Source organism: Marinobacter santoriniensis NKSG1 (genome assembly GCF_000347775.1).
GTDB lineage: Bacteria > Pseudomonadota > Gammaproteobacteria > Pseudomonadales > Oleiphilaceae > Marinobacter > Marinobacter santoriniensis.
This window is the reverse complement of sequence record NZ_APAT01000015.1, coordinates 111,136-168,806: the sequence shown is the minus strand read 5'-3', so window position 1 is coordinate 168,806 and position 57,671 is coordinate 111,136. Positions and strand designations below refer to the sequence as shown.

General features: G+C 58.8%; 50 protein-coding genes and 1 pseudogene (2 of these 51 only partly in view). 38 read left to right on the top strand and 13 right to left on the bottom strand.

Annotated features, from left to right (window positions below):
- The 9 genes from MSNKSG1_RS06560 to MSNKSG1_RS06520 all read left to right on the top strand — a co-directional run.
- On the top strand, nucleotides 1-1,033 hold the 3' portion of the coding sequence (locus tag MSNKSG1_RS06560) for a transglutaminase family protein (protein ID WP_008938466.1). The gene continues 1,025 nt to the left of window position 1, outside the view; the window shows 1,033 of its 2,058 coding nt (coding positions 1,026-2,058); its start codon lies off the left edge, out of view; its stop codon occupies nucleotides 1,031-1,033.
- The gene (gene holB, locus MSNKSG1_RS06555; protein ID WP_008938465.1) at nucleotides 1,030-2,058 is read left to right on the top strand and encodes a DNA polymerase III subunit delta'; all 1,029 of its coding nucleotides are present in this window, start codon (nucleotides 1,030-1,032) and stop codon (nucleotides 2,056-2,058) included. Before MSNKSG1_RS06560 ends, holB begins: the two co-directional genes overlap by 4 nt.
- 120 nt (nucleotides 2,059-2,178) lie before the next feature.
- A complete protein-coding gene (locus tag MSNKSG1_RS06550; RefSeq protein WP_008171779.1) occupies nucleotides 2,179-2,529 on the top strand; it encodes a PilZ domain-containing protein in 351 nt (116 codons plus the stop codon).
- 13 nt (nucleotides 2,530-2,542) lie between these two features.
- A complete protein-coding gene (locus MSNKSG1_RS06545) occupies nucleotides 2,543-3,463 on the top strand; it encodes an alpha/beta fold hydrolase (RefSeq protein ID WP_008938464.1) in 921 nt (306 codons plus the stop codon).
- On the top strand, nucleotides 3,456-4,367 hold the full coding sequence (locus tag MSNKSG1_RS06540) for a DUF4892 domain-containing protein (protein ID WP_040886700.1): 912 nt from the start codon (nucleotides 3,456-3,458) through the stop codon (nucleotides 4,365-4,367). The genes MSNKSG1_RS06545 and MSNKSG1_RS06540 overlap by 8 nt, the downstream gene beginning before the upstream one ends.
- Nucleotides 4,368-4,370: 3 nt before the next feature.
- Nucleotides 4,371-5,573 carry a patatin-like phospholipase family protein gene (locus tag MSNKSG1_RS06535; RefSeq protein WP_008938462.1) on the top strand — a complete coding sequence of 401 codons (1,203 nt, stop codon included), beginning with the start codon at nucleotides 4,371-4,373 and terminating at the stop codon, nucleotides 5,571-5,573.
- A gap of 86 nt (nucleotides 5,574-5,659) precedes the next feature.
- Nucleotides 5,660-6,562, top strand: a complete 903-nt coding sequence (prmB, locus tag MSNKSG1_RS06530) for a 50S ribosomal protein L3 N(5)-glutamine methyltransferase (protein WP_008938461.1) — start codon at nucleotides 5,660-5,662, stop codon at nucleotides 6,560-6,562.
- A gap of 37 nt (nucleotides 6,563-6,599) precedes the next feature.
- The gene (aroC, locus tag MSNKSG1_RS06525) at nucleotides 6,600-7,694 is read left to right on the top strand and encodes a chorismate synthase (RefSeq protein WP_008938460.1); all 1,095 of its coding nucleotides are present in this window, start codon (nucleotides 6,600-6,602) and stop codon (nucleotides 7,692-7,694) included.
- 176 nt (nucleotides 7,695-7,870) lie between these two features.
- Entirely contained in the window at nucleotides 7,871-9,061 is a 1,191-nt protein-coding gene (locus tag MSNKSG1_RS06520) for an MFS transporter (RefSeq protein ID WP_051067767.1), read from the top strand.
- Here the strand turns inward: MSNKSG1_RS06520 and MSNKSG1_RS06515 are convergent.
- Both MSNKSG1_RS06515 and MSNKSG1_RS06510 read right to left on the bottom strand, forming a co-directional pair.
- Entirely contained in the window at nucleotides 9,025-10,182 is a 1,158-nt protein-coding gene (locus MSNKSG1_RS06515; RefSeq protein WP_008938458.1) for a PilT/PilU family type 4a pilus ATPase, read from the bottom strand. The genes MSNKSG1_RS06520 and MSNKSG1_RS06515 overlap by 37 nt on opposite strands.
- A 41-nt stretch (nucleotides 10,183-10,223) precedes the next feature.
- On the bottom strand, nucleotides 10,224-11,126 hold the full coding sequence (locus MSNKSG1_RS06510) for a LysR family transcriptional regulator (RefSeq protein WP_008938457.1): 903 nt from the start codon (nucleotides 11,124-11,126) through the stop codon (nucleotides 10,224-10,226).
- Between the two features lie 284 nt (nucleotides 11,127-11,410).
- On the opposite strand from MSNKSG1_RS06510, the gene leuC reads away from it, so the two are divergent.
- The 20 genes and pseudogenes from leuC to cobA form a co-directional block, all read left to right on the top strand.
- Nucleotides 11,411-12,829, top strand: coding sequence for a 3-isopropylmalate dehydratase large subunit (leuC, locus tag MSNKSG1_RS06505; protein WP_008938456.1), 1,419 nt, complete (start codon nucleotides 11,411-11,413; stop codon nucleotides 12,827-12,829).
- Between the two features lie 17 nt (nucleotides 12,830-12,846).
- A complete protein-coding gene (gene leuD / locus MSNKSG1_RS06500; protein WP_008938455.1) occupies nucleotides 12,847-13,494 on the top strand; it encodes a 3-isopropylmalate dehydratase small subunit in 648 nt (215 codons plus the stop codon).
- Nucleotides 13,495-13,524: 30 nt separating this feature from the next.
- Nucleotides 13,525-14,598, top strand: coding sequence for a 3-isopropylmalate dehydrogenase (gene leuB, locus MSNKSG1_RS06495; protein WP_008938454.1), 1,074 nt, complete (start codon nucleotides 13,525-13,527; stop codon nucleotides 14,596-14,598).
- Between the two features lie 132 nt (nucleotides 14,599-14,730).
- Nucleotides 14,731-15,846 carry an aspartate-semialdehyde dehydrogenase gene (gene asd / locus MSNKSG1_RS06490; RefSeq protein ID WP_008938453.1) on the top strand — a complete coding sequence of 372 codons (1,116 nt, stop codon included), beginning with the start codon at nucleotides 14,731-14,733 and terminating at the stop codon, nucleotides 15,844-15,846.
- Between the two features lie 314 nt (nucleotides 15,847-16,160).
- Nucleotides 16,161-19,421, top strand: a complete 3,261-nt coding sequence (locus MSNKSG1_RS06485) for a FimV/HubP family polar landmark protein (protein ID WP_008938452.1) — start codon at nucleotides 16,161-16,163, stop codon at nucleotides 19,419-19,421.
- 100 nt (nucleotides 19,422-19,521) lie between these two features.
- On the top strand, nucleotides 19,522-20,430 hold the full coding sequence (truA, locus tag MSNKSG1_RS06480; protein ID WP_008938451.1) for a tRNA pseudouridine(38-40) synthase TruA: 909 nt from the start codon (nucleotides 19,522-19,524) through the stop codon (nucleotides 20,428-20,430).
- A complete protein-coding gene (locus MSNKSG1_RS06475; protein ID WP_008938450.1) occupies nucleotides 20,427-21,056 on the top strand; it encodes a phosphoribosylanthranilate isomerase in 630 nt (209 codons plus the stop codon). Before truA ends, MSNKSG1_RS06475 begins: the two co-directional genes overlap by 4 nt.
- Nucleotides 21,049-22,257 (top strand): tryptophan synthase subunit beta, encoded by a 1,209-nt coding sequence (trpB, locus tag MSNKSG1_RS06470; protein ID WP_406564594.1) that lies wholly within the window; start codon nucleotides 21,049-21,051, stop codon nucleotides 22,255-22,257. The genes MSNKSG1_RS06475 and trpB overlap by 8 nt, the downstream gene beginning before the upstream one ends.
- 13 nt (nucleotides 22,258-22,270) lie before the next feature.
- A complete protein-coding gene (trpA, locus tag MSNKSG1_RS06465; RefSeq protein WP_008938448.1) occupies nucleotides 22,271-23,083 on the top strand; it encodes a tryptophan synthase subunit alpha in 813 nt (270 codons plus the stop codon).
- Nucleotides 23,084-23,128: 45 nt separating this feature from the next.
- Entirely contained in the window at nucleotides 23,129-24,055 is a 927-nt protein-coding gene (gene accD, locus MSNKSG1_RS06460; RefSeq protein ID WP_008938447.1) for an acetyl-CoA carboxylase, carboxyltransferase subunit beta, read from the top strand.
- Nucleotides 24,039-25,349 (top strand): bifunctional tetrahydrofolate synthase/dihydrofolate synthase, encoded by a 1,311-nt coding sequence (gene folC, locus MSNKSG1_RS06455; protein ID WP_008938446.1) that lies wholly within the window; start codon nucleotides 24,039-24,041, stop codon nucleotides 25,347-25,349. The genes accD and folC overlap by 17 nt, the downstream gene beginning before the upstream one ends.
- 103 nt (nucleotides 25,350-25,452) lie before the next feature.
- Complete coding sequence (locus MSNKSG1_RS06450; RefSeq protein WP_008938445.1) at nucleotides 25,453-26,121, top strand: SPOR domain-containing protein; 669 nt, start codon at nucleotides 25,453-25,455, stop codon at nucleotides 26,119-26,121.
- 90 nt (nucleotides 26,122-26,211) lie between these two features.
- Nucleotides 26,212-26,790, top strand: coding sequence for a CvpA family protein (locus MSNKSG1_RS06445; RefSeq protein ID WP_008938444.1), 579 nt, complete (start codon nucleotides 26,212-26,214; stop codon nucleotides 26,788-26,790).
- 36 nt (nucleotides 26,791-26,826) lie between these two features.
- A complete protein-coding gene (purF, locus tag MSNKSG1_RS06440) occupies nucleotides 26,827-28,350 on the top strand; it encodes an amidophosphoribosyltransferase (RefSeq protein ID WP_008938443.1) in 1,524 nt (507 codons plus the stop codon).
- Nucleotides 28,351-28,383: 33 nt separating this feature from the next.
- Nucleotides 28,384-29,607 (top strand): O-succinylhomoserine sulfhydrylase, encoded by a 1,224-nt coding sequence (locus tag MSNKSG1_RS06435; protein ID WP_008938442.1) that lies wholly within the window; start codon nucleotides 28,384-28,386, stop codon nucleotides 29,605-29,607.
- A 24-nt stretch (nucleotides 29,608-29,631) separates the two neighbouring features.
- Nucleotides 29,632-32,244, top strand: coding sequence for a DNA translocase FtsK (locus tag MSNKSG1_RS19600; protein WP_008938441.1), 2,613 nt, complete (start codon nucleotides 29,632-29,634; stop codon nucleotides 32,242-32,244).
- 12 nt (nucleotides 32,245-32,256) lie between these two features.
- The gene (lolA, locus tag MSNKSG1_RS06425) at nucleotides 32,257-32,928 is read left to right on the top strand and encodes an outer membrane lipoprotein chaperone LolA (protein ID WP_227497971.1); all 672 of its coding nucleotides are present in this window, start codon (nucleotides 32,257-32,259) and stop codon (nucleotides 32,926-32,928) included.
- Nucleotides 32,928-34,265, top strand: a complete 1,338-nt coding sequence (locus MSNKSG1_RS06420) for a replication-associated recombination protein A (protein WP_008938439.1) — start codon at nucleotides 32,928-32,930, stop codon at nucleotides 34,263-34,265. The genes lolA and MSNKSG1_RS06420 overlap by 1 nt, the downstream gene beginning before the upstream one ends.
- 85 nt (nucleotides 34,266-34,350) lie before the next feature.
- A complete protein-coding gene (gene serS / locus MSNKSG1_RS06415; RefSeq protein WP_008938438.1) occupies nucleotides 34,351-35,625 on the top strand; it encodes a serine--tRNA ligase in 1,275 nt (424 codons plus the stop codon).
- Nucleotides 35,626-35,726: 101 nt separating this feature from the next.
- A pseudogene (gene cobA, locus MSNKSG1_RS06410) lies at nucleotides 35,727-36,491 on the top strand (uroporphyrinogen-III C-methyltransferase); the annotation flags it as partial.
- A 56-nt stretch (nucleotides 36,492-36,547) separates the two neighbouring features.
- Here the strand turns inward: cobA and MSNKSG1_RS06405 are convergent.
- Complete coding sequence (locus MSNKSG1_RS06405; RefSeq protein WP_008938436.1) at nucleotides 36,548-37,621, bottom strand: 3-deoxy-7-phosphoheptulonate synthase; 1,074 nt, start codon at nucleotides 37,619-37,621, stop codon at nucleotides 36,548-36,550.
- Nucleotides 37,622-37,805: 184 nt separating this feature from the next.
- Between MSNKSG1_RS06405 and MSNKSG1_RS06400 the strand changes: the two genes are divergently transcribed.
- Together MSNKSG1_RS06400 and MSNKSG1_RS06395 are read left to right on the top strand one after the other, a co-directional pair.
- Nucleotides 37,806-39,626 (top strand): DUF1631 family protein, encoded by a 1,821-nt coding sequence (locus tag MSNKSG1_RS06400; RefSeq protein WP_008938435.1) that lies wholly within the window; start codon nucleotides 37,806-37,808, stop codon nucleotides 39,624-39,626.
- 13 nt (nucleotides 39,627-39,639) lie between these two features.
- Nucleotides 39,640-40,050 carry a PilZ domain-containing protein gene (locus tag MSNKSG1_RS06395; RefSeq protein WP_008938434.1) on the top strand — a complete coding sequence of 137 codons (411 nt, stop codon included), beginning with the start codon at nucleotides 39,640-39,642 and terminating at the stop codon, nucleotides 40,048-40,050.
- A gap of 45 nt (nucleotides 40,051-40,095) precedes the next feature.
- On the opposite strand, the gene MSNKSG1_RS06390 is transcribed toward MSNKSG1_RS06395, so the two are convergent.
- The 7 genes from MSNKSG1_RS06390 to gloB form a co-directional block, all read right to left on the bottom strand.
- Entirely contained in the window at nucleotides 40,096-40,881 is a 786-nt protein-coding gene (locus MSNKSG1_RS06390) for an enoyl-ACP reductase FabI (RefSeq protein ID WP_008938433.1), read from the bottom strand.
- Between the two features lie 65 nt (nucleotides 40,882-40,946).
- Nucleotides 40,947-42,560, bottom strand: coding sequence for an ABC transporter ATP-binding protein (locus MSNKSG1_RS06385; protein WP_008938432.1), 1,614 nt, complete (start codon nucleotides 42,558-42,560; stop codon nucleotides 40,947-40,949).
- 1 nt (nucleotide 42,561) lies between these two features.
- Nucleotides 42,562-43,584 (bottom strand): ABC transporter permease, encoded by a 1,023-nt coding sequence (locus MSNKSG1_RS06380; RefSeq protein ID WP_008938431.1) that lies wholly within the window; start codon nucleotides 43,582-43,584, stop codon nucleotides 42,562-42,564.
- Nucleotides 43,585-43,586: 2 nt separating this feature from the next.
- Nucleotides 43,587-44,672 carry a microcin C ABC transporter permease YejB gene (locus tag MSNKSG1_RS06375; RefSeq protein WP_008938430.1) on the bottom strand — a complete coding sequence of 362 codons (1,086 nt, stop codon included), beginning with the start codon at nucleotides 44,670-44,672 and terminating at the stop codon, nucleotides 43,587-43,589.
- Nucleotides 44,673-44,721: 49 nt separating this feature from the next.
- Nucleotides 44,722-46,542 (bottom strand): extracellular solute-binding protein, encoded by a 1,821-nt coding sequence (locus MSNKSG1_RS06370; RefSeq protein ID WP_008938429.1) that lies wholly within the window; start codon nucleotides 46,540-46,542, stop codon nucleotides 44,722-44,724.
- Nucleotides 46,543-46,549: 7 nt separating this feature from the next.
- Nucleotides 46,550-48,250, bottom strand: a complete 1,701-nt coding sequence (locus MSNKSG1_RS06365) for a lytic transglycosylase (RefSeq protein ID WP_008938428.1) — start codon at nucleotides 48,248-48,250, stop codon at nucleotides 46,550-46,552.
- Nucleotides 48,251-48,400: 150 nt separating this feature from the next.
- A complete protein-coding gene (gene gloB, locus MSNKSG1_RS06360) occupies nucleotides 48,401-49,195 on the bottom strand; it encodes a hydroxyacylglutathione hydrolase (protein WP_040886774.1) in 795 nt (264 codons plus the stop codon).
- Nucleotides 49,196-49,304: 109 nt separating this feature from the next.
- On the opposite strand from gloB, the gene MSNKSG1_RS06355 reads away from it, so the two are divergent.
- From MSNKSG1_RS06355 to MSNKSG1_RS06335, 5 genes are all read left to right on the top strand, one after another.
- Nucleotides 49,305-50,108, top strand: a complete 804-nt coding sequence (locus MSNKSG1_RS06355; protein WP_008938426.1) for a class I SAM-dependent methyltransferase — start codon at nucleotides 49,305-49,307, stop codon at nucleotides 50,106-50,108.
- Between the two features lie 2 nt (nucleotides 50,109-50,110).
- On the top strand, nucleotides 50,111-50,554 hold the full coding sequence (gene rnhA / locus MSNKSG1_RS06350; protein ID WP_008938425.1) for a ribonuclease HI: 444 nt from the start codon (nucleotides 50,111-50,113) through the stop codon (nucleotides 50,552-50,554).
- A gap of 25 nt (nucleotides 50,555-50,579) precedes the next feature.
- Nucleotides 50,580-51,290 (top strand): DNA polymerase III subunit epsilon, encoded by a 711-nt coding sequence (gene dnaQ / locus MSNKSG1_RS06345; protein ID WP_008938424.1) that lies wholly within the window; start codon nucleotides 50,580-50,582, stop codon nucleotides 51,288-51,290.
- Between the two features lie 213 nt (nucleotides 51,291-51,503).
- On the top strand, nucleotides 51,504-53,210 hold the full coding sequence (locus MSNKSG1_RS06340) for a hypothetical protein (RefSeq protein ID WP_008938423.1): 1,707 nt from the start codon (nucleotides 51,504-51,506) through the stop codon (nucleotides 53,208-53,210).
- A gap of 4 nt (nucleotides 53,211-53,214) precedes the next feature.
- Nucleotides 53,215-53,865, top strand: coding sequence for a hypothetical protein (locus MSNKSG1_RS06335; protein WP_008938422.1), 651 nt, complete (start codon nucleotides 53,215-53,217; stop codon nucleotides 53,863-53,865).
- 65 nt (nucleotides 53,866-53,930) lie between these two features.
- Here MSNKSG1_RS06335 and MSNKSG1_RS06330 read toward each other — a convergent pair whose 3' ends face one another.
- Complete coding sequence (locus tag MSNKSG1_RS06330; protein ID WP_008938421.1) at nucleotides 53,931-54,245, bottom strand: SCP2 sterol-binding domain-containing protein; 315 nt, start codon at nucleotides 54,243-54,245, stop codon at nucleotides 53,931-53,933.
- A gap of 233 nt (nucleotides 54,246-54,478) precedes the next feature.
- Here MSNKSG1_RS06330 and sohB point away from each other — a divergent pair, with 233 nt between their 5' ends.
- A complete protein-coding gene (gene sohB / locus MSNKSG1_RS06325) occupies nucleotides 54,479-55,543 on the top strand; it encodes a protease SohB (protein WP_008938420.1) in 1,065 nt (354 codons plus the stop codon).
- Nucleotides 55,544-55,565: 22 nt separating this feature from the next.
- Nucleotides 55,566-56,564: a YhdH/YhfP family quinone oxidoreductase gene (locus MSNKSG1_RS06320; protein ID WP_008938419.1), complete on the top strand. Its 999-nt coding sequence runs from the start codon at nucleotides 55,566-55,568 to the stop codon at nucleotides 56,562-56,564.
- 81 nt (nucleotides 56,565-56,645) lie between these two features.
- On the opposite strand, the gene MSNKSG1_RS06315 is transcribed toward MSNKSG1_RS06320, so the two are convergent.
- Both MSNKSG1_RS06315 and MSNKSG1_RS06310 read right to left on the bottom strand, forming a co-directional pair.
- Entirely contained in the window at nucleotides 56,646-57,149 is a 504-nt protein-coding gene (locus MSNKSG1_RS06315; protein ID WP_008938418.1) for a DUF934 domain-containing protein, read from the bottom strand.
- Nucleotides 57,142-57,671 carry the final stretch of a nitrite/sulfite reductase gene (locus MSNKSG1_RS06310; protein WP_008938417.1) on the bottom strand. The gene runs 1,123 nt beyond the window's last position, so the window shows 530 of its 1,653 coding nt (coding positions 1,124-1,653); the start codon falls outside the window, past its right edge; it ends in the stop codon at nucleotides 57,142-57,144. Before MSNKSG1_RS06310 ends, MSNKSG1_RS06315 begins: the two co-directional genes overlap by 8 nt.

Here is a 57,671-nt window from a genome sequence, read left to right as displayed (position 1 = left end):
CGGGCCCGTATTGAGCAGGGAGCAGCGCCGTCGATATCTGCAGCTTCCCGACGGGGGGAATCCGAGGGCCCGTGAGCTGGGTCGTAAACTCGCGCGGGACTATTCGGACACTCAGGTTATTGGCCATTTACTGCAGCGCTTCCGAACCCAGCCGTATTTCTATACGTTGCGACCGCCAAAAATGCCGGACAATGGCATTGATGCGCTTCTGTTCGAGGAAAAGCGCGGCTTTTGCGCCCATTACGCCGGTGCGACGACCTTTGTGCTCCGGGCTGCGGGCATTCCGTCAAGAATCGTGGTGGGCTACCAGGGCGGGGAGCCGGGGGCCGGTGGCGATTACCTGATCGTGAGACAATACGATGCCCACGCCTGGGTTGAAGCATGGCTGCCACAGCGCGGCTGGATACGGGTTGACCCTACAGCGGCCATTTCGCCCGCCCGGGTCGAGTCCGGTCTCCGCGATGCCGTTGCCGATGAGGGCTCGTTCCTTGAGGGTGAAGTTCTGTCCGCCCAGAAATACCGGGATCTGGCCGTTGTGCAATGGGCGACATTACAGCTCGATCGCATTAACTACGAGTGGCAACGTTGGGTCGTCGGGTATCAGGGACAGAGCCAGATGGATCTCATGTCGCGCCTCTCCGGCGGGCTGGGCCTGCGGCAACTGGGTTACCTGACGGCCGGCATCGTCGGTGGGGCACTGCTTGTAGCCGGGCTGTTTTCTGCCCTGCAGCTGAGGCGTGGTGAGCGGCGTGATGCCTACCAGAGAGTCATCCGTGCGTGGCACCAGACCTGCGAGCGGGCGGGGGTGCCGGTGCGCCAGGGTGAAACTCCGGATACCCTGGCTGAGCGGCTGGCCAGAGTACAGCCATCGATTGCCGGCACCGCCAGACATTTTGCCCGCATGGTGAACAACCATTACTATAACCCGGCGTCCGATGAGGACCTTCACGAACTGCGGCGGTTGCGCCGTTTAAACGCGGTAATGAAACGGCAGCTACGCCGGCCGGAACAAGGAAGCCAACGTACATCGTGACTGATATTTCCAGAGACATGCCCTGGCTTCAGCAGGCCTGGGACCGGGTTCAGGCCCGCTTCGCGGAGAACCGGCTGCCACACGCGCTGATCGTCAACGGAGAGCGTGGCGTCGGGAAACGCGCATGGGCGGAGGCGGTGGCGGAGTTGCTTCTCTGTGATTCGCCAACCGGAGGCGATGCCGGTCGGCCGATGGCCTGTGGGCGCTGCAAGCAGTGTGAACTGTTGGCGGCCGACAGCCACCCGGATGTCCGGGTCTATGCACCGGAAAAATCCCGGATGGTCAAGGTGGACCAGGTTCGCGCACTGTCCGCGTTTGCCGTTGCCTCGCCTCAGGTTGCGCATCATAAGGTGGCGATTATTGATCGGGCTGACCAGCTCAATATCAATGCCGCCAACGCGTTGTTGAAAACGCTGGAGGAGCCCCTTCCGGACGTTACGCTTCTGCTTCTGCAAGAAAGTGGGCGGCCTCTGTTGCCGACCATCCGCTCCCGGTGCCAGACGCTAAATATTCCCGTGCCGCCTAAGGCGCAGGCCGAGGACTGGCTGGCCCGCACGCTGGCCCAGAAGGACCCGGACCAGGCGTATTCCCGGGACGTCCTTTCCAAGGCATTGATGCTGGCGGGTAATGCACCAAGGCTGGCGGTCGAGTATGTCTCCGGAGATTTTCTGGATCTGCGGGATGCCGCGTTCGAGGCCTTTCGACAGTATATGAAAGGGCGCGGGACAGTTTCCGAGGCCGCCAAAGCCTTCAAGGCGCTGGGTCTGGATGACGCCTTGTTCCTCCTCGAGGGATGGGCGGCGGACCTGGCCCGGGTCGCGGCGGGCGGACAGCCCTCCGACTCAGAAGCTGCGGATATGCTGTCATTCCTGGCCCGACATAACCCGGCCTGGAGGGCCCACGACCTTCTGGACAAGATTCGCGAAAGTCGTGCAGCCGGGGTCTACAACGCCAATCCGGAGCTGGAGGCGACCAGAATCCTGTTGGCCTGGCGCTCCATGATGCCCGGAAAACGCGCAGGTTAGGCGTCCGGCCCCGGAAGGCTACGCGTTCCGGCGCGTTAACTGCTATGATTCCGGAATGTCAGGGATTTTTTTACTCCCTTTTTGACAAGTGATCTGATAACACGGTGAAAGGTGTCAGTTATGGGCCCAGGATTTGGCGCGCGCAGTGGTATTCTTACCCTGACGATCAAAGACAAGGCGGTTCTCTACGCGGCGTATATGCCCTACATCCGCCAGGGTGGTTTGTTTATTCCCACCCAGAAACAGTATCAGCTGGGCGACGAAGTGTTCCTGTTGCTGAACCTCATGGATGAACCCGAGAAGATTCCGGTTGCGGGCAAGGTCATCTGGATTACCCCCAAAGGCGCTCAGGGCAACCGGGCGGCCGGCATCGGCGTCCAGTTTAACGGCGACGACGAAACCGCACGCACCAAGATCGAATCCTACCTGGCCGGCTCGCTGAGTTCCGACCGTCCGACTCACACCATGTGAGGCCGCCGTTGTCATGAATGATGCGTCCGTGTGTGACCGGGCCCGGTCCGGGGTGATTCAGTGCTCGGAAAGAACCTGGTCTCTCAAGAACATCGATCTTGCCGGTCTCTCCTGGTCGTGCCCCGGCTGTGCTTCCAGGACACCTCCCACGCTGCTTCTCCACGGCTGGCTCGACAACAGTCTGACATTCGAGAAGCTGGGCCCGACGCTCGCGGGTCTGTCGGATGTGCATGCCATCGACATGGCCGGTCATGGCAAATCCGGGCATCGACCAGCCGGACAGTCCTATCTGTTAATGGACTATGTTGCGGATCTGGCCGAAGTCATCGATCGTTATTTCAGTGAACAGGGGACGGCGCCGGTTGATCTGGTGGGTCATTCGCTGGGAGGCATTGTCTGCGGCCTTTATGCGGCTGCCTTCCCTGAAAACGTCCGTCGCCTGGTGATGATCGACAGTATCGGCGCGATCAGCCGGCCGGTTTCGGAGACGGTTCCCCAGTTGCGGCGATCCATCAAGAAGCGGCTCAACGGTTCCGGGAAATCCGTCGTTTATCCGGACCTTGCCACCGCGGCCCGTGCCCGGGAGGGTGGGGTCAGTCCGTTAAGCCACGAGGCGGCGTTGACACTGGTGCCCCGTAACATGGAGCGGGTGGATGGTGGCTATGTGTGGCGCACCGATCCGCGGCTGCGACATCCTTCGCCGCTGATGATGAGCGAGGAACAGGTTTTGGCCACCCTTGAAGCCATTGAAACGCCAACCCTGTTCGTGCGTGCGGAGCAGGGTCTGCTGTCTTACCACAAGGGGCTCGACGATCGTGCCTCACGAATCCGCCATTTGAACACGGTCGATGTGCCGGGGGGGCACCATTGCCATCTTGATGGTGAGACCCACGCAGTCGAAGACGCCGTGGGAGCCTTTCTTTCCGATGAATAAATGGTGTTCGTTGCCCGGGAGATTGATCCTGGCGGTCGGGGCGCTGCTCCTGTTTCCGCTGAACAGCCTGGCGGCGGAGTTGTCGGCATTTCCCGAGGCTTTTCGTCAGTCAACCCCGGAGGTCCAGGTGGACCTGCGCTCCAGCGGACATCTGGTTTTGCTCAGTCCGATCCGGGAAGTCAATAACGAGATCCGCGCGGAGACCATGGTTCGGCTGCCCGTCACCGGAGAGGGGAGGATGTACCAGTTGCCCCGGGATGTGAATCGGGAGCAGGCAAGGGACCATTACCTTTCTCTGCTTCAGCAACAGGGCGCGAAAATCCTGTTCGAATGTTCGGGTGTGTCCTGCGGTCGTAGTGTGGTCTGGGCCAATCGTATTTTTGATCAGGCAACGTTGAACGGGCGGGATTCCGAACAAAGCTATCTCGCCGCCGGGACGCTTGAGCCGGACGGGACCCGATGGCTGACTCTGGTTTACACCGTAACCCGGGGAAACCTCCGCAAGTATGTCTGGGTGGAGCATCTGAAAGTCGGGAATGGCGCGGTGGTGCCGGGCTTTGACGCCGGGTCAGACCGGGTATCCGGGCCTCTGATCGTGCCTTGGCAGGGCGGCGTAACCTACCAATTTGACTGGAAGTCCACGGACCGGCAACAGGTCCGCGAACAGGCTGGAAACGAGGGCGCAATCGTCGTACTGGTGGGGTATTCGACGCTGGAGGACGATGAAACACTGGATCAGTCCATTGAGCGTGCCCGGGCGGCCACCGAGACGTTATCGGACGTACTGGCGCGGATCGGTGTCGGACGGGATCAGCAGCGGCTGCTTGTGGTCGGCCCGACGATCCCGATTGACGATCCGGAACGTCAGGGGAATCGGGTCGAAATCTCCGTCATTACGAGGTGAACAATGGCCAGGGACAAGGAAGAGCAAGAGCGCCAGAACGAAAAGGTTTCTGCTTCCGATCAGGACAGCAATCTTTCCAAAGTCATGCAGACATCGGACGTGTCTGCCGTCGCTTCCTCGCAGGACCAGGGTAAGCAGCCATCGAGGCGGAGAACCGTGGCACTGACCCTCGGTAGCGGCGGCGCCCGTGGCTATGCCCATATCGGTGCCATCGAAATCCTGGTGGAACGCGGCTATGAAATCGTGGCTATCTCCGGCTGCTCGATGGGAGCCCTGATTGGCGGCATGTTTGCAGCCGGAAAAATGCAGGCCTACAAAGACTGGGTGACCGGTCTGGGGCAGTTCGATGTCCTCAAATTGCTGGATGTGACATTCAATTCTGTGGGCGCGATCCGGGGTGAGAAAATCTTTGCCGTGGTTCGCGACATGCTGGGCGATACCCGAATCGAGGATCTTCCGCTGGCTTACACCTCGGTCGCTACCGACCTTCTGGCGCACAAGGAGGTCTGGTTTCAGGAAGGGCCGCTCGATCAGGCAATCCGGGCATCGGTCGCCATACCCAGCGTGGTTACCCCGCTGGTTCTGAATGGTCGGGTGCTGGTGGACGGGGCATTGCTCAACCCGCTTCCCATCATTCCAACCATTTCTGCCCACGCGGACATGATTGTGGCGGTCAACCTCAGTGGCGAAGATGACCAGCGGCGGCGGGTTCCGGATGCGGCCTTCGTAGAGGAAGACGAAAACGCCGATATGGAAGAATGGGTCCATACCATCCGTGAGAAAGCCTCACGCTGGTTTGACTGGGACACCGTAAAATCGCTTGCCTCCCGCAGGGCCCAGCACGAAGACAGTCCGGAAACAAAACTCAGCCGGGAAGTCCGGAAGAAAGAGGATAAAAAGCACTCGGCAAACCCCGGAGGAGACAAGGGGCATGCAGACGAGCATGAAACCATCGACTGGGACAAGTTGGGGATTGGCAAGTTCGATGTCATGAACCTGACGATCGAAACAATGCAAAGTGCCCTGGTGCAGTACAAGATTGCCGGCTATCCGCCGGATCTGCTCGTGAATGTGCCCAAAAATGCCTGTCGCAGCTACGATTACCACAAAGCGCCGGAGCTGATCCAGCTTGGGCGGGAGCGCATGGCGGCGGCTCTTGACCGGTACGAACTCAATCGCAACAGTTCTGGCCCTCTGGCTGTCTGAAAACCTCCGTGGCGGTGGGCTGCAGCCGGGGGTGGAAACAGCGTATAATCCCGCGCTGATATGCGCCAGAACAGGAACCTTTTCAAGTGACCACCCCGATTGACGACCTCCAGACAGTCCGCGATTACCTCCGGTTTGCTTCTTCCCGTTTTGCGGCGTCTTCGCTGTTCTTCGGCCATGGAACCGACAACGTCTGGGATGAAGCCGTCCAACTCGTCATGCGTAGCCTCCATCTGCCGCTTGAAAATAACACGCTGTTTCTGGATGCGCGGCTGACCCGCGAAGAGCGAACATTGATTGTTGATCGTATTAATCGGCGGGTGAATGAACGCGTGCCGTTGGCGTACCTCCTCGGCGAAGCCTGGTTTATGGGCATGCCGTTCAATGTGGATGAGCGGGTGCTGGTCCCGAGATCCCCGATTGGTGAGTTGCTCGAAAATGGTCTTCAACCCTGGCTGGGCGACACGCCGGTCGCACGGGTCCTGGATCTCTGCACAGGAAGCGGTTGTATCGGTATCGGTGCCGCGATGGTCTTTGAGGAGGCGGAGGTGGATCTGTCGGATATATCCGAGGATGCACTTGCGGTGGCAGAGTCCAACATCGAGCTTCACGGGGTCGGTGATCGCGTAAGAACGGTAAAGTCAGACGTGTTCGCCAGTGTCACGGGCAAGTACGATGTCATACTGAGTAATCCTCCCTACGTGGATGCGCAGGATCTGGCGTCAATGCCGGAAGAGTACCGGCACGAGCCGGAACTCGGACTTGCAGCCGGGCAGGATGGCCTTGATATCGCTCACCGCATCCTCGCCGGGGCGGCGGATCATCTCACCGAAAACGGCCTGCTGATCGTGGAAGTCGGGAACAGCTGGGTGGCGCTGGACGAAGCCTGTCCGGAGCTGCCATTCACCTGGCTGGAGTTTGAAAACGGCGGTGACGGTGTCTTCCTGCTGCGCGCGGAAGACCTCAGGCAAGCCCAGGGTCAATCCTGAAGCGAATTCTCATAAGAACTGGATAAGATACTGAATCATGTCGGGAAATACGTTTGGAAAACTGTTTACGGTGACCACCTTCGGTGAAAGCCACGGCGCCGCGCTGGGCTGCATCATCGACGGGTGCCCGCCAGGGCTGGAACTGTCGGAAGCCGACATGCAGCGGGATCTGGACCGTCGTAAGCCGGGAACCTCGCGCCATACCACGCAACGCCGTGAGGCGGACGAGGTCCGGATCCTGTCCGGTGTTTTCGAAGGAAAAACCACCGGAACGCCGATCGGGCTGTTGATCGAGAACACCGACCAGCGCTCCAAGGACTATTCGAAAATCGCATCCCAGTTTCGTCCGGCACACGCCGATTACACCTACATGCACAAATACGGTGTAAGGGACTACCGCGGTGGTGGCCGTTCCTCCGCCCGCGAAACGGCCATGCGTGTTGCTGCCGGTGCGGTTGCGCGCAAATTCCTGGAGCAGCGTTTGGGCATCCGGATCCGGGGCTATCTCTCCCAACTGGGACCGATCCGCGCGGAGAAGCTGGACTGGGAGCAGGTTCACCAGAATCCGTTTTTCTGCCCGGACGCGGATAAAGTGCCGGAAATGGAAGCCTACATGGATGCACTCCGTAAAGAGGGGGACTCCATTGGTGCGCGGATCAATGTGGTGGCTGAGAATGTCCCTCCCGGACTGGGTGAACCGATCTTTGACCGACTGGACGCGGACCTGGCCCACGCGCTGATGAGTATCAACGCGGTCAAGGGTGTCGAGATTGGTGCCGGATTTGATTCCGTGGAACAGAAGGGCACGGAGCACCGCGATGAAATGACGCCCGAAGGCTTCCTGTCGAACAACGCCGGCGGCGTGCTCGGTGGCATTTCCTCAGGCCAGCCGATAGTCGCGAGCATGGCCCTGAAGCCCACGTCCAGCCTCCGACTGCCCGGCCGCAGCATTGACGTGGATGGCAACCCTGTCGAGGTGATCACCACCGGTCGTCACGATCCGTGCGTGGGCATTCGCGCGACACCGATTGCCGAAGCGATGATGGCGATTGTCCTGATGGATCACTACCTGCGCCATCGGGGGCAGAATGGTGATGTCCAGGTTTCCACACCAATCATCGGTCAGCTCTAAGGGCTGTAAGCCGGAATTCTGCACGAGTGGTGGCGTGCGGGTGAGCGGTTCAAAAATGTGGAGCGCCAGGGACGGCGCGACCAAGCCCTACAGGGACGTATTTACGGGCGTTTTTTGAACCGCTCACCCGTACGGCGCCACGGACTCTCGGTTTAGCGTATTGAAGGAGTCCTGGTATCTACTGGCGGCTTTCGAATCTCTACTTCTGGTTTTTCGCGCTCCTCGGCGGGCTGCTGCCGTACTGGTCTCTGTATCTTCAGGATCGGGGCTTTTCCTACCTTCAGATTGCCACCTTGATGGCGACAATCCAGCTCACCAAAATCGTTGCACCCAGTGTTTGGGGGTGGCTCGGTGACCGCAGTGGCCAGCGTGTAAAGCTCGTCCGGTTCGGTGCAATCACCGGATCGCTGTTCTTTGCCGGTGTGTTTCTCGAACCCGGGTTTTACGGACTACTGCTGGTCATGCTGGCGTTTACCTTTTTCTGGAACGCCATCCTGCCGCTGTATGAAGTCATTACCCTGAGAACGCTGGGCAGTCAGAGGGACCGTTATGGCAAGGTTCGGCTCTGGGGATCGGTCGGCTTTATCGCATCGGTGGCAGGCGTCGGGGGGATTCTCGAGTGGGTTCCGGTCGGAACCTTGCCCTGGCTGCTTTTACCGGTGTTTGCCGGGATTGCAGTGTCCGCATTTCTGATTCCCTCGGAGCGGGGGGAAGTTCGCCAATCGGCTCCCAGAGGCAGTCTTCGGAAGATTGTTACGCACCCTTCGGTGGTGACGTTTTTCCTGATGAATTTCCTGCTACAGGTGTCCCACGGGCCTTACTACACGTTTTTCAGTATCCACCTCGAACAGCATGGCTATGGAAAACTGTCCACCGGGCTTCTGTGGTCGCTCGGGGTGGTTGCCGAAATCGGCCTGTTTCTGGTGATGCACCGGTTCACCCGGCGATTCACGGTTCGCCAGATTGCGATTGGCGCGTTGTTCCTGACCATGATCCGGTGGCTTCTGATCGCGGAGATGACCGACTTTGTGGTGGTCCTAGTGTTTGCCCAGCTCCTGCATGCGGCCTCGTATGGCGCGCTGCACGCTATTTCGGTCCAGTACATACAGAGCTTTTTTGGCCAACATCACCACGGCCAGGGGCAGGCTCTTTATAGCGGCCTCACATTCGGCGCGGGGGGCGCCGTTGGCGCCTGGCTTTCAGGGTTCCTGGTGGACGGTGTGAGTACCAGCGCGGCCTTCCTTGGCGGCGCAGTGGCCATGGCGCTGGCCATTGTCATCACCTGGCGTGGCCTGAGGCCGCCACCTGGGGCTCAGGTGGCAAAACCGGCTTACTCCTCAGGATCCTCCTCGTCTTCTTCAAGCTGAAGCGACAAACCGCTGCCACTGGGCGCCGCTGCGGCTGACGACGCGTTCTTGTCCTGGCCTCCCTGTCCGTGGAGTTTGATTTTCAGGCGAAGGTTGTTCGCCGAATCGGCGTTTTTCAGGGCCTCTTCCTCCGAAATCTTGCCTTCTTTCCAGAGATTGAACAGCGCCAGGTCGAAAGTCTGCATGTCCAGGTTGGCCGACTTCTCCATGATCTCCTTGATGCCGTCAATGTCGCCTCGCAGGATGAGCTCGCTGATCGTCGGTGTTCCCAGCAGGATTTCGATGGCCGCGCAACGTTTCTTGTCGATGGTGGGCACCAGCCGTTGGGAGACAAACGCCCGGAGGTTCATCGACAGGTCCATGAGCAGCTGTGGCCGACGCTCTTCCGGGAAGAAGTTGATGATCCGGTCAAGCGCCTGGTTGGCGTTGTTCGCGTGCAGCGTGGAAATGCACAGGTGACCGGTTTCCGCGAACGCCAGGGCGTGTTCCATGGTCTCGCGATCCCGGATCTCACCGATCAGGATGACGTCCGGCGCCTGACGGAGTGTGTTTTTCAGGGCCTTCTGGAAGCTGCGGGTATCGACGCCCACCTCGCGCTGGTTAACAATGCTCTTCTTGTGGCGGTGGATGTATTCCACAGGATCTTCAATGGTGATGATATGGCCGGCGGAATTGCTGTTCCGGTGATCGATCAGCGCTGCCAGGGATGTCGATTTGCCCGATCCGGTTGCGCCGACAAACAGCACCAGACCGCGCTTGGACATCACGACATCCTTGAGAATTGAGGGCAGCCCCAGGGCATCCGCATTCGGTATTTCTGTCACGATGTTCCGCGCGACGATGGATATCTCGTTACGCTGACGGAAGATGTTGATCCGGAATCGACCGATATTGCGAATGCTGTAGGCCAGGTTCATCTCGAGTTCCTGCTCGAACTCGGTTGTCTGTTCCTCGTCCATGATGCTGTAGGCAATGTCCTTGATCACGCCGGGAGCCAGTGGCGTCCGATCGATGGGCTTGAGTGCGCCATGAAACTTGGCACAGGGCGGGGCGCCGGTGCTCAGGTACAGATCCGATCCGTCGTGTTTGGCGAGAATCTTGAGGTAATCATCAAAGCCCATGAATGCTCCTGGTCAGCTGTTATCGTTTGTTACAGTTTTCGCTATGGAGCGTCCCGCCTGTCCCGCTTCCCCGTCACCGTCTCTTCCAACCGAACGACCTCCAGCAAGGCCTTCGCCGCCTGGCTGAGCTGGCGGCCCTTGAGACCGACGGCGCCAAGCACCCGATTGACGGAATAACCGACATCCAGCACGCGAACGCTCTCGTCGAGCATGCTGACCGGCAAAACACTCCACCCGAGCCCGACACTCGTCATCATCTTGAGGGTTTCAAGATAATTAGTCGGAATCTGCTGCTTCAGCGGCAGATTGGACTCGAGAAACAATCGACTGACCGTCCGAAAGGTGGCTGTGGCCGTGTCCGGCAGCAGGGCCGGAAAGGGAGCCAGGTCCGCCAGAGACAGGTTTCGCTGGCTCGTCAGTTCGTGATCGTCTCCGGCAACGAAAGCCATCGGGTCAGTCCATTGTTCGTATACCACGAACTGGCTTTGCATACTGTCACTGAGTGTGACAAAGGCCAGCTCCGCATTCCGCTTCAGCATCTGATGGAACGCCGCATCCGACTCCATGAACTGCAGATTCAGAGTGACGTCCGGATAGGCCTTCGTGAATCGTCGCAACCAATTGGGCAGGTGATGCAGGCCAATGTGGTGGCTGGCAATAATCTCCAGTTCTCCCTCTACCACCGATGAATCCGGTGACAGCGCCACCGCCGCATTGTGAATCTCATCCAGAATCTTCCGGGCATGGGGCAGCAGCCGGCTTCCGGCATCCGTCAGGCGGATCTCCCGGTGGCTCCGGTCAATTAGCTTGGTGCCGAGCTGAGTTTCCAGAGCGGCCAGGCGTTTGCTGATCGCAGGTTGCGTCAGGTGCAAAACCTCCGCGGCCTCGGAGAAAGAGCCCTGGTCGACGATTGTGAGAAAGGCTCGCAGTGAGTTTGAGTCCATAGCGTTTGCTCTGAATTTGGAGGCACTTAGGGTCAGGGGGCCGGGTGGATACGGATTGCCAAAACTGTGCGGAGCCATGGATGGCGGAGCTCAAGCGCCACAGGGATGTGCCGAGAGGAGCGTGTTTTGGGAATCCGTATCCACCCGGTCCTTGCACCAAATCTTAAATATTCCGAAAGGGAATGCAAAGAATAAAAAACATGAATTGAGGTTATCCGGAGGGAGGGCGTAAGATAGCCATCAATGGCCAAACACCAGAAACCCCCAGAGAGTGAGAGAGAACCATGGCGGGCAAGACCTTATACGACAAATTGTGGGACGACCATCTGGTCAAGCAGCGGGACGACGGTTCCGCGTTGATCTATATCGATCGCCAGCTGCTGCACGAAGTGACTTCGCCCCAGGCTTTCGAAGGCCTCCGCCTGGCAGGACGGAAACCCTGGCGGATCGACGCCAACATTGCGACACCGGATCATAACGTCCCGACCACAGACCGGGATAAAGGCATCGACGGCATCGTTGATCCCGTTTCGCGCACCCAGGTTGAAACCCTGGACAAGAACTGCGACGAGTTCGGGATCCTCGAATTCAAGATCAAGGATCAGCGCCAGGGTATCGTGCACGTGATCGGACCAGAGCAGGGCGCCACTCTGCCGGGTATGAGCATCGTGTGTGGCGATAGCCATACCTCAACGCACGGAGCGTTCGGGTGCCTGGCTCACGGCATTGGCACCTCTGAAGTGGAGCACGTACTGGCGACCCAGTGCCTGGTCCAGAAAAAGATGAAAAACATGCTGGTGAAGGTGAACGGCAAGCTCGGCCCCGGCGTGACCGGCAAAGACGTCGTGCTGGCCATCATCGGCAAGATCGGCACCGCTGGTGGAACCGGGTATGCAATCGAATTCGGTGGCGAAGCCATTCGCGGCCTGAGCATGGAAGGCAGGATGACCATCTGCAACATGTCCATCGAAGCCGGCGCCCGCGTGGGCATGGTGGGTGTCGATGAGACCACCATCGATTATGTCCGTGGACGCCCGTTTTCACCAAAAGGTGATCAGTGGGACAAGGCGGTCGCGTACTGGAACACCCTGCACAGTGATGACGACGCAGAGTTCGACAAAGTCGTCGAGTTGGACGGGGCGGCGATCATGCCGCAGGTCAGCTGGGGCACCTCCCCGGAAATGGTCACCGGTGTGGATGGTGCCGTTCCCGATCCCGCCCGGGAAGAGGACCCGATCAAGCGCGAGGGGATTGTCCGTGCATTGAAGTACATGGGGCTGGAGCCGAATCAGAAAATCACCGATATCCAGCTCGATCGCGTGTTTATTGGATCCTGCACCAACAGCCGCATCGAAGACCTGCGGGAAGCCGCGGCGGTGGTCAAAGGGCGCAAGGTATCCCCGAGCCTCAAGCAGGCCATGGTGGTGCCCGGTTCAGGTCTGGTGAAGGTCCAGGCTGAGCAGGAAGGCCTCGACAAGATCTTTATCGAAGCGGGGCTGGAATGGCGCGATCCCGGTTGTTCCATGTGCCTGGCGATGAATGCAGACAAGCTGGGCCAGGGTGAGCATTGTGCCTCCACCTCCAACCGTAACTTCGAGGGCCGTCAGGGCTTTGGTGGGCGTACCCACCTGGTGAGTCCTGCCATGGCAGCGGCCGCCGCAGTGACCGGCCATTTCGTTGATGTCCGTGAATTGATGCACTGAGCCACAGGAGAGAGACCATGCGCGCATTTACGCAACACCAGGGTATTGTTGCCCCCATGGACCGTTCCAATGTGGACACGGACATGATCATTCCCAAGCAATTTCTGAAGTCCATCAAGCGGACCGGCTTCGGCCCGAACCTGTTTGATGAACTGCGTTACCTGGATGAAGGCAAGCCGGACCAGGATTGCTCTCAGCGTCCGCTGAACCCGGACTTCATTCTGAATCAGGATCGCTATAAAAACGCCAGTGTGCTGTTGGCCCGCAGCAACTTCGGCTGCGGTTCCAGCCGGGAACACGCGCCCTGGGCACTGGACGATTTTGGGTTTCGGGTCATTATCGCGCCGAGCTTTGCGGATATTTTCTACAATAACTGCTTTAAGAATGGCTTGTTACCGATTGTTTTACCTGAGGAAGTGGTCGATCAGCTTTTCCGGGAAACAGAAGAGAACGAAGGCTATCAGTTGACCGTGGATCTGGAGGCGAAAACGGTAATCACGCCGTCCGGCGAGTCCTTCGGCTTCGATGTAGACGACTTCCGCCGCCACTGTTTGCTGAACGGTCTGGATGACATCGGGGTCACCCTTGAAGACGCCGACCTGATCCGCGAGTACGAAGCAAAGCGCAAACAGACGGCACCCTGGCTGTTCAACGCCGGCAACTGATCAAACACTCAAAGCTTAAGGAAACGTTCCATGTCCAGAAAAATCCTCATGCTCCCCGGCGACGGAATCGGCCCGGAGATTGTTGCCGAGGCCGAGAAGGTCCTGAACAAGGTGAACGATCAGTTCAGCCTTGGTCTGAGTTTTGAAACCGCGCTGGTCGGTGGCGCCGCCATCGAAGAAGACGACACGCCATTACCGGAGTCGACGCTGGAGAAAGCGAAAGAGGCCGACGCCATCCTGTTGGGCGCCGTGGGTGGCCCCCAGTGGGACAGTCTGCCCATGGCCAAACGGCCTGAGAAAGGTCTGCTGGGCCTGCGTTCCAATCTTCAGCTCTTTGCCAATCTCCGGCCGGCGATTCTCTATCCGCAACTGGCGTCGGCGTCTTCCCTGAAGCCGGAGGTGGTATCCGGGCTGGATATCATGATTGTGCGGGAGTTGACCGGCGGCATTTATTTCGGTCAGCCGCGCGGCGTACGCGAACTCGAAAGCGGCGAGCGGCAGGGCTACAACACCTATGCCTACACCGAATCGGAAATTCGTCGCATCGGTCGGGTGGCCTTTGAAGCGGCTCAGCAACGGGGCAAGAAGCTCTGCTCTGTCGACAAGGCCAACGTGCTGGAAGTCACGGTAATGTGGCGGGAAATCATGGAAGACCTGAAGCGTGAATACCCGGATGTCGAGCTGTCCCACATGTACGTGGACAACGCCGCTATGCAACTGGTTCGTGCGCCCAAGCAGTTTGACGTAATTGTGACTGGCAACATGTTTGGTGATATTCTTTCCGACGAAGCGGCTATGCTCACCGGCTCGATCGGCATGTTGCCGTCGGCGTCGCTGAACGCTCAGAAGCAGGGTATGTACGAGCCCTGCCACGGTTCAGCGCCGGATATTGCCGGGAAGGGCATTGCCAACCCGCTGGCCACCATTCTCAGTGCTGCGATGGTGTTGCGGTACAGTCTTGGCGAAGAAAAAGCCGCCGAAGCCATCGAAGCGGCGGTCAGCAAGGTGCTGGATCAGGGCCTGCGCACAGCGGACATCATGTCCGAGGGCGCGGAGAAGGTTTCTACCCGGGCGATGGGGGAGGCCGTCCTCGCCGCACTGTAAGCGGCGTGGCCCGATCCGTTATATTTGAGACCCGACGGCAACAGGATGCAGTTGCCGCGGGATCATCCATCCTGTCCCTGCCAGCGATAACGGTAAAGGGCGGGCATAAAAAACGAGGTTCAAAGGTCGCACATGAAGCGAGTTGGACTTGTAGGCTGGCGTGGCATGGTGGGCTCTGTCCTCATGCAGCGCATGCGTGAAGAAAACGATTTCGCCGACATCGATCCGGTATTTTTTTCCACTTCCCAGACCGGGAAGCCGGCTCCGGATGTCGGTAAAGAGGGTGTGCCTCCGCTCCAGGATGCGTTTGATATCGACACCCTGAAAACCATGGATGTCATCGTAACCTGTCAGGGTGGCGACTACACCACCGAGGTATACCAGAAGCTGCGTGATGCAGGCTGGCAAGGTTACTGGATCGATGCTGCCTCGACCCTGCGGATGGTCGATCATTCGGTGATTGTTCTGGACCCGGTGAACCGCAGCGTGATCGATGCCGCGCTCGATAAGGGCGTGAAGGATTACATCGGCGGTAACTGCACCGTAAGCCTGATGATGCTGGCTTTAGGTGGTCTGCTTGAGCAGGACCTGATCGAGTGGGTATCACCGATGACCTATCAGGCGGCGTCCGGGTCGGGTGCCAAGCACATGCGTGAGTTGCTGAACCAGATGGGGGCACTCAACGGTACGGTGAAATCCGAGCTGGAGGACCCTTCCTCTGCGATCCTCGATATCGACCGCAAGGTGACCGACACCATGCGTTCCGGTGAATTCCCCACCGATAACTTTGGTGTTCCGCTTGCCGGGAGCCTGATTCCGTTTATCGACAAGCAGCTCGACAACGGGATGAGCAAGGAAGAGTGGAAGGCCGGCGTTGAGACCAACAAAATTCTGGGCCGGAGCGATAACCCGATCCCGATCGATGGTCTCTGTGTCCGAATCGGTGCCATGCGTTCCCACAGCCAGGCATTGACCATCAAGCTGAAAAAGGATCTGTCGGTCTCCGAGATCGAGAGCACGCTTGCCGGCGCCAATGACTGGGTCAAGGTCATCCCGAACGAGAAGGATGCCACCATGGAAGAGCTGACCCCGGCGAAAGTGACCGGAACGCTCAGTATTCCGATTGGCCGGATCCGGAAGCTGTCGATGGGGCCGGAATACATTTCCGCGTTCACCGTTGGTGATCAGCTGCTGTGGGGAGCCGCAGAGCCGCTCAGGCGGATGCTCCGGATCCTTCAGGAGCGTTAAGAAATGTTACACAGTGGTCATTAATGCCAACTGTGTCCGGTTTCAGGAAACCGGTTGAGGGGCGGAGGCTGATTTCGGCCTCCGCCCCTGTTATTTTCAAGGACGGTAGGCAGTTCCGTGCGATAGATAAAAAAATGGTGCAAGGATTGCGGCTGATTGATTGATAAAAGAAGTTTTATCAACAATACTTGCGAAATTGACTATTAAAATAACGACATAATAACGAACAATATCCAGACGGAAGTCATCCAACCTCATCCGATTCTGTTTGAATGAAAGCAGCAACGAATAACGGAGACTGGAAAGGAAAAAGCATGAAGGTACGCAAGCTTGCGGTTGCACTGGCTCTGGCGGGAGGGCTCGGTTCGGGCGTCGCACAGGCCCTTGGCCTTGGAGAGATTGAACTTCAGTCCTATCTGAACGAGCCGTTGGATGCGGAGATTGTTCTGCCGCAGAGCGAGGGTGTCAGTCCCGGCGATGTCTTCGTCAATCTGGCCCCTGAATCCGCCTACGAGAGAGTGGGCCTGGATCGCAGCCAGTTTCTGAGTAAGCTCCGTTTCGAGGTGGTGACGGGTACGGACGGCAATCTGGTCGTGAACGTGTCGTCCAGAGAGCCGCTTCGCGAGCCCTACCTGAACTTCCTGCTTGAGCTGACCTGGCCGAACGGTCGCCTGATGAGGGAATACGCGGTTCTCGTCGATCCCCCCGTCTACGCTGAGCAGTCCGGCGTCAAGGAGCAGGTCGCTGCTCCCACCACGCCCGCCGCAAGCACCAGCCGGACCGAGCCTGCAAGAAGTCCCGAGTCTGTACGTCGCCAGGCGCAGACAGAACGTGCAATGGCCGATTCAGGTCGTTATGCCGCGGACACCTTCGGGCCGACCGGCCCCTCCGACACCCTGTGGACCATTGCTGCCCAGGTTCGGCCGAACAACAGTGTCTCGATGCAGCAGGTGATGCTCGCCCTGCAGGACCAGAACCCCGATGCGTTCATGGGTGGGAATATCAACCGCCTCAAGCGGGGAGAAGTGCTCCGTATTCCGTCACTTGAACAGATTCAGCAGCGCAGCCGGGCGGAAGCCACGCGTCTGGTCAGTCAGCAGAATGAAGAGTTCAAGTCTCCGAAGCGTACCGTGGATGCGACAGCGACCAAGGCGCCGACCCAGGACACTGCCGCGGCGTCTTCCGGCGGCGACGAGCTCAAGCTCCTTGTTGCTGATAATAAGGGCGCCAAGGATACGGCCGATGGCGGTTCCGCCGGCGGGGACAGTAAACTGCCGGGCGGTGTCGATGCCGGAAACGCCGTGGCTATGGAAGAACTGGAGAGTGCGCGGCGTGAAAATGCCGACCTCAACAGCCGCGTCGAAGATCTGCAGGATCAGGTTCAGACCCTCCAGCGCTTGCTCGAACTGAAGAACAGCCAGTTGGCGGACCTCCAGCAAATGACTGGAGAGCAGGATCAGGCACAACCTGCCCCTGCCACATCGGGTTCCCCCGAGGCGGATACCGGCAGCGACGTTGCCGAGACCGCGCCTGATCAGGGGGCTATGCCTGAGAACGCAGATCAGCCAGAGGCCGCTGCGGCCGGCGAACCCGGTTCAGCTCAGGGCGAGTCAGCCATGGCAGATTCGGGGGCTGCTGCCGAAGCCGCGCCTGAAACCGGCCAGGTAGAACAGCCCCAGACCTCGATGACCGAAAACCAGGCAGAATCCGGCTCAGCAGAGGCGACAGCACAGGAGCCGGCTCAACCGGCCGCCAGTGAATCGCCTGATTCCGCTCAGCCCCAGGTAGCGGCTCCGAGCGCCGAGGAGCCTGCCCAGCAGGAAAGCCCGCAGGCAGCGGCTCAACCAGCTGCACAGGAAAAGGGCTTCCCCGGGAACATCATCGACCGGATCCTGAACAATCCCATGTATCAGATCGGTCTTGGTGGTGGTCTGATCGTTCTGCTGCTGTTGCTGCTGCTGTTGGCCCGCAGGAATGCGAACCGGGAGAAAGCGTTTTACGAGCAGCTGAACAGCGAGAATGAAGAAGGTTCTGATTCATTCGATCTGAGCCTGGACGAAGAAGAAACGGAAAAAGCCGGAGAAGGGGATGCGATCTCCGAGGCCGATGCCTATATTGCCTATGGTCGTCATGACCAGGCAGCGCAAACCCTGGAGACCGCGATCTCACGCGAGCCCAGCCGCACCGATCTGCGTCTGAAGCTTCTGGGTGTGTATGCGGACAGCCAGGACCGGGACTCCTTCGAAAAACAGTATGGCGAAGTTGAAGCGCTCGATGATGAGCAGGCCCTTGCCGAAGCCAACGTCCTGCGGGAGCGTCTGGAAGAGGCCGAGGCGATGCCCAGCATCGATGACCTGGAATCCCAGTTGCGCTCGGATTCCTTTGGATCCGGTGAAGAGGCCACCGAAACATCCGGTTCTGAAACTGGCACCGACGAAGAAGTGGATCTTTCCGATGAGCTGCTTGCCGATCAGTATGATTCCGGCAAACAGGAAGAAGTCGAGAACGAATTCGGCGACTTTGATTCGGATATTGCCGATTTTGACCTGAGCGAAGTCGAGCAGGCTGAATCTTCATCGGAAGAAGCGGCCACCGACGAGCGCGATGACATGATCGAATTCGACATGCCGGAGCGGGAAGAGGCGTCCGAGGAGTCTGGCGACGTCGAAGCGGCCGGTGACGCCGATGAAACAGACTATTCCTCCCTGGAAATTGATCTTGAGGATCAGGGAGAGCAGCCGGAAACCGCCGGCGAGAAAGAAGAAGATCTGAGTCTCGACTTCGACCTTGGCGAGCTCGAGGAGACGGCTGAAGAGGCGTCCAGCGATCTCGGCGAAGCCGACACTGCCGCTGACTCCGAGGAAACGGTATCTGCGGATGATCTTGGCGGTGACGAAACCAGTGCCGAGCAGGAGTTCGATGGCCTGGACGAGTCCTTCCTTGACGAGCTTGATGCCGAACTCGACAAAGTCGCCGATGATGAGGAGGAGCTCGGTGGCGAGGAAATGGAAGAGTCCTCACTCGATGACCTTGAACTGGACGTCTCCGATGAAGATCTGGCGCTGATGGAGGAATTCTCGGATTCCGCCGATAGCACGAACCACGGTGAGGAAGAGACTCCGGAACTTGATGAGGAGCTTGATCTCGAGGATACCCTGAGCGAGGGCGATGTTCTCGGTGAGGGCGAAGAGCCCAGTGCCGAACAGGAAGTGGCCGACACCGAGGAGCTGGGCGATCTGGGTTCTCTCGAAAACCTGGCTGAGCAGGAATCTCCGTCTGCTGACGATCTGTCTGAGGAAGAGGTCCCGGTAGCCAGTGAGGAAGTCAGCGAGGAGCCGGAAGCGCCAGAGAGCCGGTCGCAGTCGCTTGATCTGGACGAAAGCGATCTCGGCGACGACGACGATTTCGATTTCCTGGCCGGAACCGACGAAGCGGCAACCAAGCTGGATCTCGCCCGCGCCTATATCGAGATGGGTGACAGTGATGGTGCCAGGGACATTCTCGAAGAGGTGGCCCTGGAAGGAAACGATGAGCAGAAGGCGGAAGCTCAGGATCTCCTTAAAAATCTGTCCTGATCCGTTATAATCGCCACTATTGGTGACGAGCGCCGGCTCCGGGTTTACCGGGTAAAGCCGGCGCTTTGTTTTTGTAGCACGGGTTTTTCGGAAATTCCTTTTGTTCCAGCAACTGCAACAACTGACAACAGATACGCCAATCGGCAATGGCCGCGTGGCGTTGGCTTTTGAATACGACGGCCGGGCGTTTCATGGGTGGCAGATGCAGAAGTCCGGTGTGCGCTCCGTTGAAGGTGAGCTTGCCAGGGCTGTCTCCAGGGTGGCCGACCAACCCGTAGAACTTGTGTGTGCCGGGCGTACCGACGCGGGCGTTCACGCGAGTTATCAGATTGCCCATTTTGATACCGGCTCGATCAGGAACCTGCGCTCCTGGGTCATGGGAATCAATACCGCTTTGCCTGATGACATCGCAGTGCATTGGGCGGGGCAGGGAGTCGATGATTTCCACGCCCGGTTTTCGGCTATCTATCGTCGCTACCGATACATAATCTATAACCATCCGGTCCGTCCGGGGATCCTTCGCGGCCAGGTCAGTTGGACGTTCCGACCGCTGGACACCGAGGTCATGCATCGTGCGGCCCAGGTTCTGGTCGGTGAGCATGATTTTACGTCGTTCCGCGCCGCCGGGTGCCAATCCCGGACGCCTGTCCGTTTCCTTGAGCAAATTTCGGTAACCCGAAGAGGCTCATTCATCGTAATTGATGTGCAGGCCAATGCGTTCCTTCATCACATGGTGCGTAATATAGCCGGGGCACTGATGGCGGTTGGGCAGGGCCTTCAGGCTCCGGAATGGATTGACGAGGTTCTGGCCTCACGGGATCGCCGGCTCGCTGGCGTTACCGCGCCGCCGGACGGGCTTTACCTGGTCGATGTGGGTTATCCTTCACAGTATGGGGTACCCAGTGCGGAGTGTGGCCCGGCATTCGTGTCGCCATGGTTTGAAAACGATGAAAACCGGCCGATCGAGCCCACTCACATCCACCCGAAACAGGCGAAAGGCGGCTCATGAGCACCCGTGTCAAAATCTGCGGATTGACTCGTTCGGAAGACGTCAGTGCTGCAGTAGGTTGCGGCGCAGACGCCGTCGGATTTGTGTTTTTCGAGCCCAGCCCCAGGTCGGTGACCGTGGATCATGCGGTGGCGTTGGCCAGGGAGGTTCCTGCGTTCGTATCGGCGGTGGGGCTGTTCGTGAACCCGCAACCGGATTTCGTAAACGAGGTTCTGAATAGAGTGCCTCTGGACTTGCTTCAGTTCCATGGCGACGAATCACCGGAATTTTGCCGCAGCTTCGGACGTCGATGGATAAAGGCGGTGCGGGTGCGTGAAGAGGGCCAGATCGAACAGGCCTTTTCCGATTATCAGGGCGCAAGCGGTCTGCTGGTTGACGCCTGGGCTCCGGACAAGTTCGGAGGAACAGGCCAATCGTTTAACTGGGATCTGATCCCGGCCCGTCGCTCCATGCCCCTGATATTGGCCGGCGGATTGTCATCTGCTAACGTAGCCGACGCCGTAACACGGGTGAAGCCATGGGCCGTGGACGTCAGTGGCGGAGTCGAGCGTAGCAAGGGCATCAAGGATATCCAGAAAATTTCCGATTTCATCAAAGAGGTTCACCGTGTCTGTAAAACTGACTGAAGAAATGCTGAGCGCACTTCCTGATGCACGGGGTCACTTCGGTGCCTTTGGCGGACGGTTTGTATCCGAAACCCTGATGGATTCGCTGATGACGCTGGAGAAGGAATACCTTCAGCTCAAACAGGATCCCGAGTTTCAGGCAAAGTTTGACAAGGATCTGGCCGACTATGTCGGTCGCCCAAGCCCGCTGTATTTTGCTGAGCGGCTGACCCGGGAAACCGGTGGAGCGCAGATCTGGCTGAAACGGGAAGACCTGAATCATACGGGCGCGCACAAGGTGAACAACACCATCGGCCAGGCTCTGCTGGCGGCGTTTCTTGGCAAAAAGCGGATCATCGCGGAAACCGGGGCTGGCCAGCATGGTGTCGCAACGGCAACGGTCTGCGCCAGGCTCGGTCTGGAATGCCATGTCTTCATGGGAGCCGAAGACGTCCAGCGACAGTCGCTCAACGTCTTCCGGATGAAACTGCTGGGTGCTGAGGTGCATGCGGTTCAAAGCGGCACCCGTACGCTCAAGGACGCCATGAACGAGGCCATGCGTGACTGGGTGACCAACGTCGACGACACCTTCTATATCATTGGAACGGTAGCCGGTCCTCATCCTTACCCCATGCTGGTGCGGGACTTCCAGTCCGTAATTGGTCGCGAATTGCGTAGCCAGGCACTGGAAAAGACGGGCAAGCTTCCGGATGCGCTGGTGGCCTGTGTGGGTGGCGGTTCCAATGCCATTGGAATGTTCCATCCGTTCCTGGCGGACGAAAACGTTGAACTGTACGGCGTCGAAGCGGGTGGTCTTGGCATTGCGACCGGGCAGCACGCGGCTCCCCTGTGCGCGGGTCGCCCGGGTGTCCTGCACGGCAACCGCACGTACCTGATGGAAGATGAAAATGGCCAGATTGCAGGCACTCATTCAGTGAGTGCCGGGCTGGATTATCCGGGCGTGGGCCCCGAGCACTCCTGGCTCAAGGATATCGGGCGTGCACACTATGTGTCGGTCACCGACGATGAAGCCCTTGATGGATTCCGGAAACTGACCCGGGTTGAGGGTATCATGCCGGCACTGGAAACCGCCCATGCGGTCGCCTACGGCGTGAAGCTCGCAGCGGAGATGGATAAGGATCAGATGTTGGTGATCAACATTTCCGGACGCGGCGATAAAGATATTCATACCATTGCCAACCTTGATGGCATCGAGATTTGATAAGGGAGCGGGCATGAGCCGAATTGAAGGGGTACTGAAAACCCTCAAGGGACAGGGGCGCAAGGCGCTGATTCCTTACATTACCGCAGGTGATCCGCATCCGGATGTCACGGTAGACCTGATGCACACGCTGGTAGAAGCAGGCGCCGACATCATCGAGTTGGGCGTGCCATTCTCCGACCCGATGGCAGATGGCCCGGTGATTCAACTGGCGTGTGAGCGCGCTCTGAAACATGGGACCTCGCTCCGCCAGGTGCTTGCCATGGTCAAGACCTTCCGGGAAACCGATGCAAAAACCCCGGTCGTGTTAATGGGCTACCTGAATCCCATGGAAGCCATGGGTTATGAAGCGTTTGCAGACGCCGCCGTGGATGCCGGCGTTGACGGCATCCTGACGGTGGATCTTCCGCCTGAGGAAGCCGACGACGTGGCGCCGCTGTTTACCCAGCGCAAACTCGACGCCATCTTCCTGCTGGCACCGACCACCACCGATGACCGGATTCGGGCAATCAGCGAGCACTCTTCCGGTTATGTATACTATGTTTCATTCAAGGGCGTGACCGGTGCTGCCAGAATTAATGTGGACGAAGTGGCATCAAAAGTGGCCCATATCCACGAAATGACGGCCCTTCCGGTGGGTGTCGGATTCGGCATCCGGGATGCGGAGACGGCGGCTGCGGTCGGTCGGGTATCCGATGGTGTAATTGTTGGTAGTGTTTTGGTCGATACAATAGCCAGAAATCAGGCAGATACGGCCGAACTCAAGCGAGCTTTGACCGATCTGCTCCACCCAATGCGCGAAGCACTGGATAGCCTGGCTTCCTGAGCAGTAAATTCCGGGCAGGCAGGCCTCAACGGACAGGATTGAATCATGAGTAACTGGCTGGACAAGATCATGCCGAGCAAGATTCGCTCGGAATCCAAGCAGAGAACCGGTGTTCCCGAGGGTCTCTGGAAAAAATGCCCCAAATGCGGCGCATTTCTCTATAAGCCGGAACTTGAGAAAAACCTGGATGTTTGCCCGAAATGCAATCATCACATGAGGTTGAGTGCCCGTCGCCGTCTGGACATTTTCCTGGACGAAGACGGCCGGGAAGAAATTGCGGCCGATCTTGAGCCCTGGGATCGGCTGAAATTCAAGGACACCAAACGCTACAAGGACCGTCTTTCCCAGGCCCAGAAATCCACGGGCGAGAAAGACGCTCTGATTGCCATGAAGGGTACGACGCTCAATGTGCCCCTCGTGGCGTGCTCGTTTGAATTCAATTTCCTCGGTGGGTCCATGGGCCAGGTTGTCGGGGAGAAATTCGTGCAGGCGGCCAATGTAGCGCTGAGAGATCGTATCCCCCTCGTCTGTTTTTCCGCCAGTGGCGGTGCGCGTATGCAGGAAGCCATCCTGTCTCTGATGCAGATGTCCAAGACAGCTGCGGTGCTTGAGCGAATGAAGCAGGAAGGCATTCCCTATATCTCCGTGATGACCGACCCAGTGTTCGGCGGTGTCTCGGCGAGCCTGGCCATGCTCGGCGATCTCAACATTGCCGAACCCAATGCGCTGATCGGGTTTGCCGGTCCCCGCGTGATTGAACAGACGGTCCGTGAGAAACTTCCGGAAGGCTTCCAGCGCAGCGAATTCCTGCTTGAGCACGGTGCAGTGGATATGATCGTCCACCGACACCAGATGCGGGAGCGGATCGCCCACGTGCTTGCCAAGTTTACGGGCCAGGACAAGCCTGGAACGGAAGAGCCCATTGAATTCGAAATAACGGAAAAGCCGGAAGACGATGCCCCCGAGCAGTAATTCTGTCCGGACTCCCCCGGTTCCGCCGGGGGAGACTGCCACCCTTGAACAATGGCTTGCCTACCTAGAGTCCATTCACCCCGCCGAAATCGAACTGGGCCTTGACCGCGTTCTGCTGGTATTTCGCAGGCTGTTTCCCCGTAAACCCAATGCCCGGATCATTACGGTTGCCGGGACCAACGGCAAGGGAAGTACCGTCGCCGCCCTTGAGGCACTCCTGATGCAGGCCGGCCGGCGAACCGGAGCCTACACATCTCCGCATCTGCATCGATACAACGAACGGGTCCGGATTGCGGGTGTCGATATCGCCGATGATGCGCTTATTCGGGCATTCAATGCGGTCGAACAGGCCCGGAGAAACGTCTCTCTTACCTATTTCGAATTCGGGACGCTGGCCTCGTTCGTGGCATTCGCCGAGGCGGGCGTTGAAGACTGGGTCCTGGAGGTGGGGCTTGGGGGTCGGTTGGACGCCGTCAATGTGCTCGATGCCGATTTTGCAATCATTACGTCCATAGACATCGATCACGTTGCTTTCCTGGGAGACGACCGGGAAGTGATCGGGTTCGAGAAAGCCGGCATTCTCCGTCCCGGGATCCGTGCGGTCTTCGCAGACGATACTCCGCCGAGATCGGTGCTGCAGCAGGTGCACGCCCAGCGAGTCACTCTCACCAGGCTGGGTGAGGACTACACCATCCGACATAGCCCGTCGAGTGGAGTCGGTGAGGTGGAGCTGGTCTTTCAGGGCGAGACCATCCGGATGCCGGCAGGGCCGTTGCCGGTGAAAAGCATGGCCGCTGCAGTTGTTGCGGTTCGGACCCTCGAGCCGGCGCTGCCGGTCTCCGTGGTGGAACACACACTGGCTGGATTATCCCTTCCTGGGCGTTTTGAAACCATCAGCAGCAGCCCCCGCGTGATTGTGGACGTGGGCCATAATCCCCACGCCGCCAGCTGGCTGGCGAGTCAGCTGGATCGGCTCAGGGAGCCCGGTGGCAAGATCTTTGCCGTGTTTGCCGCCCTCGGCGATAAGGACGTTGAGGGTGTTGTCCGGGCCCTGGAGTCCGACGTCGATGAGTGGTATATCGCCCCGCTGGATGTACCCCGCGGTCTCGGCGTCGAAGCGCTCGCTCAACGCCTGGAAGCGGTCGGTCTGGCACCCGTACATCGTTGCCAGTCAGTGGAGGATGCCCTGGCGCAGGCGGAACAGGCCGCTGCCGAATCGGATCTGATTGTAGCGACCGGATCGTTCTATACCGTGGGGCAGGCTCGGACGGCCCTGAAAAAGGGTGCATCTTAAACTTTGTCCATAGCGCCGGTTCCGCTTTGAGTTCTGGGAATGGGCCGTTTACCATCGGCAGTAACGCTTTGTAGGCTGGACAGGTGACAACGGGAGTGACAGCGTGGACGGATTGAAACAGAGGATCATCGGTGCACTGGTACTGGTGTCTTTGGCCGTTATTTTCGTGCCGATGATTTTTGATGAGCCTCATTCCGAGCGCACCACCACGTCGATTCAGATTCCGGAAGAGCCTCCGTTCCCGGAAGTGGACACCCCTGCAGAGGATATCCCGCCCGCACCGGTGTACGAAGAAGGCAATACCACCGGGTCGGCGACGGCTACCGGGTCCGAGTCGTCGGGTAACGAGGGGTCAGGTAACGAATCGTCGGCGCCTGACTACCGTCTCGTAGAGAAGCAGGATGCGTCTGCACCTGCCGCCGACGCCAATGAGCCGTCAGCCGAAAGTTCAGCAGCCCCGTCTGCTTCCGCCGAGTCGCCAGCCGACGCCACCGCCCAGGCGCCTGACAGTGTCGAATACAGCGGCTCCCTCAAGGGAGCGTGGGTGGTTCAGCTGGGCAGTTTCGGAAATCCGGATAATGCCCGCCGTCTGCGCGATAATGTGCGGGAAAAAGGGTATAATTCTCACCTTCAGGAAGTGGAGCGGGGTGACGTGACGCTCGTGCGGGTCTTCAGCGGTCCCTTTGCCAGCAAGTCCGAGGCTGAGGCGGCCAAGCAGAAGCTGGATCAGGCCTTTGGTCTGAAGAGTCTGGTCACCGAGGGTGACAAATAACGCCTTGTTGGCGTTTCTTGGAAACAGGCGGTTTGGCGCCGCCCGGATTCCTGATAGAATTCGCGCTTTCGTTACGCCACCGGAAGTTTCATGGAAGCGCTGATCTGGATTGACTGGGTCATCATCGTCCTCATTGCGGTCTCCACGCTGATCAGTCTCAAGCGGGGGTTCGTCAAGGAGGCGTTGTCTCTGGTGACCTGGGTTGCCGCCTTTATTCTCGCCCGGACGTTTCACCCCCAGATGCAATCGCTACTGGAAAGTACGGTGGAAACACCGTTGGTCCGCCTTGTGGCGGCGTTTGCCATCCTGTTTTTCGGCACGCTCATTGTCGGGGCCATCATCAACAACATGATCGGGCATCTCGTTCGGGCGACAGGACTGTCTGCGACCGACCGTGTGCTCGGAATGGGGTTTGGCCTGTTGCGTGGGGTGGTGGTGGTTATTGTTGCCATTGCCTTTACCCGATACACCCCGTTGTCCCAGGATACCTGGTGGCGGGAGTCCATCATGATCAATCATCTCGCAGTCGTTGAAGACTGGTCCCGGCGCACGTTCGGTGATGAATTTGCGCGTTTCCTGGGGCCCGCTAAGAAGCCTGCGGGGCAGTCCGGAACGTCGGATTCCGGTTCGGCCGACGGGAGCGTGGAAGCCGCTTCCGCGTCTGGCTAACATTTCAAGTATCAACACTCGGAGAACATCCTATCCATGTGTGGCATTGTCGGCATCGTCAGTACATCCAACGTCAATCAGTCGCTCTATGATGCACTGACTGTACTTCAGCACCGAGGCCAGGACGCAGCGGGCATTGTTACCTTTCAGGATGATCGTTTCTATCTGCGCAAGGACAACGGACTGGTTCGCGATGTGTTTCATACCCGGCACATGCGCCGGCTGGTGGGGAATGTCGGGATCGGCCACATCCGCTATCCAACCGCGGGCACCTCAAGCTCGGCAGAAGCCCAGCCGTTCTACGTGAACAGCCCTTACGGAATCACGCTTGCCCACAACGGCAATCTGACCAACGCGGATGACCTGGCCCGCGACCTGTTCCGGACGGATCTGCGTCATATCAACACCAATTCGGATTCCGAGGTACTGCTCAATGTGTTTGCCCACGAGCTACAGAAGCTTGGCAAACTGGTGCCCACCAAGGATGAAATCTTCTATGCCGTCAAGGCCGTTCATAAGCGCTGTCGGGGCGCCTATGCCGCGATCGCGATGATTACCGGCTATGGGATCGTCGGTTTCCGTGATCCCAACGGCATCCGTCCGGCCTGTTTCGGGGTGCGCAAAAACGAGGATGGCAGCGAAGAGTATATGATTGCCTCCGAGAGTGTTGCACTCAGTGCTGCCGGTTTCAGGCTCGTGCGCGATATCGCCCCGGGTGAGGCCGTGTACATCGAGACCGACGGCACGTTGTACACCCAGCAGTGTGCGGACGAAGCCCATCTGTACCCGTGTATCTTCGAGCACGTCTACTTTGCCCGTCCGGATTCGATCATCGACAAGGTGTCTGTTTACAAGGCGCGTCTGCGCATGGGTGAGACGCTGGCGGACAAGGTGTTGCGGGAACGTCCGGAGCACGATATCGACGTGGTTATCCCGATTCCGGACACCAGCCGGACTTCAGCGATGCAGATGGCTCATCGGCTCGGGGTTAAATTCCGGGAAGGCTTCATAAAGAACCGGTACATTGGCCGTACGTTTATCATGCCCGGCCAGAAGATGCGCAAGAAGTCCGTGCGCCAGAAACTGAACCCGATCGACCTCGAGTTCCGGGGTAAGAATGTCATGCTGGTGGACGATTCCATCGTGCGTGGCACCACCTGTAAGGAAATTGTGCAGATGGCCCGGGACGCAGGGGCGCGGAACGTCTATTTCGCCTCGGCAGCACCGCCTGTGCGCTACCCGAACGTTTATGGTATCGACATGCCATCGGTGCACGAGCTCATTGCCCACGACCGGACCGTCGAGGAAATCCGGGACCTGATCGGCGCAGACTGGCTGCTGTATCAGGACCTCGACGATCTCATCGCATGCGTTAACGACGTCAATGAATCCATCGAGGGGTGGGAGTGTTCGGTGTTCACCGGAAACTACGTCACCGGCGATGTGGATCAGGCGTATCTGAACAAGCTGGAAGACCTCCGCAAGGATGAAAAGCGAACCCAGCCCGGGATGTCGTCGTCGGATAATGGAATCATAGATCTGCATAATGATGAAGACTGACTGTTTGCCCAAGCTGTCCGTCAGGAGAAACCCATGACCTATCGCAGAGAAGAAACCGTCCAGATTCCCGAATCGGATCTGGAAGGTATGTCCGTGGACACGCTGGCCGTCAGGGCAGGGCAGATCCGGACGGACCAGCTTGAACACAGTGATGCGATCTTCCCGACATCCAGTTTCGTCTATGGAAGTGCAGCGCAGGCGGCAGCGAGGTTCGGCGGGGATGAGCCGGGGAACATCTATTCCCGGTTCACCAACCCGACGGTACAGGCGTTTGAGGGCCGGATTGCGGCGATGGAAGGCGGTGAACGCGCCGTCGCGACGGCGTCTGGGATGGCCGCGATCCTGAGCACCTGTATCGCACTGCTTAAGAGCGGCGACCACGTGGTCTGTTCCCGCGGTGTTTTCGGCACAACCAACGTCCTGTTCCAGAAATACATGGCGCGGTTCGGGGTCGAGACCACGTTTGTGGGCCTGACGGATCTGGATGAGTGGTCAGCCGCCATTCGCCCCGAAACCCGTATGTTGTTCCTGGAGACACCGTCCAACCCGCTCTGCGAAGTGGCGGACCTGGGCGCGCTATCCCGTCTGGCCAAAGCCAGCGATGCCTTCCTGGTCGTGGACAACTGTTTTTGCACGCCCGTTCTTCAACGCCCGCTGGAGCTGGGCGCTGACATTGTCGTTCATTCGGCAACCAAGTACCTTGATGGGCAGGGCCGCTGCGTAGGTGGCGCGGTGGTCGGTCCGCACAAGCTGTTGGAGGAAGTGTATGCCTTCCTTCGATCGGCAGGTCCGACCATGAGTCCTTTCAATGCCTGGGTATTCCAGAAGGGGTTGGAAACGTTACCGATTCGTATGCGTGCCCATTGTGACAATGCGTTAGAGTTGGCGCTGTGGCTGGATCAGAAGGATGCGGTGGAAACCGTGTATTATGCAGGTCTGGAAAGTCACCCGCAGCACGAGCTGGCCAGGGCCCAGCAAAGCGGGTTTGGCGGTGTGCTCTCGTTCTGCCTGAAAGGCGGTCGGGAAGAAGCGTGGCGTTTCATTGACGGCACTCGCATGATATCGATCACTGCCAATCTGGGCGACGTGAAGACCACGGTGACCCATCCGGCTACGACGACGCATGGTCGTTTATCGCCCGAGGACAAGGAGCGCGCAGGCATCACCGAAAACCTGATCCGGTTATCGGTAGGCATTGAAGCGGTCGAAGACCTGAAGACGGATCTCGACCGGGGCTTTGCCGCCCTTCGCGCTTAAAGCAACGGACACGTTAGAGCATTCATGGCCGAAACTGCGAACGCGAAGAAGACACCCCGGGATCTCACCGAGAAACAGCAACGTTTTCGCCGCCTTGTGGGGCAGGGTGCCCGTGAGGGCGCGGTGATTGCGCTGATCGCCCTGACCATCTATCTGGCGATGGCGCTCGTGACCTTCACGCCGGGCGATCCGGGCTGGGCGAGTATTGGTCACGATACCACGGTCCGCAACTATGCGGGCCGGACAGGCGCCTGGCTTGCGAGCCTGCTGATGGATTTCTTCGGTTCAGTCGCTTACCTGTTCCCGATGATGGTGGCCGGATATGCGGTCATGTTGATCCGGCGCCGCAACGATTCCCTGGATCTGCACTGGCCGCTGTTTCTGGTGCGGTTTGGCGGATTTCTCCTGATTCTGCTGTCTGCCACCAGCCTGCTATCGCTGTATTCCGTTTTCGGCCTGACGGTTTCATCCGGCGGTGTGCTGGGCGCGGCCGTTTCCGACGCCATGGTGCGTTTCTTCAATCTCCCGGCAACGACGCTCCTTTTGATCGCGATCTTCCTGTTCGCGCTGACCGTGACCACAGGGTTGTCCTGGTTCTGGCTGATGGATCAGGTCGGCGGACTGACGCTGCGCGTGGGCGAATTCCTCAAAGGCCTCTGGTCTCCGGCAAAGGTCGACAAGACCGGCAATGCCGCTGAACCGGAAGACCGGACTGAAAAGAAAGCGAGGAAGGAGCCGCCGCCCATTGTGAACGATCGGGTTGAGGCCAAGGCCGCAAAGAAGGCCCGTAACAAAACCGATCGGTGGTGGCGCAGAATTCCCGGGTTGAAACGGCGGAAAAATGCACCCGAGAGGCCGGATACTGCCCGACTCGAGCCCGCTGTGGAGGGTATGTCGGCGCGGCCGGCGTCCGAACCGGAGCGGCTGGAGCACTTTACGGCCAGCGACGGCATCGACGACACCATGGTCGATCGGAAGCCGGCTGCCAAACCGACGCCCAAGCCGCAAAAAGCTCCGGATGAAGTGCCCGCGCGGTCCTTCAAGATCTCGCCTTTCAAGAAGGATGAGCCAACGAAACGGGACGCTGGCAAAGGCGAAAAGCAGGGTTCCCTGCTCGCGGACATTGAAAGCCCGATTCCCCCGATTTCGTTACTGGATCCGCCAGAGGAGCATAAGGAGCGTGGCTATTCCGAGGAGTCCCTCGAGCACATGTCCCGGCTGCTTGAGGAAAAACTGGGCGACTTTGGCGTCTCCGTGGAGGTGGTTGAAGTCAATCCGGGGCCGGTGATTACCCGGTTTGAAATCAAGCCGGCGCCCGGTGTGAAGGTCAGCAAGATCTCCAACCTTGCCAAGGATCTGGCCCGGTCCCTGGCAGTGCTCAGCGTTCGCGTGGTCGAGGTGATTCCCGGCAAGTCCGTGGTGGGCATCGAGATACCGAATGAAGAACGGGAGATGGTACGTCTGTCCGAGGTGCTCGGCGCGCGGGTCTTCACGGAGAGTTCTTCGCCGCTGACCCTGGCGCTGGGCAACGACATCGGCGGTAACCCTATGGTGGCCAACCTGTCAAAGATGCCACACCTGCTGGTAGCCGGTACGACAGGCTCCGGTAAGTCCGTCGGGGTGAATGCGATGCTGTTGAGTATGCTGCTCAAGGCATCGCCAGAAGAAGTGCGCTTCATCATGGTCGATCCCAAGATGCTCGAGCTGAGCATCTACGATGGCATACCCCATCTGCTGGCGCCGGTCGTTACCGACATGAAGGAGGCCGCTAACGCGCTCCGTTGGTGTGTGGCCGAGATGGAGCGACGCTACAAGCTGATGGCGAAGCTCGGCGTTCGTAACCTTGCCGGCTTCAACCGGAAGGTCAAAGATGCCCGGGCCGCAGGAGAGCCGATCCTGGATCCCCTGTGGCAGCCGGATGAGTATCTCGATAACGAAGCACAGCACCACCCCGAACTGGAAACCTTGCCCTTTATTGTTGTGGTGATCGACGAGTTTGCCGACATGATGATGATCGTCGGTAAGAAGGTCGAAGAGCTGATCGCCCGGATTGCCCAGAAAGCACGGGCCGCAGGTATTCACCTGATACTGGCGACCCAGCGCCCGTCCGTGGATGTCATTACCGGTTTGATCAAGGCCAATATACCGACCCGGATTTCCTTCCAGGTGTCCTCGAAAATTGACTCCCGGACAGTGCTGGATCAGGGCGGTGCGGAGCAGTTGCTGGGGCATGGGGACATGTTGTATCTGCCGCCGGGCTCCGGTCTGCCCGTTCGGGTGCACGGTGCATTTGTGGATGACGATGAGGTGCATCGCGTGGTCAGCGCGTGGAAGGAACGGGGCGAGCCCGAATACGTCGATGACGTGCTGACCGGTGCGGAGGGCGAAAAGCTGCCCGGGGTTCCCAGCCTCAGCGAGGGTGGGGGCGACAGCGAAGGGGATTCCCTTTACGACGAGGCAGTCGCCTTTGTGACCGAGGGCCGGCGGGTGTCGATCTCATCGGTCCAGCGTAAATTCAAGATTGGCTACAACCGAGCTGCGAACCTGGTGGAAGCCATGGAAGCGTCCGGTGTGGTGAGTGCGGCGGGCCATAACGGGGCCCGGGAAGTGCTGGCACCACCACCGCCAAGAGACTAGGAGCGGAACTGAATGACGTGTTCCCCGATGAAGTGTGTATTGGTCCTGATAGCGGGCCTGATGCTTAGTGTTCCCGCTTTTGCCGACGGTGACTCCACTGCGGTCGAGGTAAATGGACCGAAGGCGGCCAGCGAGTTGGCTGACATTCTGGGAGGCTATGAGTCCTACCAGGCGGATTTCATTCAGGTGGTTGTGAATGAAAAGGGCAACCAGGTCCAGGAAACGAACGGCAAGCTGAAGGCCAAAAGACCCGGTCTGTTTTATTGGGAAACCAGCAAACCACTCTCCCAATACATCGTCAGCGACGGCAAGACGGTCCAGGTCTACGACCCCGACCTTGAGCAGGTGACCATCCAGAAACTCGACGGACGGGTCCAGTCCACACCGGCACTGTTGCTGAGTGGGCAGGTGGATAACCTGGACGAAACCTACCAGGTAAGCGAACGCAGGCTCGGGGAGCATACCCGGGAGTTCACCCTGGAACCCCGTAGCCCGGATTCACTGTTTACATCGCTGCGCCTGAGCTTCTTCAAGGGAGAACTGCAGGAAATGCGGATGCGCGACTCGCTCTCGCAACTGAGCATCCTGAGCTTCGACCATATCCGTTTGAATGACACCATTGATGCCGGAGCTTTCACGTTGGATTATCCGGATGGCGTGGATGTCATCCGGGAAGGGAGCTGATGCAGGAGAATCTCTTCAGCCAGGAGACAGGCTTCCAGCCCCTGGCAGCCAGGATGCGCCCCGAAACCCTGGATGATTACGTCGGGCAGACCCACCTGGTGGGGCCGGGGAAGCCCCTCCGCCGAGCGGTCGAACAGGGGCAGCTCCATTCGATGATTCTTTGGGGCCCCCCGGGTGTGGGAAAGACGACCTTTGCCCGCCTGCTGGCGAATGTCGGTGACCTGGCATTTGAAACCGTGTCGGCCGTGCTCAGTGGCGTCAAGGACATTCGTGCCGTGGTGGAGCGGGCGCGAAATCGCAAACAGTCGGAAGGCCGGGACACCCTGCTGTTCGTCGATGAGGTCCACCGCTTTAACAAAAGCCAGCAGGATGCCTTCCTCCCACACATCGAAGATGGGACGTTTATCTTCGTCGGGGCCACCACGGAAAACCCGTCTTTTGAGCTCAACAGCGCCTTGCTGTCCCGGACCCGTGTCTACGTGCTGAAAAACCTGGAGGCGGCCGAGGTTCGTGGCCTGCTGCAGCGCGCCCTTGAGTCCGGTCAGGGATTTGCGGGACGACTCTCCGTGCCGGACCGGGTTCTTGAGCTTATGGCCGCGGCCTCCGGCGGCGATGCCCGCCGCGCGTTGAACATCCTGGAAGTGGCCGCCGATCTTGCCGAACCCGATGCCGAAGGCCGGGATACGGTAACGGAAGCTGTGCTTGAACAGGTGATGCAAACCAGCCTGCGCCGCTTTGACAAGGGCGGAGACGTGTTTTATGACCAGATTTCTGCGCTCCACAAATCGGTGCGCGGATCCGATCCTGATGGCTCCCTGTATTGGCTGTGCCGGATGCTGGACGGTGGCTGCGACCCGCTTTACGTCGCCCGGCGACTGGTTCGGATTGCCAGTGAAGACATTGGTAACGCCGATCCCAGGGCCCTCAGAATTGCCATGGACGCCTGGGATTGTCAGGAGCGGCTGGGTTCGCCCGAGGGCGAACTGGCACTGGCCCAGGCGGTGACCTACCTGGCGATGGCGCCGAAAAGCAATGCGGTCTACAAGGCGTTCAACCAGTGCATGGCAGATATCCGGCAGGATCCGGACCTCGAGGTTCCGGTTCACCTGAGAAACGCACCGACCAAACTGCTGGCATCCATGGGGCATGGCGCATCCTACCGCTATGCCCATGACGAGCCGGACGCCTTCGCGGCGGGCGAATCCTATCTGCCGGAAGCCATCCACGAACGCCGCTATTACCAGCCGGTTCAGCGTGGTCTGGAAATCAAACTCGCCGAAAAACGCCAGCGCCTGGAAGCCCTGAATGCCCAGAGTCCTAACAAACGGTATTCATGAGGGTCGACGGTGGCCAGCGCCGTTTGTGCGGGTATAATGGCGAGTCATTCAACCCACTTCGAAAACCGGAAAAACCAGGACTACCATGCTCGATCCCAAACGCGTCCGTAACCAGACCGAAGAGATTGCCCGCCGGCTGGCCATCAAGAATTTCGAATTCGACGTTGCCGCCTTCGAGCAACTGGAAGAGCGCCGGCGTGCGCTTCAGGTGCGCACCGAAACGTTACAGAGCGAGCAGAACAAACGGTCCAAATCCATCGGTAAGGCCAAAGCTGCCGGCGAAGACATCCAGCCCCTCCTGGAGGAAGTCGAAAGCCTGAAGGCGCAGCGGTCGGAAGCCGAAGAATCCCTCCGTGACCTGCAAGAGGAGCTGAACGGGTTTCTGTCCGGTATTCCGAACCTGCCGGATGAAGACGTACCCGCCGGCGAAAGCGAGGACGACAACGTCGAGATCCGGACTTGGGGCGAGCCCCGTGCCTTCGATTTCGAGCCCAGGGATCATGTCTCGCTGGGTGAGGCGCTGAACGGCCTGGATTTTGAAACGGCTACCCGACTGGCCCATTCCCGGTTTGCGGTGATGCGCGGTGGTATCGCCAGGCTGCATCGGGCACTGGCCCAGTTCATGCTCGATCTGCATACCGAGGAGCATGGTTACCTGGAGGCTTACGTTCCCTACCTGGTGAATGCAGAAACTCTCTATGGCACGGGGCAGTTGCCCAAATTCGAGGAAGATCTGTTCAAGACCGAAGGGGAGCATCCGCTGTACCTGATTCCCACGGCCGAGGTGCCCGCCACCAACCTGGTGTCCGACAGCATACTCAGTGCTGAAGAACTGCCACTGAGAATGGTCTGCCACACGCCGTGTTTCCGCAGCGAGGCCGGTTCCTACGGGCGCGATACCCGCGGTATGATCCGGCAGCACCAGTTCGACAAGGTCGAACTGGTGCACGTGGTGCGCCCGGAAGATTCCGATGCCGCACTCGAGACACTCACCGGTCACGCGGAGAAGGTATTGCAGCGACTGGAGCTTCCATACCGGGTGGTCACTCTCTGCGGTGGTGACATGGGTTTCTCTGCGGCAAAAACCTACGATCTGGAAGTCTGGTTGCCGGGCCAGAACAAATACCGGGAAATCTCCTCCTGCTCCAATACCCGTGATTTTCAGGCGCGTCGCATGCAGGCCCGGTGGCGGAATCCGGAAACCGGGAAGCCGGAACCGGTTCACACCCTTAATGGCTCCGGGCTAGCGGTCGGAAGGGCGCTCATTGCTGTCATGGAAAACTATCAGCAGGCCGACGGCAGCATCGTGGTTCCCGAAGCACTGAAGCCCTATATGGGCGGGCTTGAAACGATCCAATGACGGAGCGTCCCGCGTCAGTTTCCGGGCCGGGCGTTGCAGCCCGGCCAGGACCGGTTCGCAACAGGACCAATCCGGTTACCCGGAATCCGAATAACTCGGAGGGTGAGGTGGCGCTTGTCGGTGCCGGCCCGGGCGATCCGGAGTTACTGACGCTCAAGGCATGGCGTCTGATCACGTCCGCGGAAGTGGTGCTCTATGACCGGCTGGTCTCACCCGCGATTCTGGCGCTTATCCCGGATACCGCCGAAAAGGTCCACGTGGGTAAACAGCGTTCCAACCATACGTTGCCGCAGGAGCAGATCAACCAGAGGCTGGTGGACCTGGCCCGACAGGGCAAAAAGGTTGTGCGTCTGAAGGGCGGGGATCCTTTTATTTTCGGCCGGGGCGGTGAAGAAATCGAAACCCTCGCGGCGGCGGGCGTGAGGTTCCAGGTGGTACCGGGCATCACCGCTGCCTCCGGGTGTGCCGCTTACGCCGGCATTCCTCTGACGCACCGTGACTATGCGCAGTCGGTCCGGTTTATTACCGGTCATCTGAAAAATGACACCTGCGATCTGCCATGGACCGATTTCGTCCAGAACAACCAGACGCTGGTGTTCTATATGGGGCTGGTTGGCCTCCCGGTCATCGCCAGACAGTTGGTCAGGCACGGGATGTCTCCGGACATGCCCGTCGCTCTGATTTCAAAAGGCACAACGCCGGAGCAGCATGTGGTTACCGCCACGCTGGACACCATTGTTGCCCGGGTGGATGCAGAGCATATCCGGCCGCCAACACTGATTGTCATTGGTGAGGTGGTGAATCTGCGTGCAAAACTCGACTGGGTCGGTGGCCTGCCCGGCGGTGCGCCACAACCGGCCACCTGAACATCACGAAAAAGGGGAACCTGCCGGTTTCCCTTTTTTTGCTTGATCAGGCCAACTCAGGCGGTCCGCTTTGGCAGCACGTCCTTGAGTTTGTCCCGCATTTCCCGAATGGCTTTCTCCGTGGTCGGCCAGTCAATGCAGGCGTCGGTAATCGAAACACCGTATTTCAGGTCTTCGAGCTTTTCCGGAATCGACTGGTTGCCCCAGTTGATGTTGCTCTCTACCATCAGACCCTGTATCGACTGATTGCCCTCAAGAATCTGATGGGTGATATCCTGCATGACCAACGGCTGGATTCCCGGATCCTTGTTTGAATTGGCGTGACTGCAGTCGACCATGATGGACTTTCTCAGCCCCGCCTTTTCCAGTGCCTGTTCGCACAGGGCAACACTGACGGAATCGTAATTCGGCTTCCCGCCACCGCCGCGCAATACCGCGTGGCCGTAGTTGTTGCCCTTGGTGCGGATAATCGCTACCTGGCCTTTCTGGTCAATGCCCAGAAAACTGTGCGGATGCGACACGGATTTCATGGCGTTAACGGCAACGTCAAGACTGCCGTCGGTCCCATTTTTGAACCCGATGGCCATGGACAGGCCACTGCTCATTTCCCGGTGGGTCTGTGATTCGGTGGTACGGGCACCGATGGCGGACCAGGCGATCGTGTCCTGGAGGTACTGCGGGGAGATCGGATCCAGTGCCTCGGTGGCAGCCGGAAGCCCCATTTCATTGATGTCCAGCAGCAGTCGACGGCCGATGTGCAGGCCCTGCTCGATGTCGAAGGTATCGTTCAGGTGAGGATCGTTGATCAGGCCCTTCCAGCCCACGGTGGTGCGGGGTTTTTCAAAATACACCCGCATCACGATCAGCAGGGTGTCGCTGACCTCATCGGCCAGTGCCTTCAGGCGTTTGGCGTAATCCCGTGCTGCGTCGACATCGTGGATGGAGCAAGGGCCAACCACAACGAACAGACGGTGGTCTTTACCGTCCATGATGTCGTAAATTGCCTGACGACTGCTGGCAACTGTCTCGGCTGCCTGGTCTGAAAGTGGCATTTCCGATTTCAGCGCTTCCGGTGTAATGAGCGTCTCCGTGCTGGCCACATTCAGATCTTCTAGTTTCTTACCCGACATGTTGTTCTGTTTCCCCGGTTCTGGTCGATATATCCCTTCGAGAATTGAGTCCGGAAACCGGTTATTTCGAGGAATACTGATTAACGGCACAAACCGTCGGAGTCGGTTGCGATAAACCCCGACGAGTTGGTTATACTGCGTTATTTACAGGGCCTTTTCAACGCTTCCGGGCTACGGGGATTGGATGTCAGAACCACGCAAGAAATCGGGTACCGCAACGTTGGGGGCAGGGCTCTCCAGCAGCATTGATGCGGTCCTGGCAGGCATCCGCGTTCCGGACCTGCCTTACCCTCCCGGTAAACTCTCGGAGGAGGACGTCAGCGACTGGCGTCCATTGATGTCGTCCTGCTGGGTAGAGCAGCGGGACGAACGGGTGACCCATGTGATTCGTTCGGTGAATCTTGACTGGTCGGTCCGGCAAGTGAACGCGGCCTACATCGCAGACCGGATCATGGATCTCTTCCTCAAGACAAGCGGGCTCCATCCGGAACTCAGCCGCAGGATTGCCCGTCTGCGGTTTTACCTCGCCTGGCGAATGAACCTGGAGGGGGCTCGTGCCTTTGACCCGGATCTGGTCAAGTGGCTCGATGGCCTTCAGGAGTGGCGTGGTTGGAGCAACACCGGCGGCCGATCCGGAAAAGCGTTGCTGGATCAGCTTCAGTCACTGATTGTGGCCGTTTCCGGCACCTTCGAGGATGGAGGGACCGATGCGCTGAAGCGCTTTTGCGAGGACTGGACAGCGGACGCCCGCAAACGGGAAGCCCAGGTTGGAAAGCTGTCCCAGCGGTTATTGGAGACCGAGCAGGGCGCGTCGAGGCAGCGCTGTGCGGATCAGGTCGCAAGAGCACTGCTTGGGCGGGCGCTGCAGAATCGTCGTCTGCCGGATCCGGTTGCCCGCTTCCTGCGGGGCGAGTGGTATCGGCTGCTCAAACAGGCGGCCTGGTCTTCGGGTGTCGACAGCGAAGAGCTACGTCACGGCAGCAAATTACTGGAGTGGCTGGTATGGGCCGGCGATCCGGCGCTCTCGGACAAGGACCGGAATCGTCTTTATCAGGTCGGGGAACAGCTTGGTGATCGGGTTGCCGAGGTCTGGCAGCGGATAATGTCGGAATCCTTGCCATCCGGTGCTCTCGATGGCATCGAGTCAGTGCTGGTCGCACGTCTGAGGGGTGAGTCGGTGGATCTTGTCGATCCCCTGGCCACGCCGGCGCCGCTGACCTGGCAATCCGGTTGGCTCAGCATCACGAAGCCGAGCCCGGAAGAGCTGAGCCAGCTTGCGGATCGCTGGTTTGTGAGTGGTGAGGGCCAGAAACAGGAACGGCGTTATTTTTTCGCGTTCCTTGAGGAGTCCGGGGAGGTTCTCTGGACCAATGGCGCAGGCGTCAAACTCGGGGTTCAGGACTGGATGCAATTCAAGGAGGAAATGGATAACGATTTCCTCCGTCCTCTGCCTGAACTGACGGCGTTCGGGCAGGTTCTCAAGGACACGGTGTCAGTGCTGGCAAACGTCTGCGAGAAGCAGCGTAAGCAGCGCGAACGGGCCGCTCAGGAAGCCCGGGCGCGGGCCGAAACGCTGAGGGTGCAGCGGGAGGCCGAAGCCGAGCAGCGCCGGGCTCGCGAGGCCGAGCGTGAAGCGGAACTTGAGCGTCAGCGGCAGGAGACTGAGCAGAAGCGTCTTGCCGATGAGGAAGCAGAGCGCCAAAGAGTGCTTCGTGAACGGACGCTATTGGCAGAAAAACAGGTTTCGAGTATCAAGCTCGGCGGGTGGATCACCGTCCGGACACATCCGGACCAGGACCCGCAGCGCCTCAAGCTGGCGGTGCGAATCAATGCATCCCGAAAGCTGGTATTTGTCGATCGACTGGGCCTCAATCGCCAGGAATTCCTGGAATCCGACCTGGTAAAGGGCATCCTGGAAGACCGGGTTCGGATCCTCGGCAGCAATGCCGAGTTCGACGACACCCTGACCCGTGTGGTCGGACGAATACGAGTGGGTAAAAACTGAAGGAATAACAATAATGACAGATTTTGACTACCAGTTCGGCCGGAACCAGGACGTTCCCGACGATCACGATAACCGGTCGGATTATCGGCTGACAGCCCGGGCCAGAGCAGTTCTTGAGCTGGAGGCTGTAATGCCGGAAGAGGGCGACGAGGATGGCGACGGCCGTCAGCTGACCTGCAACATCCGGGATATCTCCGCCAGCGGGCTCTGTCTGTCCGTTTCGGAGCCGGTATCCATTGGTGCGCTGCTGCCCGTCACGGTGACCCTGTCGAGTGTTGGAGAGCCGTTCAGGTTGACGGTGGAGGTGATTTGGTGCCGCCCGAACGATGGCGCATTTCTGGTTGGCATGCACATCCTGGAGTCGGACGAAACCGCTTATGTCGAGTGGGTGGATGCCGTCGCGAAGGCGATGGCGGAGCAATAAAAAAGCCGGCGTCAATGACACCGGCTTCTGGGAAACGGGGCCGGATTACTCTTCCAGTTCACCCATGCCGGTAATATTGAAGCCGGCATCAACGTACATGATCTCCCCGGTAATACCACTGGCTAGGTCCGACGACAGGAACGCCGCTGCATTACCCACCTCTTCGGTGGTCACGTTCCGCCGAAGCGGTGCCCGTCTGGCGTTCTCTGCCAGCATACGACGGAAGCTTGCAATGCCCGAGGCTGCGAGCGTCTTGATCGGGCCTGCTGAGATTCCGTTTACCCGGATGCCTTCCTTGCCGAGGCTCGCGGCCATATACCGAACGTTCGCTTCAAGGGACGCCTTGGCAAGACCCATCACGTTGTAGTTCTGAAGAACCCGTTCCGCGCCCAGGTAACTCAGGGTCAGCAGAGACGAATTCTCGTGCATCATCTTCCGGGCGCCCTTGGCCAGGGCGACAAAACTGTATGAGCTGATGTCATGGGCAATGCGGAAACCGTCACGGGTCGTGACATCGACATAGTTGCCGTTCAGCTCATTGGCCGGTGCGAAACCAACGGCGTGGATGATGATATCGATGTTGTCCCAGTGCTTGTTCAGCTCGGTAAAGACGTTTTCGATTTCTTCGTCGCTGGCCACGTCGCAGGGGAAGGTCAGCTTGCTGCCCCATTGGTCGGCGAATTTTTCTACCCGGGACTGGAGCTTTTCATTCTGATAGGTGAAGGCCATTTCCGCGCCTTCACGGGCGAAAGATTCGGCGATGCCGTAGGCAATCGAGTGTTTACTGGCAACGCCCACAATCAGCGCTTTCTTGCCACTCAGCATTCCCATGGGTGATTCTCCCTGTGTTCCTGATTTTCGAGCATTATCCTCAACTGGTCTGCCAAGGGTAACGCTCAATTGGTCGTAGTTGCTTCGCGTGGGGCCTGATAGAAGAACGCAGCGTTCAACAACTCCCGGGTATAGCGCTGTTTGGGTGCCGTGAAGATGTCGACGGCATCTCCGTATTCGACCACCTTGCCGTGTTGCAACACCAGAAGTTTGTGACTCAGTGCCCGCACGACCGCCAGGTCGTGGCTGATAAAAATATAGCTTAGTCCATAACGGGTCTGGATATCCCGAAGCAGTTCGATTACCTGCTTCTGCACGGTTCGATCCAGGGCCGACGTCGGTTCGTCGAGGATAATGAGATCGGGTTGGAGAACCAGCGCGCGGGCAATGGCGATCCGCTGGCGCTGCCCCCCCGAAAATTCGTGCGGGTACCGATGCCTGGCTTCCGGGTCCAGCCCGACATCGGCCAGGGCCCGGATCACTTTCTCGTCATGCTGATCGGCATTCGCGGAATCATGGATTTCCAATCCCTCGCGCACGATGTCCGCGATGGACATTCTGGGGCTGAGGCTGCCGAAAGGATCCTGAAACACGATCTGGATACGTCGGCGGAACGGCCGGAACGCCTTTTGATTGAGCCCCGACAGTTCGTGGCCATCCAGCTGGAACTGGCCCGTGCTGGCTGTGAGTTTCAGGAGGGCGTGGCCGATGGTGGTCTTACCGCTGCCACTTTCCCCAACGATACCCAGAGTCTGGCCCTTGTGGAGCTGGAAGGTCGCGTCCTGGACCGCGTGGAATTCCTTGAGGACCTTGCCAAGAAGGGACTTTTTGAGTGTAAAACGCACGTTCAGTTCGTGCACGTTCAGGAGGTGATCCTGATGGGGTTCGTATGCCGGCGGTGCCTCCGGTGGTTCGGCATCCAGAAGCTTCCGCGTATAGGGATGCTCGGGCTGCTCGAACAGACGCTGGGTATCCGCCTGTTCAACGACCGAACCATGCTCCATGACCACCACATGGTCGGCATAGCGCCGGACGATGCTGAGGTCGTGCGTGATGAGCAGAATCGCCATTCCAAGCTTTTTCTGAAGACCGGTCAGCAGCTCCAGCACCTGCTTCTGCACCGTGACATCCAACGCCGTGGTCGGTTCGTCCGCAATCAGCAGGTCTGGCTCGTTGGCCAGGGCCATGGCGATCATTACCCGTTGCTTCTGGCCGCCGGATAACTGGTGAGGGTAGCTGGCCAGGCGCGATTCGGGATTCGGAATGCCGACCAGGTCAAGCAGTTCAATGGTGCGCTTGCGAGCCTGGTTTCCCCGCAGGCCCTTGTGCAGTGCAAGGGCTTCACCAATCTGCTTTTCAACGGAATGGAGCGGGTTCAGCGATGTCATCGGCTCCTGGAAAATCATGCTGATTTCCCTTCCACGAATCTGCCTGAGTCGTTTGGGCGGCGCCTTCAACAGGTTCTCACCGCGAAACCGGATCTGGCCCGAGGGGTAACTGGCGTGGCGCTCGTCGAGCAGTCTCAGGATGGACAGGGCAGAGATGGATTTGCCTGAACCACTTTCGCCAACCAGGGCGACGGTTTCTCCCGGAGAAACGTGGAACGACAGAGACCGGACCACCGGTTCTGCCTCATCGAAGGCGATGGAGAGCTCGTCGATATCCAACAGGTTGCTCATATCAGCTCTTCCTTGGATCGAAGGCGTCTCTCACGGCTTCACCGGTGAACACGAGAAGGGTGAGCATGAGTGAGAGGGACACAAACGCGGAGATGCCCAACCAGGGCGCCTGAAGATTGGCCTTGCCCTGGGCGATCAATTCCCCGAGTGAGGGCGATCCGGGTGGCAGCCCGAAGCCCAGGAAGTCGAGCGACGTCAGGCCGGTAATGGCGCCGGTGAGTATGAAGGGCAGGAAGGTGAGGGTTGCCACCATGGCATTGGGCAGAATATGACGGAACATGATTTTGCCGTTGTCCAGCCCGAGCGCCCTGGCGGCTTTGACGTATTCAAAGTTGCGGGCCCGGAGAAACTCGGCCCGAACCACATCGACAAGCCCCATCCAGCTGAACAGCAACATGATGCCCAGCAACCACCAGAAGTTCGGTTCCACGATGCTGGAGAGGATAATCAGCAGGTAAAGCACCGGCAGCCCCGACCACACCTCGATGAACCTCTGGCCGAGCAAGTCCACCTTGCCACCGTAATACCCCTGCAGGGCTCCTGCGGCGACGCCAACAATACAGCTGGCGAAGGTGAGTGTAAGCCCGAAAATCACAGACAGTCGGAAGCCGTAAATGACACGCGCAGCCACATCCCGACCCTGGTCATCGGTACCCAGCCAGTTGACGGCGCTGGGCGGTGCAGGCGAGGGGACATCCAGGTCGTAGTTGATCGTGTCGTAGCTGAAACGGATCGGCGGCCAGACCATCCAGCCATGGGCCTTGATCTCATTGTCAATGAATGGATCCCGGTAATCCGCCTCGGTGGGCAGGAAGCCGCCGAAGGTTTCCTCCGACACGGTCTGGAATACCGGGAAATAAAGCTGGTCCTTGTATGACAGGACCAGGGGCTTGTCGTTGGCAATCAACTCGGCACAGAGGGACAGGCCAAACAGCACGAGAAAGATCCAGAGTGACCAGTAACCGCGCCGGTTGTTCCTGAAATTTCGAAGCCGGCGTTGCTGGATCGGGCTGAGCGTCGCCATGGTCAGGCGCCCTCCCGGCTTTCAAAATCGATACGCGGATCCACCAGCACGTAGGTTATGTCGCTCACCAGTTTAAGAATCAGGCCCATGAGCGTAAATATGTAGAGGGTTCCAAAGATTACCGGATAGTCCCGGTTCAGCGCCGCCTCGAACCCGAGCAGCCCCAGGCCATCCAGGGAGAAGATCACTTCGATCAGCAGCGACCCGGTGAAAAACAGGGTGACCAGTACGCCCGGCATGCTGGCGATCACGATCAGCATGGCATTGCGGAAGACATGACCATACAACACCCGCTTGTCGTCGAGCCCCTTGGCTCTGGCCGTCACGACGTATTGCTTGCTGATCTCGTCCAGGAAGGAATTCTTGGTCAGCAGCGTCAGGGTGGCAAAACCACCGATGACGTTGGCGGTGACCGGCAGGGCGATGTGCCAGAAATAGTCCGCGATCTTCTGGTACCAGCTCAGTTGATCGAAGTTGTCCGACGTTAGCCCCCGCAGCGGAAACCAGTCGAAGTAGGTGCCCCCCGCGAAGAGTACGATGAGCAGGAACGCGAACAGGAAGCCCGGTATGGCGTAACCGACCACAATGACGGAGCTGGTCCACACATCGAAACGCGAACCGTCGTAGACCGCTTTGCGGACACCCAGCGGGATGGAGACCAGGTAAATGATCAGCGTTGACCAGAGCCCGAGGGAAATGGAGACCGGCATTTTGTCGAGGATCAGGTCGATGACGCTTTTCTCGCGGAAGAAGGAGTCGCCAAAATCGAACGTGGCGTAGTTCTTCAGCATCTGCAGGAATCGCTCCGGAGCCGGCTTGTCGAACCCGTACATCACCCGAATTTCCTGCAATAACTCATCCGGAATGCCCCGGGACCCGCGGGTATCCCCACTGGCGGTGGCCACTTCGCCGCCGGAACCGCCACCGGCAGCACGGGCCAGGGCGTTGCCACCATGGCCTTCCATCTCGGCGATCAGCTGTTCCACGGGGCCGCCGGGCGCGGCTTGCACAATCACGAAGTTGAGCAGCATGATCCCGATCAGCGTCGGGATGATCAGTGCCAGCCGTCTGAGGATGTAGATGCCCATGTCGGAGAGGATTCCTTCTATGACTGCCTGGATCCAGCGGGCCGGTTAATCAGGGCTTTATCCACCAGTTGTTGAGGTCAAAGCCGTTCTTGGGCGTAACCTTCGGGCGCTCGAGTTTGTTCCAGTAAGCGACCCGGTCGCTGGTCAGGTGCCATTGCGGAATCACGTAGTACCCATGCAACAGAACCCGATCCAGGGCCCGGACCCGGTAGACCAGTTCTTGCCGGCTGGGTGCCTGGATAATCATATCCACCAGTTTGTCGACCACCGGATTGTTCACGCCCATGTAGTTGCGTGAGCCGGTCACGTTCGCGTTGAAAGAATACCAGTACTCCCGCTGCTCGTTGCCGGGGGAGTCGGATTCGGGGATGGTCTGGACAATCATGTCGAAGTCGAAATTGCGGACCCGCTGGACATACTGGTTGCTGTCCACGACCCGCAGGCTCATATCAATACCGAGCCGCGCCAGGTTCTTCTTGAATGGAAGCACTACCCGCTCGAAACTCTTCTGGAACAGCAGCATTTCGAACGCCAGCGGTTCTCCGGTTTCCTTGTTGACCATCTTGCCATCCTTGATGGCATAACCGGCAGAGCGCAGCAGTTCCAGGGCCTTTCGGAGATTCTGCCTCAGACCCTGCGGACCGTCCGTAGAGGGCGGCGTGTATTCCTGTGTGAAAACTTCGTCCGGCAGCTGCTTGCGGAAGGGCTCCAGGATTTCCAGTTCCCGCCCCGTGGGCAGGCCACTCGATGCCAGTTCACTGTTCTCGAAATAGCTGTCTGTGCGGGTGTACTGGTCGTAAAACAGGTTTTCGTTGGCCCACTCGAAGTCAAAGGCATAGGCGAGGGCGCGACGAACCATGGGATCACTGAACACCGAACGGCGGGTATTGAACGCGAAACCCTGCATTCCGGCAGGGCGGTGGTGTTCGATGGATTCCTTGACGATCGAGCCGTTGTCGAACTTCGGGCCGGTGTAGGCGGTCGCCCAGTTTTTGGCCGAGGATTCCAGCCGGAAATCGAAGTTGCCCGCCTTGAAGGCCTCAAGCGCTACGTTGTCGTCCGAGTAGTAGTCGTAACGGATATGGTCGAAGTTGAAGCGCCCCTTGCGGACACCCAGGTCTTTGGCCCAGTAATCCTTGACGCGTTCATACGTGATCGAGCGGCCCGCTTCGAAGTCGGAGATGCGGTAGGGCCCGCTCCCGACCGGCGGTGTCAGCCCGTTCTTGCCGAATTCGCGGTCTTTCCAGTAGTGCGCCGGAAGGATCGGCATCTGACCGAGGATCAGGGGGAGTTCCCGGTTGGTGGATTCCTTGAAATCGAAACGGATCCGCCTCGGGCCCTCAACAACAACATCGGCGACATCCGCATAGTAGTTCCGGTAGAACGGGTGGCCTTTGTTCACCAGAGTCTCGAATGTGAATTTTACGTCCTCGGCGGTGATGGGCTGACCATCCTGGAACCGGGCCTCCTTTCGCAGATTGAACACCACATAGCTGCGGTCTTCCGGCGTTTCAACGGATTCGGCAATCAGGCCGTACTCGGAGAAGGGCTCGTCGGCCGAGGATTCCAGAAGGGTATCGTACAGATAGGTGGTGATACCGGCAGCTGCGATCCCCTTGATGTCGAACGGGTTGAACGAATCATAACCGTTGGCGTAGACGGACAGTTTCAGCGTTCCGCCTTTGGGGGCATCGGGATTGACGTAGTCGAAGTGCGAAAAGCCCTTGGGATACTTCGGTTCGCCGTGCATGGCGATACCGTGCTGCGGCGTAACGGTATCGGTGCCCGTGGCTGCCTGGGATGACGTGGTGGGCAGGGCCAGTGCGCCCAGCAGGGCCGTGAAAAATAAGGCTTTCCGTGTTCTTGTCATAGGTTGTTTACGGACTGTTACGAATGTCCACGTAGAGTACCAGACTTTGCCCGGGTTGGAGATAACGGGAGGTGTTAAGGTCGTTCCAGCTTGCGATGTCGCGCACGTTTACCGAAAAGCGACTGGCGATCGCAGACAGGGAGTCGCCCTTACGCACCCGATATCCGACCTTCCGCACCATCGATTTTCCGCGTGCCGAGTTGGACGCCACCATGGTGGATGGCTGGGCCGTTTTTGACCAGATGACCAGTTTCTTGCCCGGTATCAGCGGATCACCCGGTGCCATACCATTCCATGCTGCCACTTCGCGCACCGACACCCGGTGTTCCCGGGCGATGCCCCAGAAGGTATCCCCCGGGCGGACGGTGTAGCGTACCTTGTTGCCCGAACGCTTGCGGTCCTGTTTCCGCTCCAGCCGCTGGGCCGCACTGAGCGCATAGGCATCCGAACCCTTGGTGGCGGAGGGGATCAGCAGCCGCTGGCCAATACGGATCAGGTCTGAATTCAGCTTGTTGACCTGCTGAATCACGCTCGGTGTGGTGTTGAATTTATGGGCAATGGTGATCAGGCTGTCGCCGGACTGCACATTATAGTTCTTCCACGAAACTCTCTTGCTGATCGGGAAGTTGGCCAGTGCCTGGCGGAAGGTGTCGGCATTTTCCCGGGGCACAAGGAGACGATGCGGCCCGTCCGGGTTGGTTGCCCAGCGGTTATAGGACGGGTTAAGGAGATATATTTCCTCGATATCCACGTTGGCGAGCTTGGCTGCCTGCGCCAGGTCCAGTTGAGATCCGGTTTTGACCACCTCGAAATAAGGCTCGTCCTTCACCGGTGGAAGGGTGATGCCATAGGCCGCCGGATCGTCAAAGATTTTGGCGAGGGCGATCAGTTTGGGCACGTAATGGCGGGTCTCCCGGGGCAGTGACAGCGACCAGAAATCGGTTGGCCGGTTGGCATTCTTATTCCGGCGGATCGCACTTGATACGGTGCCGCCGCCGCTATTGTAGGCGGCAAGTGCCAGGGTGTAATTGCCGTCGAACCGTTCTGACAGGCGCTCCAGATAGGTCAGCGCAGCATCGGTCGCAGAAATGATGTCGCGGCGATCATCGTGCCACCAGCTCTGGGTCAGCCCGAAGTATTTGCCGGTGGAGGGAATGAACTGCCAGAGGCCGGCGGCCCGGCCATGGGAATAGGCGAACGGATCGAATGCGCTTTCCACAACCGGCAGAAGGGCGAATTCTGCGGGCAAACCTCGTTTGTCAGTCTCTGACAGGATGTAGTAGAGGTAACGACTGCCGCGGTCGACCACCCGATTGATGTAGCCCGGGTGACTGGAATACCACCGTAGCTGGTCTTCAACCCGCTTGTTATCGACATCGTGATTCAGCGCGAACCCTTTACGAAGATGGCTCCAGAGGTCGTGGGTCTGTTGACTTTTGGTTGGCTTCTGGACTTCTGGCTGGTCGAGCTTTTCCCGGGCCTCCCGGGCAGCGGCCTGGAGTTCGGGTGAGATGGCGTCGTCGAGCGGGCTGTCGGCGCTGTTCTCTTCGCCATCGTCGCTTTGCACGGCCTCCTTGAGGTCCTCGTCTCCGGTTGCGACCGTTACCTGCTCGGAGTCGAGCGGATCCCGGGAAGCTGTGAGCAGATTGCTGCAACCGGCAGTCAATGTACTGGCAATCAGGAGGATGGAGACTCGGTTGACCAACATAATGAATGTCCGGAGCAGTGCATCATGGCCGGATCGAAAATCCGGCCGTTTGAAAGGGTTAGCGTCACAAAGTTGCAACGATTCTATGAGAGCCCCGTTCGGGGGGTCAAGAAACGGCTCGTTACGGTGACGAAAGGGAATGTTACGGGATTAGAAATGATCCTTGCCGTGACGGATCGCAGCGAATATCGCGTTGTCCGAGTCGGCGGCCAGACCATGCTTGGCACAGTAGCTGCGCGCGACGTCGACAACAGCCGGGTCGTCCCAGCGGAGAAAGGGGTTCAGACGCTTCTCGTTGCCGAGGACTGAAGGAACCGTGGGCCGGCCCTCGTCGCGAGCCTGGAGGCACTCCTTCTCGAAATCCGCGAGGGCGGCGTCGTCTGGCAGCCAGCTCCGGGCAAATTTCAGGTTTGCCAGCGTATACTCGTGGGCACAATAAACCGCGGTCTTTTCCGGCAGTGAGCGCAGCGTCTGGAGGGACTGACGCATCTGTCCGGGCGACCCTTCAAACAGGCGGCCGCAACCACAGACAAACAGGGTGTCGCCACAGAAGAGGACCGGTCGCCCAGCGACGTTGTTATCCGTAAAGTAGGCGATGTGGTCGAGTGTGTGACCCGGAACCCCGAGCACCTGGAACGTGAGGCCTTCCCAGACGACTTCATCCCCGGGGTGCACCTGGCTGGTGCTGTTCTTGAACGGAGACTCGGCCGGCCCGACGACACGGCAGTCCGGATGGGCCTTCAGAAGGTCCGCAATACCGCCCACATGATCCGGGTGGTGGTGCGTCACCAGAATGGTATCCAGTACCAGGCTGTTCTGGGCCAGGTGTGACTCGACCGGTGCTGACTGGCCCGGATCGACCACAAGGGCCCGGCCGTTGCCGGTGTCTGCAAGACACCAGATATAGTTGTCACTGAAAGCCGGAATCGCGGTGATCGTCAGCATAAAACCCCACATGTGTTAGCAATATCTGCCTGCTATCATAGAGCATTAAACGATGGCTCCCAACCGTACCAACCCCAAGGGACCGTCCGTCGCTGCAAGAGGGCACGCTTTGATCCAGTCGGGCACTGTTGACTACCGGGAACGTCAGGAGAACTTCGAAAGGTGGTTCCAGACACCGCTGGGGAGAGCGTTGCTGGCGGATCAGCGGCGATTCTGTGACTACGAACTCGGCGGTTCTACAGGAGCCCGGCAACTGCACTTGGCCGTGAGCCACCGTTTGCCTCTGGCGACCGGTACCGACTTCGTGCAGAAAATCGTGACCACACCCCGCTGGTCACCTCAAACACCCGAAGGTGTGGTCGTGTGTGACGCTGACGAGCTGCCGTTTCCATCAGACTCGATGGATCTGGTCATTCTTCACCACGCCGCGGACTTTTCCCCGTATCCGCACCAGGTACTGCGCGAAGCGGCCCGGGTGCTCAGGGGCGAGGGCACCATGCTGTTGATTGGTTTCAATCCCGTCAGTCTCTGGGGCATCCGCAAACTGGTGTCCCGTCAGCACCTGGGACCCTGGGGCGGTCGATTTCTGTTACGGGGCCGGATGGAGGACTGGCTACACCTTCTGGGCTTTGCCGTTCAGGGCTCGGTCACCCGTTTCCTTCGATTGCCGATCCAGCGAAGTGGGCGTCGGCCCTTCCGGCAGATGGATGCGCGGCTTTCCGGCAATCGGTTCCTGCCAGTCGGTGCCTATTACTGTATCCTTGCGAAAAAGCGGGTCTATGGGCGCTTGCCACGCAAGCCGGTATGGCGCAAGAGCTCGGTGATTTCGCTGCCCGGAACGGGAACCGTTGGTGCTTCCCGCGGCTATCAACAGGAGGGGGTGTCGATCGGCATCCCGCAAGAACAGGAGTAGGAATGTCTGGAAAGGTGATTCTGTATACCGACGGTGCCTGCAAGGGCAACCCGGGCCCGGGAGGATGGGGCGTCGTGTTACGTTACGGTGATGCGGTCAAGACCCTGTATGGTGGTGAATTGCAGACCACCAATAACCGAATGGAGTTGATGGCCGCGATACGTGGGCTGGAAGCGCTCAAACGGTCCTGCACGGTCGACCTTTATACAGATTCCCAGTACGTTCGCAAAGGCATCACGGAGTGGTTGTCGGGCTGGAAACGCAATGGCTGGAAAACAGCCGCAAAGAAGCCCGTCAAGAACGATGATCTCTGGCGGGAGCTGGATTCTGAAACCGCCCGGCATACCGTGAAATGGCACTGGGTGAAGGGACACGCGGGCATTCCCGATAACGAACTCGCGGACGAGCTGGCCAATCGCGGCGTCGAAGAGCTTTCCGAAGCCTGACTGACTACTCTCCGGAAGGAAAAGCATGAGACAGATTGTACTGGATACGGAAACCACGGGCATCGATCCCAACGATGGTCACCGGATTATTGAAATTGGCTGTGTCGAAGTGGTTGAGCGGGAGCTGACCGGGCGTAATTATCACGTTTATATCAATCCCGAGCGGGAAGTTGAAGCCGAAGCCATCACGGTGCACGGCATTACCAACGAGTTCCTGGCCGACAAACCCGTTTTTGCCGACATCGCCGATGAGTTTTTCGAGTTCATCAAGGGCGCGGAGCTGGTGATTCATAACGCCGCGTTCGATATCGGCTTCATGGACGCGGAGTTCGCCCGTCTCAAGCCGGTTCGGAAGACCGCAGATCACTGCGGTGTGGTGGATTCCCTCGCCATCGCCCGGGCCAAGCATCCCGGGCAGAAGAACAGTCTGGACGCGCTTTGCAAACGCTACGGTGTGGATAACAGCAATCGTGAGCTTCACGGCGCATTGCTGGACGCCGAGATTCTGGCGGATGTCTATCTGTTGATGACCGGCGGTCAGACCGCGCTGTCTCTCGATTCCGGTTCTTCCGACGGTGGCGCTGCCGGCGGCATTCGCCGCTTGTCCGCCGACCGGCCCCGGCTCTCCGTCGTGGCCGCGTCCGAGGAAGAGGCCACAGCCCACGACGAGTTCCTGTCCATGCTCGACAAACAGAGCGGACAAAGCCTCTGGCGCAAACTGCAGGGCCCGGAATGAGAACTGCGTCAGCCTGTACCAAATGTTACATTCTGCCTTTCTTGAGCAACTTGAGTTTTGTGTTATAAGTAATGATAAGTTCGCGCTTTTTTTGTGAACTTTATACGGGCAGGCGAGGGTGCCAGCCGATAACAAAAAGTCCGGTGCCGATGCGCCCGGTCAAGTCTCAGGCTAGGAATGCGGTAGTCTCCGCGAATTAAACAGGAAGCGTTTATGGTGCAATCGTCTCTGGCGACGAAATCGCAGTCGTTTGATCTGGTCAAGGGTGAAATTGAACAGACCATCAAACAGGCAGAATCCAGCCTTGAGCGCTTTCAGGAAAATCGCGAGAGTGGTGAAGATCTCCAGAACTGTGTTGATTACCTGAACCAGTTGCGGGGCATCTTCATTCTGGTCGAGCTTCGTGGCGGCATCCTGCTTTGCCAGGAAGCTGTCGCCATGGCCAACGACGTTCCGGTCGGCGCCAACGATGACAAGAACGTTCTGCTGACGACCCTCAACAGCGCGCTGTTTATCCTGCGCCGTTACGTCGAGTACTACCATCGGGAACGGGAGGATCATCCGGAACTCCTGTTGCCGGTGATCAATGATCTCCGCGAGGCCCGTCGCGAAAAACCCTACCCCGAATCCTGCTTCTTCGAGATTGATGTCAAGGAACGGCCGGATTTCTGTTCTGGCATTCGCCTGCCGGAATTCGAGGGAAGTGATGAGGATTACGAGATTCTGGCCCGGCGGATGCGCCTGACCTTCCAGGTCGCTTTGCTGGGGGTTCTCAAGGAGCGTAACGATGTCGTGAACAAACGCCTGCTCGGGCGGTCGGCCCGGGGGCTCGCGCGGCTGTGCCAGGGCGCTCCTATGGGGCAGATGTGGTGCCTGCTGGCGACGGTGGCGGATACCATGCTGGATCGGGCGATGGTGTTCAACAAGGCCCGCAAGCGGATGCTGATGCGTATCGAACGGTACGCCCGCGAAGTGGTGTATGTCGGAAAGGTTGCCACAGCCAAGGACGCTCCGGATTCCCTGATCCGGGACCTCGTCTACCTGCTGTACCGGAGCGGTTCCGGTAACCCGGAGGTTACCAACGTACTTTCCGCGTTCAAGTTGACGCCGGCCGAGTTTCCCGACTCGATGCTTGAAGCGCATGCCCGCCGACTCTATGGTCCGGGCAGCGATGTTCTAAAATCTTTGTCGGACGCCTTACAGGATGAGCTGAACCAGCTGAAGGACAAGCTCGACATCATCGAGCGGGGCATTGAGCCCGACCTTGCGGAATTGTCGTCGATTGCCGACGCGCTCGAACGCCTGGCCAGTATCCTCGTCATGCTAGATCTCCAGAAACTGGCGTCCATTTCCCGTGAGGAGGCCGGCAAACTGCGGGATTGGGAAAAGGACAACCGTCTCCCGGATGATGAGGAACTGTACCGCCTGGCCGATTCCGTGCTGGGCGTCGAAGACGCGGTCATGCAGATCGTCACTCGGGGTATAACCTCCGAGACAGATGCGCTGGCGGGCAGCCAGCGTCGCCGCGAGGAATCCGTGTATCTCCGCGAAGCGTTGTTTGTGGTAGCGGACGAAGCCCGCAGTGCCTTGACGCTCGCAAAGCGGGCCATTACCGCGTTTATCGAATCCGATTATGACAAACTCCATCTGGCCAACCTTCCGGTCACGCTCCACAGCATCTGGGGTGGGCTGCAGATGGTTGATGATCCGGGTGCGGCAGACGTACTGGCGCGGGTGGCAGCGTCCATCCAGGATCGCCTGCTGGATGCCCGGGAGGCGCCCTCGAATCAGGTACTTGAGGCTTTGGCGGATGCGCTGACGTCACTTGAGTATTACATCGAGAGCATCGGCAACCGCGAGGATCGGAATCCGGATCTGCTGAAACTGGCGGAGTCCTCGCTGGACGACGTCGGGTTGTAACGTTATGTCCTATGATCTCGCCGCCATCGTACTGATCGTCATCGGTGCGGTTCTGGTGATTGCGAGTCTGATCTTTTTTCTGCGTCCACGCTGGCTGCTTGGCTGGCTCAAGGGTATGGCCGTCTTCGGCGCCCTCATTCTGGGCATCTACACACTTTCAATTGCGGTAAGTCTTACCGGTTATCAATCGCTTGAGGGGATGCAGACCGTCGCGTCGATTTCCACGACGCGGCAGGGCGATCAATTATGGCGGGTGACCGTCGAGCGGAAGAATCAGGCGCCGATCACCGAGGCTGTCCATGGAGACCAGTGGCAGATGGATGCGCGTATCCTTCGCTTCTCCGGCCCGATACGCTGGCTCGGTATTGCGCCCGGGTATCGCCTGGAACGACTGAGCGGACGTTATACGTCGTTGGAGCAGGAGCGAACCGATCCCCGAACCGTCATCGGATTGAGTGGAGGACGATGGCCGGATCTCTGGGCACTGGACCGACAGTTCAATCTTCCCTTTATTGAAGGGGTATACGGTAACGCCACGTTCATGCCGATGCGTGACGGCGCGATCTTCGACGTCAGGCTCTCCTCGTCGGGGCTTGTTGCCGTACCGGTAAATCCCCAGGCGAGGCAAGCGGTCGAGCAGTGGGGCGGCCAATAGGCCCAGTTATGGACACAAAAAAACCTGCGCGAACGCAGGTTTTTTTCGGGAAGCCGTTTTCGGGCTCAGCCCATGTTGAACAGCTCGCCCAACTTGGTTGCGAGCATCATGTCGCCTTCCGCGCGGAGCTGACCGGCCATAAAGGCCTGCATGCCATCGGTCTCACCGGAAACGATGCCCTGAAGGGTATCGGAATTCATGATCAGAGTGACGGACGGATCGTCGTTGGCACCCTCGTGCAGCTTGCAGGAACCGTCGTTGATCACCAGGTGATAGGTGCTATCGTCTTCGATGTCGAACTGGAACACCAGGTCCAGGCCTTGAGCCGCGTCTGCGTTGAAATTCTGTTCGAGTTTTTCAAATACCTGAGCTACAGACATTGGTTTACCCTTTTCGATGGTTGTCTTGTCATGGCGACGGCTTGAGTTCCCTGGCTTGGTAACGAGCCTGTACGAACGCCTGGGCAGAGCCGACTTCGCTATCCGACTTTATGGTTAGTGCCCGTAGCTGTCAAGCTCGATCGAACGCTTGTTTAAATTTTTTTGCTCTGCTTATCAGTGCGAATTCGGTAGGTTACACTCTCGACTTCGCATCAACACCTGGAGAAACAATTTTGGAATTCCTGACTGAGTATGGGCTTTTCCTGGCCAAGGTTGTCACCTTTGTGGTGGCGGCCATCGTGATTATCAGCATCATTGTCTCCTCAGCCCAGAAGGATAAGGACGATCACGAGGGGGAGGGCGAACTCAGGATCCGTAAACTGAACGAGAAATACCGCAAGCTCAAAGAATCCATTCAGGCCCGGTTGATGAGCGAGCAGGAACGTAAGGCATTCCTGAAATCGCAAAAGAAACAGAAAAAGGCGGAGAAAAAGGCCGAAAAAGCCAGGCAGAAGGATCAGCCGGAAGCCGAGCCAACCACGGCAAGGGTGTACGTGCTCGATTTTGACGGGGATATCAAGGCGAGCGATACCGATCAGCTCCGGCGGTCGATTTCCGCCGTACTGAGCGTTGCCGACCCGGACCAGGACGAGGTGGTCATTCGCCTGGAAAGTGGCGGCGGGCTGGTTCATTCCTATGGTCTGGCTGCGGCGCAACTGGACCGCATACGGAGCAAGGGCGTTCGCCTGACCGCCTGTGTGGACAAGGTGGCCGCAAGCGGCGGCTACATGATGGCGTGTGTCGCTGATCGGATTGTCGCCTCACCCTTCGCGATTCTTGGCTCCATCGGGGTGGTGGCCCAGCTTCCGAACTTCCATCGATTCCTGAAAAAGAACCATGTCGATTTTGAGGTGCTCACCGCCGGGGAACACAAGCGTACTCTGACCGTGTTTGGCGAAAACACCGAGAAAGGCCGGCAGAAATTTCTCGAAGATCTGGAGGACACTCACGGTCTGTTCAAGGAGTATGTCAGTGAGCGCCGTCCGAGCGTTGATATGGACGAAGTCGCGAACGGTGATATCTGGTTCGGCCGTCGTGCGCTCGCCGTCAATCTGATCGACGAGATCAAGACCTCCGACGAATATCTGATTGAAGCCTGTGACCGGGCCGACGTAGTGTCGGTAACATTCCAGCGTAAACGGAGCCTCCCGGAAAAACTGGGGCTGGCGACCAGTGTCGCTCTGGAAAACACCGTTTGGCGCGTGTTGAGCGCCTTTCGTAATCAGAAAATCCAGTAACTGATTAATACGGGGCACAATGATGACAACCAATACCGAATTCCAGGCCTGGCGCGTGGAAGAGAAGGATGGAGAGTACGTCGGGCAGGAGCAGACACTGAAGGTATCGGATCTTCCAGAAGGCGAGGTTCTGATCCGGGTGCACCATTCATCCCTGAACTACAAGGATGCATTGTCTGCGTCCGGAAACAAGGGTGTAACCCGCTCCTATCCTCACACGCCGGGGATTGATGCGGCTGGTGAGGTTGTCGAGTCGGCAACCGGTGAGCCTGCCGTGGGCAGTCAGGTGATTGTGACCGGCTATGACCTCGGCATGAATACCGATGGCGGCTTTGGAGAATATATCCGCGTACCAGCCTCCTGGTGCGTCCCCATGCCGGATGGCTGGAATACCCGCACGGCGATGATCTACGGTACCGCCGGTCTTACAGCCGGGTTGTGTGTCCAGAAACTGCTGCAGATGGGGGCTCGTCCGGAGCAGGGGCAAGTGGCCGTCAGCGGTGCCAGTGGCGCTGTGGGCAGTGTGGCGGTGGAGCTGCTGTCCAGCCTCGGCTTTGAAGTGGTGGCCATCAGCGGCAAAGCTGATCACGCCGCGGCGCTCAAGGACCTGGGCGCCAAGGATGTCCAGGGCCGGGAGATTCTGGAAGAGCAGAAGAAGCCGCTTCTCAAACCGGTGTTTGCCAATGCCGTCGATACCGTCGGGGGTGCTCCGTTGGCAGAATTGCTGAAGCAGATCCAGCCCGGTGGGTCTGTGTCGATCTGCGGGCTGGTTGCCGGTCCTCAACTGCCCACGACGGTGCTGCCGTTCATTCTGCGAGGCGTTAACCTGCTGGGTGTGGATTCGGTGGAAATTCCGCTTTCCGAGAAACAGTCAGTGTGGAAGAAATTCTCCGGCGAGTGGGCTTGCCCGAAGGCAGAAGCGTCCGCAAGGGACATCGGGCGTGCGGAGCTTGATGACGCGCTGAAGGCGTTTCTCAAAGGCGCGTCTGCAGGGAAAATCGTTCTGGACCACGCCAAATAATCACAGGCCAGGTTTCAGGGCAGAAAAAAGAGAGGCCACATGGGCCTCTCTTTTTTTTTGAGTCTATTGTGTGGACGGCGCTCAGGAGGCCCGTCTGCGGAAGAGCGGAAGATCCGTATCCGTAGCCGCCTGGTAGGACTGGCTGAAGAAGTTCAGGCAGTCCTGGCCTTTGGCAGCGTCCTTGTCGGGCCGGAGCGCATAGGCATCGAACCCGCAGCGTTTCATGAACTGGAGTTGGTCCAGCAGAACGTCGCCGATGGCCCGCAGTTCATTACGGTAGGCATAGCGCTCCCGGAGCAGTCTCGCAATGCTGTAGCCGCGACCATCACTGAACTTCGGAAAGTTCACGGCGACCACGGGCAGTTCATTCGCCCGCTCCCCGAGGTGTTCCGGCTCCTGGTGGCTGTCGAACCAAACGCCGATATCGTCTCGGCCGGCAAAATGTTCGTGGCCCGCGAGCCAGAGATCCACCGGAATCAGGCAGGGCCCGTTCGGGAGGGCCAGGGATTCGCCATCTTCCGGTCGGGCGACGACGGTCCAGTTGTCCTGCCGGATGGTGCCATCGGCTGAAATTACGTTAGGCATAAACCCGCTCCTTGAATGGATTCATTCCAATTCGCTGATAGGTGTCCAGGAAGGTTTCCTCCTCGGTGCGCTTTTCGACGTAGACGTCGATAAGCCGCGCGATCACGTCCGGCATATCCTCGCGGGCGAATGAGGGCCCCAGGATTTTTCCGATTCTCGCATTGTGGTGGGAATCGCCTCCCAGGCTGATCTGATAGAACTCTTCACCTTTCTTGTCGACACCCAGCACGCCGATGTTCCCGACATGGTGGTGGCCACAGGCATTCATGCAGCCGGAGATATTGAGATCGATCTTGCCCAGATCGTACAGATAATCGAGATCGTCGAAGCGACGCTGGATCGCTTCGGCAACAGGAATCGATTTGGCGTTCGCCAGGGCGCAGTAATCGCCTCCGGGACAGCAAATAACATCGGTCAGGGTGTTCAGGTTAGCCGTGGCAAAGCCCAGCGGACGGAGTTTTTCCCATAACTCGAACAATCGGTCCTGACGGACGTCGGCCAGCACCACGTTTTGTTCGTGGG

Coding starts and splice junctions, on each gene's coding strand:
- MSNKSG1_RS06550 (WP_008171779.1), top strand. CDS start 2,179: ATGGGCCCAGGATTTGGCGCGCGCAGTGGTATTCTTACCCTGACGATC.
- MSNKSG1_RS06545 (WP_008938464.1), top strand. CDS start 2,543: ATGAATGATGCGTCCGTGTGTGACCGGGCCCGGTCCGGGGTGATTCAG.
- MSNKSG1_RS06540 (WP_040886700.1), top strand. CDS start 3,456: ATGAATAAATGGTGTTCGTTGCCCGGGAGATTGATCCTGGCGGTCGGG.
- MSNKSG1_RS06535 (WP_008938462.1), top strand. CDS start 4,371: ATGGCCAGGGACAAGGAAGAGCAAGAGCGCCAGAACGAAAAGGTTTCT.
- aroC (WP_008938460.1), top strand. CDS start 6,600: ATGTCGGGAAATACGTTTGGAAAACTGTTTACGGTGACCACCTTCGGT.
- MSNKSG1_RS06515 (WP_008938458.1), bottom strand. CDS start 10,182: ATGGGCTTTGATGATTACCTCAAGATTCTCGCCAAACACGACGGATCG.
- MSNKSG1_RS06510 (WP_008938457.1), bottom strand. CDS start 11,126: ATGGACTCAAACTCACTGCGAGCCTTTCTCACAATCGTCGACCAGGGC.
- leuC (WP_008938456.1), top strand. CDS start 11,411: ATGGCGGGCAAGACCTTATACGACAAATTGTGGGACGACCATCTGGTC.
- leuD (WP_008938455.1), top strand. CDS start 12,847: ATGCGCGCATTTACGCAACACCAGGGTATTGTTGCCCCCATGGACCGT.
- leuB (WP_008938454.1), top strand. CDS start 13,525: ATGTCCAGAAAAATCCTCATGCTCCCCGGCGACGGAATCGGCCCGGAG.
- asd (WP_008938453.1), top strand. CDS start 14,731: ATGAAGCGAGTTGGACTTGTAGGCTGGCGTGGCATGGTGGGCTCTGTC.
- MSNKSG1_RS06485 (WP_008938452.1), top strand. CDS start 16,161: ATGAAGGTACGCAAGCTTGCGGTTGCACTGGCTCTGGCGGGAGGGCTC.
- MSNKSG1_RS06475 (WP_008938450.1), top strand. CDS start 20,427: ATGAGCACCCGTGTCAAAATCTGCGGATTGACTCGTTCGGAAGACGTC.
- trpA (WP_008938448.1), top strand. CDS start 22,271: ATGAGCCGAATTGAAGGGGTACTGAAAACCCTCAAGGGACAGGGGCGC.
- accD (WP_008938447.1), top strand. CDS start 23,129: ATGAGTAACTGGCTGGACAAGATCATGCCGAGCAAGATTCGCTCGGAA.
- folC (WP_008938446.1), top strand. CDS start 24,039: ATGCCCCCGAGCAGTAATTCTGTCCGGACTCCCCCGGTTCCGCCGGGG.
- MSNKSG1_RS06445 (WP_008938444.1), top strand. CDS start 26,212: ATGGAAGCGCTGATCTGGATTGACTGGGTCATCATCGTCCTCATTGCG.
- purF (WP_008938443.1), top strand. CDS start 26,827: ATGTGTGGCATTGTCGGCATCGTCAGTACATCCAACGTCAATCAGTCG.
- MSNKSG1_RS06435 (WP_008938442.1), top strand. CDS start 28,384: ATGACCTATCGCAGAGAAGAAACCGTCCAGATTCCCGAATCGGATCTG.
- MSNKSG1_RS19600 (WP_008938441.1), top strand. CDS start 29,632: ATGGCCGAAACTGCGAACGCGAAGAAGACACCCCGGGATCTCACCGAG.
- lolA (WP_227497971.1), top strand. CDS start 32,257: ATGACGTGTTCCCCGATGAAGTGTGTATTGGTCCTGATAGCGGGCCTG.
- MSNKSG1_RS06420 (WP_008938439.1), top strand. CDS start 32,928: ATGCAGGAGAATCTCTTCAGCCAGGAGACAGGCTTCCAGCCCCTGGCA.
- serS (WP_008938438.1), top strand. CDS start 34,351: ATGCTCGATCCCAAACGCGTCCGTAACCAGACCGAAGAGATTGCCCGC.
- MSNKSG1_RS06405 (WP_008938436.1), bottom strand. CDS start 37,621: ATGTCGGGTAAGAAACTAGAAGATCTGAATGTGGCCAGCACGGAGACG.
- MSNKSG1_RS06400 (WP_008938435.1), top strand. CDS start 37,806: ATGTCAGAACCACGCAAGAAATCGGGTACCGCAACGTTGGGGGCAGGG.
- MSNKSG1_RS06395 (WP_008938434.1), top strand. CDS start 39,640: ATGACAGATTTTGACTACCAGTTCGGCCGGAACCAGGACGTTCCCGAC.
- MSNKSG1_RS06390 (WP_008938433.1), bottom strand. CDS start 40,881: ATGGGAATGCTGAGTGGCAAGAAAGCGCTGATTGTGGGCGTTGCCAGT.
- MSNKSG1_RS06385 (WP_008938432.1), bottom strand. CDS start 42,560: ATGAGCAACCTGTTGGATATCGACGAGCTCTCCATCGCCTTCGATGAG.
- MSNKSG1_RS06380 (WP_008938431.1), bottom strand. CDS start 43,584: ATGGCGACGCTCAGCCCGATCCAGCAACGCCGGCTTCGAAATTTCAGG.
- MSNKSG1_RS06375 (WP_008938430.1), bottom strand. CDS start 44,672: ATGGGCATCTACATCCTCAGACGGCTGGCACTGATCATCCCGACGCTG.
- MSNKSG1_RS06370 (WP_008938429.1), bottom strand. CDS start 46,542: ATGACAAGAACACGGAAAGCCTTATTTTTCACGGCCCTGCTGGGCGCA.
- MSNKSG1_RS06365 (WP_008938428.1), bottom strand. CDS start 48,250: ATGTTGGTCAACCGAGTCTCCATCCTCCTGATTGCCAGTACATTGACT.
- gloB (WP_040886774.1), bottom strand. CDS start 49,195: ATGCTGACGATCACCGCGATTCCGGCTTTCAGTGACAACTATATCTGG.
- rnhA (WP_008938425.1), top strand. CDS start 50,111: ATGTCTGGAAAGGTGATTCTGTATACCGACGGTGCCTGCAAGGGCAAC.
- dnaQ (WP_008938424.1), top strand. CDS start 50,580: ATGAGACAGATTGTACTGGATACGGAAACCACGGGCATCGATCCCAAC.
- MSNKSG1_RS06340 (WP_008938423.1), top strand. CDS start 51,504: ATGGTGCAATCGTCTCTGGCGACGAAATCGCAGTCGTTTGATCTGGTC.
- MSNKSG1_RS06335 (WP_008938422.1), top strand. CDS start 53,215: ATGTCCTATGATCTCGCCGCCATCGTACTGATCGTCATCGGTGCGGTT.
- MSNKSG1_RS06330 (WP_008938421.1), bottom strand. CDS start 54,245: ATGTCTGTAGCTCAGGTATTTGAAAAACTCGAACAGAATTTCAACGCA.
- MSNKSG1_RS06320 (WP_008938419.1), top strand. CDS start 55,566: ATGACAACCAATACCGAATTCCAGGCCTGGCGCGTGGAAGAGAAGGAT.
- MSNKSG1_RS06315 (WP_008938418.1), bottom strand. CDS start 57,149: ATGCCTAACGTAATTTCAGCCGATGGCACCATCCGGCAGGACAACTGG.